This is a genomic window from Brevibacterium sp. K11IcPPYGO002, from assembly GCF_050920635.1.
Classification (GTDB): Bacteria; Actinomycetota; Actinomycetes; order Actinomycetales; family Brevibacteriaceae; genus Brevibacterium.
The window spans coordinates 57,672-113,967 of sequence record NZ_CP131929.1 but is presented as its reverse complement, the minus strand read 5'-3'; the positions used below and the strand labels follow the sequence as shown (position 1 = coordinate 113,967).

General features: G+C 65.9%; 51 protein-coding genes (1 of these 51 running past the window's edge). 27 read left to right on the top strand and 24 right to left on the bottom strand.

What is annotated here, in order from left to right:
* Positions 1-59: 59 nt before the first annotated feature.
* Positions 60-1,181 (top strand): YkvI family membrane protein, encoded by a 1,122-nt coding sequence (locus QYM46_RS00525; RefSeq protein ID WP_432790286.1) that lies wholly within the window; start codon positions 60-62, stop codon positions 1,179-1,181.
* A gap of 18 nt (positions 1,182-1,199) precedes the next feature.
* On the opposite strand, the gene QYM46_RS00520 is transcribed toward QYM46_RS00525, so the two are convergent.
* The 6 genes from QYM46_RS00520 to QYM46_RS00495 form a co-directional block, all read right to left on the bottom strand.
* Complete coding sequence (locus QYM46_RS00520) at positions 1,200-1,898, bottom strand: IclR family transcriptional regulator (RefSeq protein ID WP_169250880.1); 699 nt, start codon at positions 1,896-1,898, stop codon at positions 1,200-1,202.
* 27 nt (positions 1,899-1,925) lie between these two features.
* Complete coding sequence (locus tag QYM46_RS00515; protein WP_432790285.1) at positions 1,926-3,179, bottom strand: aminopeptidase P family protein; 1,254 nt, start codon at positions 3,177-3,179, stop codon at positions 1,926-1,928.
* 100 nt (positions 3,180-3,279) lie between these two features.
* Positions 3,280-4,629, bottom strand: a complete 1,350-nt coding sequence (locus QYM46_RS00510; RefSeq protein WP_169250878.1) for an MFS transporter — start codon at positions 4,627-4,629, stop codon at positions 3,280-3,282.
* A 212-nt stretch (positions 4,630-4,841) separates the two neighbouring features.
* Positions 4,842-7,244, bottom strand: coding sequence for a cytochrome b/b6 domain-containing protein (locus QYM46_RS00505; RefSeq protein ID WP_432790284.1), 2,403 nt, complete (start codon positions 7,242-7,244; stop codon positions 4,842-4,844).
* Position 7,245: 1 nt separating this feature from the next.
* The gene (locus QYM46_RS00500) at positions 7,246-8,223 is read right to left on the bottom strand and encodes an electron transfer flavoprotein subunit alpha/FixB family protein (RefSeq protein WP_432790283.1); all 978 of its coding nucleotides are present in this window, start codon (positions 8,221-8,223) and stop codon (positions 7,246-7,248) included.
* Positions 8,224-8,235: 12 nt separating this feature from the next.
* Positions 8,236-9,012, bottom strand: coding sequence for an electron transfer flavoprotein subunit beta/FixA family protein (locus QYM46_RS00495; protein ID WP_432790282.1), 777 nt, complete (start codon positions 9,010-9,012; stop codon positions 8,236-8,238).
* Positions 9,013-9,429: 417 nt separating this feature from the next.
* Between QYM46_RS00495 and QYM46_RS00490 the strand changes: the two genes are divergently transcribed.
* Positions 9,430-9,885: an Lrp/AsnC family transcriptional regulator gene (locus QYM46_RS00490; RefSeq protein WP_432790281.1), complete on the top strand. Its 456-nt coding sequence runs from the start codon at positions 9,430-9,432 to the stop codon at positions 9,883-9,885.
* A 309-nt stretch (positions 9,886-10,194) separates the two neighbouring features.
* On the opposite strand, the gene QYM46_RS00485 is transcribed toward QYM46_RS00490, so the two are convergent.
* Positions 10,195-12,144 carry a hypothetical protein gene (locus QYM46_RS00485; protein ID WP_432790280.1) on the bottom strand — a complete coding sequence of 650 codons (1,950 nt, stop codon included), beginning with the start codon at positions 12,142-12,144 and terminating at the stop codon, positions 10,195-10,197.
* A gap of 165 nt (positions 12,145-12,309) precedes the next feature.
* Positions 12,310-12,924: a TetR/AcrR family transcriptional regulator gene (locus QYM46_RS00480; protein ID WP_432790279.1), complete on the bottom strand. Its 615-nt coding sequence runs from the start codon at positions 12,922-12,924 to the stop codon at positions 12,310-12,312.
* 106 nt (positions 12,925-13,030) lie between these two features.
* Between QYM46_RS00480 and QYM46_RS00475 the strand changes: the two genes are divergently transcribed.
* The 4 genes from QYM46_RS00475 (at position 13,031) to QYM46_RS00460 (ending at position 17,276) form a co-directional block, all read left to right on the top strand.
* A complete protein-coding gene (locus tag QYM46_RS00475; protein WP_432790278.1) occupies positions 13,031-13,549 on the top strand; it encodes a YqeB family protein in 519 nt (172 codons plus the stop codon).
* A gap of 132 nt (positions 13,550-13,681) precedes the next feature.
* Positions 13,682-14,788: a pyruvate dehydrogenase (acetyl-transferring) E1 component subunit alpha gene (gene pdhA, locus QYM46_RS00470; RefSeq protein WP_432790277.1), complete on the top strand. Its 1,107-nt coding sequence runs from the start codon at positions 13,682-13,684 to the stop codon at positions 14,786-14,788.
* Positions 14,785-15,867: an alpha-ketoacid dehydrogenase subunit beta gene (locus tag QYM46_RS00465; protein WP_432790276.1), complete on the top strand. Its 1,083-nt coding sequence runs from the start codon at positions 14,785-14,787 to the stop codon at positions 15,865-15,867. The genes pdhA and QYM46_RS00465 overlap by 4 nt, the downstream gene beginning before the upstream one ends.
* A complete protein-coding gene (locus QYM46_RS00460) occupies positions 15,867-17,276 on the top strand; it encodes a dihydrolipoamide acetyltransferase family protein (RefSeq protein ID WP_432790275.1) in 1,410 nt (469 codons plus the stop codon). The genes QYM46_RS00465 and QYM46_RS00460 overlap by 1 nt, the downstream gene beginning before the upstream one ends.
* Here the strand turns inward: QYM46_RS00460 and QYM46_RS00455 are convergent.
* Complete coding sequence (locus QYM46_RS00455; RefSeq protein WP_432790274.1) at positions 17,201-17,911, bottom strand: hypothetical protein; 711 nt, start codon at positions 17,909-17,911, stop codon at positions 17,201-17,203. The genes QYM46_RS00460 and QYM46_RS00455 overlap by 76 nt on opposite strands.
* 120 nt (positions 17,912-18,031) lie before the next feature.
* Between QYM46_RS00455 and QYM46_RS00450 the strand changes: the two genes are divergently transcribed.
* Both QYM46_RS00450 and QYM46_RS00445 read left to right on the top strand, forming a co-directional pair.
* Positions 18,032-18,334 (top strand): DUF3311 domain-containing protein, encoded by a 303-nt coding sequence (locus QYM46_RS00450; RefSeq protein WP_432790273.1) that lies wholly within the window; start codon positions 18,032-18,034, stop codon positions 18,332-18,334.
* Entirely contained in the window at positions 18,331-19,845 is a 1,515-nt protein-coding gene (locus QYM46_RS00445) for a sodium:solute symporter family protein (RefSeq protein ID WP_432790272.1), read from the top strand. Before QYM46_RS00450 ends, QYM46_RS00445 begins: the two co-directional genes overlap by 4 nt.
* 26 nt (positions 19,846-19,871) lie before the next feature.
* On the opposite strand, the gene QYM46_RS00440 is transcribed toward QYM46_RS00445, so the two are convergent.
* Genes QYM46_RS00440 through QYM46_RS00430 form a run of 3 tightly spaced genes read right to left on the bottom strand, consistent with a single transcriptional unit; the run spans position 19,872 to position 24,035 of the window.
* Entirely contained in the window at positions 19,872-21,032 is a 1,161-nt protein-coding gene (locus QYM46_RS00440; RefSeq protein ID WP_432790271.1) for an acyl-CoA dehydrogenase family protein, read from the bottom strand.
* Positions 21,019-22,359, bottom strand: coding sequence for a beta-ketoacyl-[acyl-carrier-protein] synthase family protein (locus QYM46_RS00435; protein WP_432790270.1), 1,341 nt, complete (start codon positions 22,357-22,359; stop codon positions 21,019-21,021). Before QYM46_RS00435 ends, QYM46_RS00440 begins: the two co-directional genes overlap by 14 nt.
* Before the next feature lie 35 nt (positions 22,360-22,394).
* Positions 22,395-24,035: a class I adenylate-forming enzyme family protein gene (locus QYM46_RS00430; RefSeq protein WP_432790269.1), complete on the bottom strand. Its 1,641-nt coding sequence runs from the start codon at positions 24,033-24,035 to the stop codon at positions 22,395-22,397.
* 186 nt (positions 24,036-24,221) lie between these two features.
* Between QYM46_RS00430 and QYM46_RS00425 the strand changes: the two genes are divergently transcribed.
* The 4 genes from QYM46_RS00425 (at position 24,222) to QYM46_RS00410 (ending at position 26,371) form a co-directional block, all read left to right on the top strand.
* The gene (locus QYM46_RS00425) at positions 24,222-24,815 is read left to right on the top strand and encodes a TetR/AcrR family transcriptional regulator (RefSeq protein ID WP_432790268.1); all 594 of its coding nucleotides are present in this window, start codon (positions 24,222-24,224) and stop codon (positions 24,813-24,815) included.
* Positions 24,812-25,153 carry a DUF6204 family protein gene (locus tag QYM46_RS00420; RefSeq protein ID WP_432790267.1) on the top strand — a complete coding sequence of 114 codons (342 nt, stop codon included), beginning with the start codon at positions 24,812-24,814 and terminating at the stop codon, positions 25,151-25,153. The genes QYM46_RS00425 and QYM46_RS00420 overlap by 4 nt, the downstream gene beginning before the upstream one ends.
* A complete protein-coding gene (locus QYM46_RS00415) occupies positions 25,150-25,560 on the top strand; it encodes a MarR family winged helix-turn-helix transcriptional regulator (protein WP_432790266.1) in 411 nt (136 codons plus the stop codon). Before QYM46_RS00420 ends, QYM46_RS00415 begins: the two co-directional genes overlap by 4 nt.
* 133 nt (positions 25,561-25,693) lie before the next feature.
* Positions 25,694-26,371 (top strand): DUF402 domain-containing protein, encoded by a 678-nt coding sequence (locus QYM46_RS00410; protein WP_432790265.1) that lies wholly within the window; start codon positions 25,694-25,696, stop codon positions 26,369-26,371.
* A gap of 112 nt (positions 26,372-26,483) precedes the next feature.
* On the opposite strand, the gene QYM46_RS00405 is transcribed toward QYM46_RS00410, so the two are convergent.
* The 3 genes from QYM46_RS00405 to QYM46_RS00395 all read right to left on the bottom strand — a co-directional run bounded on the left by QYM46_RS00405 (position 26,484) and on the right by QYM46_RS00395 (position 31,742).
* Positions 26,484-27,878: an NAD-dependent succinate-semialdehyde dehydrogenase gene (locus QYM46_RS00405; protein WP_432790264.1), complete on the bottom strand. Its 1,395-nt coding sequence runs from the start codon at positions 27,876-27,878 to the stop codon at positions 26,484-26,486.
* A gap of 353 nt (positions 27,879-28,231) precedes the next feature.
* Entirely contained in the window at positions 28,232-30,670 is a 2,439-nt protein-coding gene (locus QYM46_RS00400; RefSeq protein ID WP_432790263.1) for a transketolase-like TK C-terminal-containing protein, read from the bottom strand.
* 55 nt (positions 30,671-30,725) lie between these two features.
* The gene (locus QYM46_RS00395; RefSeq protein ID WP_432790262.1) at positions 30,726-31,742 is read right to left on the bottom strand and encodes a 1-aminocyclopropane-1-carboxylate deaminase; all 1,017 of its coding nucleotides are present in this window, start codon (positions 31,740-31,742) and stop codon (positions 30,726-30,728) included.
* Between the two features lie 329 nt (positions 31,743-32,071).
* On the opposite strand from QYM46_RS00395, the gene QYM46_RS00390 reads away from it, so the two are divergent.
* The 8 genes from QYM46_RS00390 (at position 32,072) to QYM46_RS00355 (ending at position 39,555) form a co-directional block, all read left to right on the top strand.
* Positions 32,072-32,731 carry a GntR family transcriptional regulator gene (locus QYM46_RS00390; RefSeq protein WP_169250861.1) on the top strand — a complete coding sequence of 220 codons (660 nt, stop codon included), beginning with the start codon at positions 32,072-32,074 and terminating at the stop codon, positions 32,729-32,731.
* 117 nt (positions 32,732-32,848) lie between these two features.
* The gene (locus tag QYM46_RS00385; protein WP_432790261.1) at positions 32,849-33,811 is read left to right on the top strand and encodes an alpha/beta hydrolase family esterase; all 963 of its coding nucleotides are present in this window, start codon (positions 32,849-32,851) and stop codon (positions 33,809-33,811) included.
* Between the two features lie 112 nt (positions 33,812-33,923).
* A complete protein-coding gene (locus QYM46_RS00380; protein ID WP_432790260.1) occupies positions 33,924-34,637 on the top strand; it encodes a FadR/GntR family transcriptional regulator in 714 nt (237 codons plus the stop codon).
* Positions 34,634-35,455, top strand: coding sequence for a creatininase family protein (locus QYM46_RS00375; RefSeq protein WP_432790259.1), 822 nt, complete (start codon positions 34,634-34,636; stop codon positions 35,453-35,455). The genes QYM46_RS00380 and QYM46_RS00375 overlap by 4 nt, the downstream gene beginning before the upstream one ends.
* A 127-nt stretch (positions 35,456-35,582) precedes the next feature.
* Positions 35,583-37,127 carry an AbgT family transporter gene (locus QYM46_RS00370; RefSeq protein WP_432790258.1) on the top strand — a complete coding sequence of 515 codons (1,545 nt, stop codon included), beginning with the start codon at positions 35,583-35,585 and terminating at the stop codon, positions 37,125-37,127.
* Positions 37,128-37,490: 363 nt separating this feature from the next.
* Positions 37,491-38,105, top strand: a complete 615-nt coding sequence (locus QYM46_RS00365; protein ID WP_169250857.1) for a DUF6230 family protein — start codon at positions 37,491-37,493, stop codon at positions 38,103-38,105.
* Positions 38,105-38,719: a DUF6114 domain-containing protein gene (locus QYM46_RS00360; protein ID WP_432790257.1), complete on the top strand. Its 615-nt coding sequence runs from the start codon at positions 38,105-38,107 to the stop codon at positions 38,717-38,719. The genes QYM46_RS00365 and QYM46_RS00360 overlap by 1 nt, the downstream gene beginning before the upstream one ends.
* Positions 38,716-39,555: a hypothetical protein gene (locus QYM46_RS00355; protein ID WP_432790256.1), complete on the top strand. Its 840-nt coding sequence runs from the start codon at positions 38,716-38,718 to the stop codon at positions 39,553-39,555. The genes QYM46_RS00360 and QYM46_RS00355 overlap by 4 nt, the downstream gene beginning before the upstream one ends.
* Before the next feature lie 95 nt (positions 39,556-39,650).
* Here the strand turns inward: QYM46_RS00355 and QYM46_RS00350 are convergent, their stop codons facing one another.
* Both QYM46_RS00350 and QYM46_RS00345 read right to left on the bottom strand, forming a co-directional pair.
* Entirely contained in the window at positions 39,651-41,321 is a 1,671-nt protein-coding gene (locus QYM46_RS00350; RefSeq protein WP_432790255.1) for an alanine/glycine:cation symporter family protein, read from the bottom strand.
* A 126-nt stretch (positions 41,322-41,447) separates the two neighbouring features.
* Positions 41,448-42,248: a type 1 glutamine amidotransferase gene (locus tag QYM46_RS00345; protein WP_432790254.1), complete on the bottom strand. Its 801-nt coding sequence runs from the start codon at positions 42,246-42,248 to the stop codon at positions 41,448-41,450.
* A gap of 107 nt (positions 42,249-42,355) precedes the next feature.
* On the opposite strand from QYM46_RS00345, the gene QYM46_RS00340 reads away from it, so the two are divergent.
* Positions 42,356-43,006: a MerR family transcriptional regulator gene (locus QYM46_RS00340; RefSeq protein ID WP_432790253.1), complete on the top strand. Its 651-nt coding sequence runs from the start codon at positions 42,356-42,358 to the stop codon at positions 43,004-43,006.
* Between the two features lie 39 nt (positions 43,007-43,045).
* Here the strand turns inward: QYM46_RS00340 and QYM46_RS00335 are convergent, their stop codons facing one another.
* On the bottom strand, positions 43,046-43,513 hold the full coding sequence (locus QYM46_RS00335) for a DUF2871 domain-containing protein (protein ID WP_432790252.1): 468 nt from the start codon (positions 43,511-43,513) through the stop codon (positions 43,046-43,048).
* Between the two features lie 145 nt (positions 43,514-43,658).
* Between QYM46_RS00335 and QYM46_RS00330 the strand changes: the two genes are divergently transcribed.
* On the top strand, positions 43,659-44,144 hold the full coding sequence (locus QYM46_RS00330; RefSeq protein WP_432790251.1) for a hypothetical protein: 486 nt from the start codon (positions 43,659-43,661) through the stop codon (positions 44,142-44,144).
* A 46-nt stretch (positions 44,145-44,190) separates the two neighbouring features.
* Here the strand turns inward: QYM46_RS00330 and QYM46_RS00325 are convergent, their stop codons facing one another.
* On the bottom strand, positions 44,191-45,684 hold the full coding sequence (locus tag QYM46_RS00325; RefSeq protein WP_432790250.1) for an 8-oxoguanine deaminase: 1,494 nt from the start codon (positions 45,682-45,684) through the stop codon (positions 44,191-44,193).
* A gap of 452 nt (positions 45,685-46,136) precedes the next feature.
* Between QYM46_RS00325 and QYM46_RS00320 the strand changes: the two genes are divergently transcribed.
* On the top strand, positions 46,137-47,747 hold the full coding sequence (locus QYM46_RS00320) for a nucleobase:cation symporter-2 family protein (RefSeq protein ID WP_169250843.1): 1,611 nt from the start codon (positions 46,137-46,139) through the stop codon (positions 47,745-47,747).
* 120 nt (positions 47,748-47,867) lie between these two features.
* Here the strand turns inward: QYM46_RS00320 and QYM46_RS00315 are convergent, their stop codons facing one another.
* The 4 genes from QYM46_RS00315 to QYM46_RS00300 all read right to left on the bottom strand — a co-directional run bounded on the left by QYM46_RS00315 (position 47,868) and on the right by QYM46_RS00300 (position 52,996).
* Positions 47,868-50,129, bottom strand: coding sequence for an HNH endonuclease signature motif containing protein (locus tag QYM46_RS00315; RefSeq protein ID WP_432790249.1), 2,262 nt, complete (start codon positions 50,127-50,129; stop codon positions 47,868-47,870).
* Between the two features lie 178 nt (positions 50,130-50,307).
* Positions 50,308-50,985: an HAD family hydrolase gene (locus QYM46_RS00310; protein WP_432790248.1), complete on the bottom strand. Its 678-nt coding sequence runs from the start codon at positions 50,983-50,985 to the stop codon at positions 50,308-50,310.
* A 33-nt stretch (positions 50,986-51,018) separates the two neighbouring features.
* Positions 51,019-51,768, bottom strand: a complete 750-nt coding sequence (locus QYM46_RS00305) for a M50 family metallopeptidase (RefSeq protein ID WP_432790247.1) — start codon at positions 51,766-51,768, stop codon at positions 51,019-51,021.
* Between the two features lie 133 nt (positions 51,769-51,901).
* Positions 51,902-52,996 carry a Gfo/Idh/MocA family protein gene (locus QYM46_RS00300; RefSeq protein WP_432790246.1) on the bottom strand — a complete coding sequence of 365 codons (1,095 nt, stop codon included), beginning with the start codon at positions 52,994-52,996 and terminating at the stop codon, positions 51,902-51,904.
* A gap of 175 nt (positions 52,997-53,171) precedes the next feature.
* Here QYM46_RS00300 and QYM46_RS00295 point away from each other — a divergent pair, with 175 nt between their 5' ends.
* Genes QYM46_RS00295 through QYM46_RS00285 form a run of 3 tightly spaced genes read left to right on the top strand, consistent with a single transcriptional unit; the run spans position 53,172 to position 55,495 of the window.
* Complete coding sequence (locus tag QYM46_RS00295; RefSeq protein ID WP_432790245.1) at positions 53,172-54,050, top strand: PhzF family phenazine biosynthesis protein; 879 nt, start codon at positions 53,172-53,174, stop codon at positions 54,048-54,050.
* Positions 54,047-55,018 carry a methyltransferase family protein gene (locus QYM46_RS00290; RefSeq protein WP_432790244.1) on the top strand — a complete coding sequence of 324 codons (972 nt, stop codon included), beginning with the start codon at positions 54,047-54,049 and terminating at the stop codon, positions 55,016-55,018. Before QYM46_RS00295 ends, QYM46_RS00290 begins: the two co-directional genes overlap by 4 nt.
* A 45-nt stretch (positions 55,019-55,063) precedes the next feature.
* Entirely contained in the window at positions 55,064-55,495 is a 432-nt protein-coding gene (locus QYM46_RS00285) for a YdeI/OmpD-associated family protein (protein WP_169250831.1), read from the top strand.
* Here the strand turns inward: QYM46_RS00285 and QYM46_RS00280 are convergent, their stop codons facing one another.
* A complete protein-coding gene (locus QYM46_RS00280; RefSeq protein WP_169250830.1) occupies positions 55,496-55,894 on the bottom strand; it encodes a VOC family protein in 399 nt (132 codons plus the stop codon). It lies immediately after the preceding gene.
* Positions 55,895-55,995: 101 nt separating this feature from the next.
* Here QYM46_RS00280 and QYM46_RS00275 point away from each other — a divergent pair, with 101 nt between their 5' ends.
* Positions 55,996-56,296, top strand: the 5' portion of a protein-coding gene (locus QYM46_RS00275; RefSeq protein ID WP_169250829.1) for a MarR family winged helix-turn-helix transcriptional regulator. The gene runs 182 nt beyond the window's last position; the window shows 301 of its 483 coding nt (coding positions 1-301); the start codon lies at positions 55,996-55,998; its stop codon lies beyond the right edge, outside the window.

Genomic DNA, 56,296 nt, shown 5'->3' with positions numbered 1-56,296 from the left:
TATCAGTTGTCGACCTGACTCTGTCGACCACCTCATTCCCTCAACGACGAAGGACTTCCATGACTGACACCTCCACTGCCGCCCATCTGGCTACGACCGAGAAGACCAGCATCCTGCGAGTCATCACCTATGCCGGGGCGATCATCGCGTTCCTCATCGGCTCGGGATTCGCCACCGGCCAAGAGATCCTCCAGTACTACGCGTCCTACGGTTTCTGGGGCGTTTTCGGCACCGGCCTTCTGGTGCTCGTGCTCATCTCCTATGTCGCCGTCGAACTCTTCCTCGCGGGCAGGAGGGAGCAGTTCGAGAAGCCCTCACGCGTGTTCCACTACTACGGCGGGAGATACCTCGGCACGTTCTTCGACTACTTCTCGATCCTCTTCGTCTTCCTGTCCTTCACCGTGATGATCTCCGGCGCCGGAGCGGTCTTCGAAGAGCACTACGGACTGTCGAAGTTCATCGGCGGGGTCGCCCTGGCCGTCGCTGTCTGCGCCACCGTGTGGTTCGGGCTGACCAGCCTCGTCGACGTCATCGGCAAGATCGGCCCGGTCATCGTCGTCGTCGCGATCGCCCTCGGCGTCTACGGAATCATGCGCGACCCCGAAGGCATCTCCACCGGAGTCGAGATCCTGCCGAGCCTCGACGTCACCCAGGCATCGTCGAACTGGTTCCTCTCCGGGCTGTCCTATGTCGGGTTCTGCATGCTCTGGCTCGCAGCGTTCCTCGCCGCCCTCGGCAAGACCGTGAAGAACCGGCGTGAAGCCACGGCCGGCGGCCTCGTCGGCGGCGTCGCCTTCTCTCTGGCGTGCATGGTCGTCGGACTCGGGCTGCTCGCGAACATCGGCGAGGTCTTCGACGCCGAGATCCCGATGCTCGTCCTCGCCAGCAGCCTCGGGCCGTGGATCGGGACCCTCATCTCCGTGATGATCCTCGCGGGGATCTACACGACGGCCATTCCGCTGCTGTGGACGGTCTCCTCGCGCTTCTTCGACGACAAGACGAAGAAGTTCAAGTACGTCACGATCGCCCTTGCAGTCCTCGGAACGATCATCGGCCTCATTCTGCCGTTCTCGCAGATGGTCAACATCGTCTACGTCATCAACGGCTACGTCGGCATCGTCCTGCTGGTGCTGATGATCATCCGCACGATCCGCCACGTGGCCACGCGCCCGGCTGGCTGAGCTCCCACCGGAGCGTCGTTACCGCTCTGAGCCACCAAGCCGCAACGAGACCCGCTCCGCCGCCTGCACACACTGATTGCCGAGCTGGGCGATGCGGGTGGCATCGGTACGGAACTTCGGTGCGGCGATGAGGACGGCCGCGACCACCTCGCCGCGATGGTCGTACACGGGCGCGGCGATGCCGACCTCGTTCGGCGAGGTCTCGGCATCGTTGAGGGCATAAGGGGTGCCGGTGGCGCGATCCGGGCCGTCGCCGGCGTCGCGGAATACCTTCACCGAGGCACTGCCTTCTGTCCGATACCGTGACCCCAGGCTGGACGTGTGCTTGACCGGCTCTGGACTGGGCACCTGTTCAACGGTGACCGCCTCGGCGCCGTCCCATACCATCAGCGCACTCGTCTCAGACGTGGCCCGCGTGAGTGCCTGCAGAATCGGATACGCTGCTCGGCGTACATCGAGGTCGGCCAGCAGCGGTCCCGCGATCGCAATGATCCCCAGCCCCAGTCGATACCGTTTGGACGGGGCCTGTTCGACGATCCCCTCCTGCTCGAGTGAGGCGAGAATGCGCGACACAGAGCTTTTGTGCAACCCCACGCGCGGTGCGATCTCGGTGACACCGAGCTCTTGTCGGTCCGGCGCGAAACAGCGCAGGATGGCGACGGTGTTTTCGATGACCGAGGCACCGCGGCGTGGGTTGTCAGGCGATTGTCGGGACATGGTGTGAGTATATTCGGCGGCGCAGCCTCAGGCCGGAATGATGTTGTGTTCGGGGCCGAAGGGGAACTTCGTGATGTCCTCGGATTCGTCCTCCCCGACGACGACGATGTCGTGTTCGCGGTATCCGCCGGCGCCCGGCTGCCCCTCGGGAATGGTGATCATCGGTTCCATGGAGATGACCATGCCCGGTTCGATGACGGTGTCGATGTCCTCGCGCAGTTCGAGCCCGGCCTCGCGCCCGTAGTAGTGGCTGAGCACGCCGAAGGAATGCCCGTAGCCGAAAGTGCGGTTGGCGAAGAGCCCGTGCTCGAGATAGATCTCGTTGAGCTCGGCCGCGATGTCCTTGCACACGGCGCCCGGCTTGATGATTTCGATGCCGCGCTTATGCACCTCGACGTTGACATTCCACAGCGAGAGCGAACGCTCATCGGGCTGACCGTAGAAGAGTGTGCGCTCCAGTGCCGTGTAGTAGCCGGTCGGCATCGGGAAGCAGTTGAGGCTGAGGATGTCACCCTTGCGGACCTTGCGTGTGGTCGCCCAGTTGTGGGCGCCGTCGGTGTTGATCCCCGACTGGAACCACACCCACGTGTCTCGAACCTCCTGGTCAGGGAAGGTCTTCGCGATCTCGTGGACCATCGCCTCGGTGCCGATGAGAGCGACCTCGTATTCGCTGATCCCTTCGGTGATCGCCTCTCTGATCGCCTCGCCGCCGAGGTCGCCGATTCTAGCGCTGTGCTTGATCACCTCGATCTCCTCGGCAGACTTGATCATCCGCTGGCGCATGGCCTTGTGGGAGACGTCGACGAGCGTTGCGTCCGGGAATGCACCCTGGATCCGGTTGCGGCTCTCCAGCGGCAGATTGTCGTCCTCGACGCCAAGGCGGCGGGGATTGCCGATTCCGCGTTGACGCAATCCCTCCTGGATTGCGAAGCAGTAGTTGTCCCGACGCCAATCGGTGTAGACGATGTTTTCGCCGTAGCTGGTCCGCCAGGGCATGCCGGCGTCGATGTTCGCAGTGATGGTGACCGTGTCGTCGGGCGTGACGACCATGGCATAGGACCTACCGAAGTAGGTGAAGAGGAAGTCAGAATAGTACTTGATGTTGTGGTACGAGGTGAGGATCACGGCGTCGAGCTCCTTCTCGGCCATGATCGAACGCAGTCCGGTCAGCCTGCGCTCCATCTCCGCGTCGGAGAATGTCAGTGGTGTCTTCGACCCGTTGTGCAGGACCTTGATTCGCTCCAGGTCGGCGACGGATGCGTTGTCGGCGAAGGTGGTCATCGTTTTCTCCTATTCGTTCGGCACGGCTGCGCGTCGGGCACAGCCGCGTGTGATTGACAGCTGCGCGTCCGGCGAGCTGCGAGAGTGGCGGCTGCGCTCGTCAGACTTCGCGCAGGGGTTTGTGGAAGGTCTCCTTGGCACAGATGACGGCGCCCAAGCAGACGGCCGCGGCGGCCATGAGGTACCAGCCGGGAGCCAGGTTCGAGTTAGTCACCCCGATGAGCAGAGTGGCCATGAACGGCGCCGTACCGCCGAACAGCGCGTTGGAGACGTTGAAGCTCACGGCAAATCCGGTATAGCGGATCCGGGTCGGGAACATCTCTGCGAGGAAGCTCGGCAGGGTACCGTCGTTGAGCGTGAGCATGGCCCCGAGGGCGATCTCAATGAGGACGACGACAGCGAAGCTTCCGGTATCGAGGAGCATGAAGGCAGGCACCGTGAGGACGATGAAGCAGATGGAGGCGATGGTGAGCATCCGTTTGCGCCCGAACCGGTCGGAGGCCAGACCGGTGAGCAGGATGAAGCCGATGTAGGTCACAAGAGCAATGGTCGTGGCGATGAATGATTCCGTCGCCCCGTAGCCGAGTTCCGTGGTGAGATACGTGGGCATGTAGGTGAGGACGACGTAGAAGCCGACAGCATTGAGCAGGACCGCGCACATCGCGATGAGCAGCGGCCGCCAGTGATCACGGAACATCGCGAACACCGGGGCCTTGATGACCTCATCCTGCTGCGCGAGCTCACGGAAGGCCGGGGTGTCCTCGAGCCGGGTGCGGATGTAACGTCCGATGAGCCCCATGGGCGCGGCGAGGAAGAACGGGAGCCTCCAACCCCAGGTCTCCAGCTGAACGTCGGTGAGGGCAGAGGACAGCACCGCGGCCAGCACGGAGCCCAGCAGCAGGCCGGTCGCCGTGCTGGCGGGAACCACTGCCGCGTACAGTCCGCGTCGCCGCGGTGGTGCGTATTCGACGAGGAACGCCGAGGCGCCCGCATATTCGCCTGCCGCAGAGAATCCTTGGACGAGGCGGACGACGAGCAGCAGCACCGGAGCGAGGAAGCCGGCGACCGCGAAGCTCGGCAGCAGACCGATCGCAAAGGTCGAGACCGACATGATGAGGATCGACACGGACAGTGCGGAGCGACGTCCGATCTTGTCCCCGATGTGCCCCCAGATGAAGCCGCCGATGGGACGAACGACGAAGGACACGGCAAAGACCGCGAAGGTCGACAGGAGAGCGAGATTGCCTTCGGACCTGGGAAAGAAGACGAGCGAGATCGTGGTGGCGAAATAGCCGTATACCCCGTAGTCGAACCATTCGACGAAGTTGCCGACGAAGCTGGCCGAGACGACACGTCGCAGCGTCCGCTTCTGTTCGAGTGTGGGGTGCTCGGACGATGACGGCCTCGTCTTCGCTGCGTCATTGTCCTCTGGAGCCAGGTCCGACTTCATTGTCTTCTCCGATGTGGTGGGCGGCTGAGATTCCCAAAGTTGCATTTATTGCAACCAGGTTGCATTCAACACTAAGGTCATCGCAATCCCCGGTCAAGAGATTTCTGTCGGGAATGCGAAAGGACAGCGATCAGGCCCTGCCGGATTCAATATCCGACAGGGCCTGATCGCCGTCCATCTCGGCCTGACCGGCCGAGTGATGAGTGTCTGTCCTACCTGCTCGAGACGCGTCCGAAGAGATTCGCGATCGGAGCCAGCAGCAACGGCCTGGCCGCGAACCACCCGGCCACGACCACGACCATCGCGACGAGGAACCAGATGAGCCCGGCCCAACCGAGCACATTCGTACCCGCGAACATGTACCCGAGATTCTGCCGCAGTCCGGTCGTGAACACGAGGAACACGTGGACGAGGATGAAGAACACGAAGAACAGCATCGTCGGGAAATGGATCGCCCGAGCCAACGGCGCCGGGTAGAACTTATTCAGCCTCGCAGCATCCTTCGGCCACCACTCGCTCATCCGCACACCCGTGATCGCCGCCAATGGAGCCGCGATGAACACGACGATGAAGTACATCAGCTGCTGAAGCGCGTTGTAGTTGACCCACGCCTCTTCCATCGGCCATTCCATCGTCGCGTACTGCAGCATCGCCGAGACCGCGTTCGGGAACACTTCCCAACTGGTCGGCACGATCCGCGCCCAATGCCCGGACACGAACAGCAGCACGACGAAGACGACGCCATTGGCCAGCCACAGCAGGTCGAGGCCCGTGTGCAGCCAGAGGTTGATGCTGACCTTCTTCCCACCCTTCTTCGGGGTGTAGAACGCCGGCGGCTTCTGCTGGTGACGCACCTGCAGACCCGACCGGATGATGAGCACCATGAAGAAGAGGTTGAGGAAGTGCGTCCACCGCACCCAGCCCGGGAACCCGGGATCGACGAAGTCCGGAATGTGATACTCGCCCGGGTAGCGCTCGAGGAACTCCGGCACACCCGGCAGGGTCGTCACCCCACGGGCGGCGAGGATGAGGATCCCGGCCGCGACGATGAGTCCGCCGAGTCCCAGCCCGACGAGCTTCGACCACTGTCCCAGCGACTTCGAACCGATCATGACCGGTTCCTTCTTCACTGCAGGCTTCGCCGCGGTGGTGCTGCCCGACCCCGACGATGTGGCCTTCGCAGCCGGTGCCGTCTTCGCAGCCGGCTTGTCCGCAGTGCGTGCCGCAGCCTTGTCGTCCGCCTTCGCGGCGGGCTTGGCCATCGGTTTGCGCTGGGCAGGCTTGTCCGTGGTCTTCGCCGCGGGCTTGGCCATCGGCTTGCGCTGAGCGGGCTTCTTCTCGGCTCCGTCGGAGGACGTGTCCGACGCCGAGGCGGCTCCCGCTGCCACAGCACCTGCACCGGCGGCGGCTCCCGCACCTGCGGCTGCCGCACCGGCACCGACACCACCGATTCCGGTGCGTCGACCCTGGGGCTTCTTCTCACCGGATCCGTCGGCGGCAGCCGGCGTTGCATCCTGCTTCGCCTCAGTCGTCGACTGTGCATCCTCGGCAGGCTTGCCGGCCTCGGCAGATGCGGCATCGGTCGACGTGGTCACAGCGGCCTTCTCCTCGGTCGGAGCCGAAGCGGCAACCGAGCCTGCGGCAGGTTTGGCAGCGTGTGCGGGTGCGAACCCTTCCGGCGGCCAGGGGTCTCCCCCGGCAGTGCGGGGGAGACCGCGGCGCAGCGGAACATCGGAGAGTTCTCCAGAGCCCGAGCCGCCTGCAGCAGCTGCGGCCACACCGTCACCGGCAGCACCGGCGCCGACCGCGGCGGCTGCTGCAGGAGCAGCGGACGAGGACTCCGAGGTGGAATCGGCCGAAGTGTCAGCCGGAGCGGCTTCGGCGGAATCGGTCTGAGCAGCGGATTCCTGCGCGGTGCTCTCGGCAGGAGCGGACGCGGCCGCTGCCGGAGCAGCAGCGCCGGCAGCCGAACCGCCGGCGGCCTTGACTCCGGCGGGCGCGAAGCCTTCCGGCGGCCAAGGATCTCCACCGGCGACACGCGGCAGACCACGGCGCAGCGGAACCTCGGCGGCAGGAGCCGATTCGGCACCAGCCGCGGCAGCGGCGGCAGGTGCGGCTGAGGACTGTTCGTCCGACTCGACGGACACCGATTCCTCTGTCGAATCCTCGACAGGAACGTCGTCTTCGACCGCAGGCTCTGCGGGAGCAGGCGCTTCGGCCGACGCGGCGGGCACGGCAGACGCACCGGTGGCCTTCACCCCAGCAGGAGCGAGACCTTCCGGGGGCCAGGGGTCTCCACCTTCGACGCGCGGCAGTCCGCGGCGCAGCGGAACTTCGGCCGCAGTAACTGCCTCAACGGGCTCCTCGACCAAATCCTCAACGGGCTCTTCGGCTTCAGCGGAAGCCACGGTCCCCGTCGATTCCTCGGTCTCGGTCACATCGGACTCGACCGCCTCGGCGGAGGAACCTTCATCCAGTTCCTCCGTCTCGGCAGTCTCCGGCAGCCACGACGCACCCTCTTCCAAGGGTTCGCCGATGGTGCCCTCCGGGGGCCAGGGGTCTCCGCCTTCGACCCGGGGCAGACCCGAGCGCAGCGAACTGGAATAGGTGGCCATATCAGGACTTGTTCTCGTTCAGTGATTCGATGGCCTGGGGAACGACCTTGAACAGGTCGCCGACGACGCCGAAGTCGGCGATGTCGAAGATCGGGGCTTCGGCGTCCTTGTTGACCGCGACGATGGTCTTCGAGGTCTGCATACCGGCCTTGTGCTGAATCGCACCGGAGATGCCGAGAGCCACATAGAGCTGCGGGGACACCGACACACCGGTCTGGCCGACCTGGTGGGACTGGGCGATGTAACCGGCGTCAACGGCCGCGCGGGAGGCACCGACGGCAGCACCGAGGGTATCGGCGAACTCGCCGACGAGCTCGAAGGACTCCTCCGAACCGACGCCGCGACCACCGGAGACGACCTTCTGCGCACCGCGCAGCTCGGGACGCGAGGAGGTTTCGACAACAGCTTCGAACGAATCGATCGCAGCCGAGCGCTTACCGGAATCGGCAACCTCGAGGGCCTGCGTGTTCGCGGACTGCGCCTCGGCACGGGCCTCGATCGAGCCCAGACGCACGGTCACGATGGGCGCACCGAAGGTCGGGGCCGACGAGGCAGTGTAGCCACCGCCGTAGACGGAGTGGTCGGCCACGATGCCCTCGGAGTCGCGTTCGAGTCCGATGGCGTCGACGGACACGGCCGACCCGCTGCGCACGGCATAGCGGCCGGCGATGTCCCGACCGTCGAGGGTATTGGGCACGAGTACCGCGTCGGGCGCGGTGAGCTCCGCAGCCGCGGCCACGGCATCGACGGCCGCGGTGCCGAGGTTGCCCTCGACGGTCGCGGCAGTCAGGGTCGCCACGGCACCGAGTTCGGCGGCCTTCTCGGCAGCGGCATCGGCACTGCCGGCGGCGAGCACGAGGGCAACGGGCGAGCCGATCTCAGCGGCACCGCCGAGCAGCTCGGCGGCCGGCTTCTCCAGCTGGCCTTCGGCATCGGCGGTGAGGACGACGAGAATGGAATCCTGCGGGAATTCTGACATGTGCGATTCTCCTTAGGCCAGACGGTTCTTGGTGAGGTATTCGGCGAGTTCGACTCCGCCATTGCCTTCGTCGGCGACCTTCTCGCCGGCTTCGCGCGGCGGCTTCTCGGCGACGGTGACCATGATCGAACGGGCGGTCGCCTGGTCCTCGGCATCGATGTCGAGATCGGCCAGGCTGATGACCTCGAAGGGCTTCTTCTTCGCTGCCATGATGCCCTTGAAGTTCGGGAATCGGGCCTCGGGAAGCGCCTCGGTGATGGAGATGACAGCGGGCAGCTCGGCCGAGACCTGCTGCTTGCCGCCTTCGATGGCACGGCTGCCGGAGACCTTGCCGCCTTCCAGTTCGACGGTCGTCAGGCCGGTCACGTGCGGGTAGTCGAGGTGCTCGGCGAGCATCGCCGGCATCATGCCGCCGTTGCCGTCGGTGGAGACGTTGCCGGTGACGACGAGGTCGTACTCACCGCGGCGCAGAGCAGCGGCGAGCACCTCGGCGGTCAGCCCGAGATCGGCACCGCCCAGCGACTCATCGGCCACGTGCACGGCGTTGTCGGCGCCCATGGCCAGACCCTTGCGGATCGTGGCGGTCGCGGTATCGGGCGCCATCGAGATGACGGTCACCTCGGTGTCGCCGTCGGAGTCCTTCGGCGTCAGTGCGACCTCGAGGGCACGCTCACCGATCTCATCGAGGACGGCTTCCGAGGCGCCGCGATCGGCAAGCCCGGTTTCCAAGTTCAACTTGCGGTCGCCGTAGGTATCCGGGACCTCTTTGACCAACACCGCGATCTTCAAGGATGACTCCTTAGGTTCGTGAAGCAGTTCCAGCTGCGTGAGACTTTCGTCTCATAATCTACAGGTGGCTGATTTCCGTCCGTTGGCCGGGTCCAGGTAAGAACCGGCCATGTCCATCACCCATGGTACGTGGTAGGCACCACAGATATCTCCGTTACTGTACGAACGATCGACAGAATTTGTCCAGCGCGTCGGACACCTCGACAACGCCGGCTTCCCTCGCCGAGGCGGTTCCCCCATCATCGACGACAGGACCTCGACGCGCGGCCGCCACCCGCCTAGGCGGGGCCCTAGAATGGGACGCAGACCGACCATTCCTCCCGGTGGCCATCGCCGGCCTCCGTGCGAGTGCATCCGGGCAGGCTGGACGCAGAGGTCGCAGGCAAGACGCAGACATCAACGGTGAAGGAGCGCCCCGTGGCATTCGACCTCGACGACATCGACCGCAGCATCATCGCCGCCCTCGTCGAGGACTCGCGCCTGAGCGTGCGCCAGCTGGCCGAACGCGTCCACATCTCCCGCTCCGCCGCGCATAAGCGCTTCACCACTCTCATCGAATCGGGTGCGATCAGGAAATTCACCGCCGAGGTGGACCGCGAGGCTCTCGGCATGACAGTCACCGCGGTCGTCGTCGTCAAGATCGGCGACCGCCCCTGGCCACAGGTCCGGGAGGACTTGGCCGCTCTGCCCTTCGTCGAGAAGGTCCAAGCCGTCAGCGGAGACATCGACGCCCTGGTCACCGTGAACGCCCCGGACAACACAGCCCTGTCACAGGTGATCCTGCGCCGGATCCACGAGGTTCCGGGCGTCGTGTCCTCCCGTTCGCTGCTCATCCTCGACGAAGCCGAGGGGCATCGCCCCGGCGCGGGGTGAGGGCCGGCGCAGGGTGAGGGCCGCGATTTTCCCGCCCGACAGGGCACTCACTTCTGAGCGCGCGAAGCCCCCGGCGCCGGAATTTGCGCCGAGGGCTTCATGACGTGAAACAGAGAGAACCGCCGACGTCCGATCCACCACTTCAAGCCAGCGTGTCAACTACCTTAGGAAAGACCAGCGTTGCGTAATTCTCATAGGCTAGCCTAACCCGGGAATCGGGAGTGCACAACAGTCTGGTGCCGACTTTTCCGCAGTTGCACGGAATCGGCGCAGGTGCCGTCGCAGCGGAATCGGGGCGTTTGCCTCGTTCTATTCCCTCGGCCCGGCGAGCAGCATGAGCGCGGCACTGGCGACGATGCGCCGGTACATCGGCTCCACGGAAATCGCGCCATCGGTCTTCGTGAGGAGCCCGAGCTCGATGAGCTCCTGCAGCTCGTCTGCCAGCAATATGGAGATCCGATCAGCGCGCACCTCGTCGATGTCGAGTTCGGGGCGTTCGGGCGCGGCGTCGGGAGTGATGATCTCGATGAGGCGCTGAGCGATCGTGATCGCCGGGGCGCCGTAGTCGTTTCCGGGAACGAGGTTGATCACGTCGAACAGGCGCTCGTAGATGAACGCGCCGATGACGGGCAGCGCCGCATCCGCGCTGACCTCGCCTGAGCGCCACTGGTCGGCAGCACCGGCGGGCCGGACCTTCGTCCCGGTGATCTCGATGATCTCCGCACTCTGCATCACGGCCCACATCGCTTCGAGGACGGGCACCTCATCGGCGCTGCGCGCATAGTTCACGCCGTCTTCGTACCGGGCGTTCGAGGCCACGCCGACGGCGTCGATGCCGAACTGTCCGGCCGCCTTCGCGATATCAGCGCGCTTCACCCGCCCCGTTCCGGTCACCTGACGGGAGTCTCCGATCCATTCGAGGATGCCGGCCACACCTGAAACGAGACGGTTGTCCGACAACGGCTGCGCGAGCTGCTCCTCGCTCAGAGCGTTGGCTTCGACTGCGGCCATCAGGGCCGAGGGCAGCGGGTCTGTGCGCATGCTCGCGGCCTCGGCTCGGGCCCTGGCGGAGTTCCAGCGTTCGGGAGCATCGTCTGTGTCCATGCGGAAGCGGAGATAGTTGTCGAGAGCTTCGAGGCTGTCGAGGAAGATCACTGTCGAAGGCGATTCGCCATCGGTCTTCTCGGCTTCCTCCTGTCCGTCGACGGCGAAGCTTTCAAGGACGTCGAGGAGGTCGTCGATTCCCTCCGGTTCGTCGATATCTGCGCGGGAGGACACGGCGATGCAGAACAGGAGGTGGGCGATGTCGAAGACCTCCGAGTCCTCGTCGACATCATCGTAGGTCTCGGCCAGCCAGTCGCGGAAGCGCTGGTAGAGCGGCATCTCGTAAACGGTCTTCTCGACCTCGTCCATTCGTTCATCGACGCCCCGCCGGTCAGCGTTGGGATTCGCCTGCGCAGTCGCCTCGGCGCTCGATCCGCCTAGCCACTCCGGCAGGTCCTGTTCTGCGGCAGGGCCGTCCTGGGCTTCCTGGACTTCGTGGGTCACGCGGTCGGCGGGGCTGTAAGCGCCGGCGACCGGCTCGGGATAGCCGTCGAGAGGCATGAGATCGTCGACGACCTCTTCCGCTGAGACATTGTCCCGCTTGGCCAGTCGTACGACCGCCGCGGCCGCGGCGAGCATGGACCCTTCGAGGACGGGACGTCCGCTGTTGCTGGTGATGAGGCGGTCGAGACTGTCGACGACGCGTCCCTTTTGTGCCAGGGCCAGGATGTCGCGGGCCACGGCGCGGGACTTCTTCGCCGGCCACTTCGGCGCCAACACTCCGCCGAGCTTCGGTCCGTGGGTGTCATCGGTGAACCATTCGTCGACCAGCCCCATCGCCGCCCCGGTCACCTGGGCGACGCTCGGGTTGAAGTCTTCGGGATCGGAGGGCAGAGAGGCCACAACAGCCTCCGCGCGCTTGATGTCGCTGTCGGCGAAGGCAAGGGAGAAGGACCTCAGCGTCCCCAGTGCCAGTCCGCGGTGGGCACCGACCGGGGTGAACAGACGGCGGTTGTATTCCCCCTGTGCTTTTTCCATGGCTGCGTGGAACTCGGCTTCGGTGAAGTCCGCATTCGGATCGTCGATGTCGACGCCTTCGGCCTTGAGGAACGGCGCCAGTTCCCGCATCATCCGATCGCCCATGCCGGGGTTGTGGCTGATTTTGCCGCCCGCTGCCATACCGTGGAATTCGGGACCGTCGAAGAAAGTAGACACGCACTGCTCCTGCCGAGGATGAACTGAAGCAATAACGGTAACAAGTCAGACCTCGTCCGCCATGCAACTGCCCCGGCATGGCTCCGCAGCTTTACCGAGATCACACTTCGGGAGTCGGCGGTACCGCAGGCAGCGCCGCGGACCCGGTCGGCGTTCACGCCCTGGTCAGCGCTCAGCCCCTGACGAGGCGAGGGTCTTCCGCACCGCCCTGATGGTCAGCTCGAGAGACTGGGCGCGCGCGGTCGGATCGTCGACGCCGACGCTCACGCTGTAGAGGTGTCCGGAGCCGATGGTGAGGTAGACGAACGCTGCCGCCCATCCGATCGGCACTCCTTCATCGATGGACCCGTCCGCCTGCCCTCTCGCGATGACGGCTTCGAGGGGATCATCTTCATCGCCCGCAGATTCAGCGCTCGTGCTGGACTCGGCGGCCGCCTCGGCGAAGGTCTCATCGGTGATGATCGGGTTGTCGGCGAAGAGCAGGGTGAGCACATCGGGCAGAGTGAACAGCTCCGCACAGATCCGTTCGAGCGCAGTCAGCCCGGCCCCTTCGCCGGGACGGGCCTTCATGACCGCCTCACCGAATCGCCGGGCGCCGAGCCTCGCCGCCGCGCCGACGAGAGCCTCCCGATCACCGAAATGTCGGTAAAGAGTGGTGCGACCGACGCCGATCGACTGTGAGAGCTCGATCATCGACGCTTGCGGGTTCGCGGCCAGGTGGGTCAGTGCCTCGCTGACCAGTGCCTCTCGGCCCAATCGACGCATTCCCTGCACCGGCACAACCCCTCCCTGACTCTGCGAACGATACAGAGCAGTCTACTTGTGGAACACATGTGTTCCACCTTGGTATCATGGAGTACCGAAAACGCCTTCGAGGATTGAGCACATGATGGATCAGCCCCAACAGAAGAACGACTCCTCCACCCAGCAGCCCCACGCCGCTGAGACCTTCGCGCTCAGTCGGACCGACGTCGTCGTCATCGGCCTCGTCTGCATCGGCATCGGCGTGGCTCTCTGCTTCTTCCTTCCGGCCCTCGGATCGCTTGCCGCAACATTTCCCATTCCTTTCGGGGACGTCATCGAGAAGCTCAGCCGCTTCGACCAGGCGTGGGTCGTCATCGCCCGACCGATCATCGGCGGAGCACTCGGACTCATCGCCGCCTTCTTCATCGCCGCCTCGACGACTCCCCTGATCGTCGACGAACACGGAATCACCATCGGCCGAGACGACGACCACCCGCTGCGCATCTCCCGCGCCTCGTTCTCGACCGCGTACTTCGCCGACGGCAAGCTCGTCGTCGTCACCGAAGGCGGGCATCAGGCCTTCAAAGGAGACATCGAGGGCAAGAAGGCTGCGATCGCGGAGGCCTTCACCTCTCGCGGATATCGCTGGGGCGAGATCTGACCATCCAGCCAAACGTCCACTCGGCCAGCCGGAACCGGCCCCTTCGTCCCGAGTTCGCGACACGTTTGGCCGCCCGTCCGCACCTGCCCTGAAGCCGTGGAATCGTGACCCCGCTCACGCCACCATGGGGTCATGACCATTGACGTTCCCACCACAGGCCGCTCACTGCCCCAGCTGCAGCCGATCAGCTTCATCGGCGCAGATGGCCGGCTCACCGACACTCCGACCGAAGGGCTGCGGATCCCCAGCGATGTCACCCTCACCGGTCTCTACCGGCAGATGGTCCTCGTCCGCCGGTTCGAAGCGCAGGTCACGCACCTGACCCGGCAGGGTCGACTCGCGACCTACCCCTCTGCGGCAGGTCAGGAAGCCGCCGAGGTGGGGGCCACCACCGCGCTGGCCCCGAACGATTGGCTGTTCCCCACCTACCGCGACTCGGCAGCGCTGCTGACACGCGGAGTGCCCGTCGCCGAGATCCTCGCCGCCTTCCGCGGGGACTGGCACTGCGGTTTCGATCCGCACGAATATCACGCCTCACCTGCGGCGACACCGCTGGCGACGCAGACTCTGCACGCCACGGGATTCGCGATGGCCGCGAAGCTCAAGGGCGAGGACGCCGCGACTCTGACCTTCCTCGGCGACGGCGCCAGCAGTGAAGGCGATACCCACGAGGCCTTCAACTTCGCCTCCGTGTGGCAGACCCCGACGGTGTTCGTCCTGCAGAACAACCAGTACGCGATCTCCACTCCCCTGCGGGAGCAGACGAACGCGACGATGCTCGCCGACCGGGCCGCCGGCTACGGAATGCCCGGCCTGCGCGTCGACGGCAATGACGTCGCCGCCGTGTTCGCCGCCGTCTCCGCGGCGCTGGCGCGCGGTCGGAACGGAGACGGTCCGACCCTCATCGAGTGCCTCACCTACCGGATGGAATCGCACACGAACTCCGACGATCCGACGAAGTACCGCGACTCCGAAGAGGTCGAGCACTGGAAGCAGTTCGATCCCATCGACCGTCTCGAGAAGTATCTGCGGCAGACCGGCGCCCTCGACGATGCGAAAGTCGCCGAGGTCGCCGAGGCGGCCGAGACCCTGGCCGCGTCCGTCCGCGAGGCCATGAACCAAGAGGCCGAGATCGACCCGCGTGAGCTCTTCGCCCACGTCTTCGCGAACCCGCGCACAGCTCTAGCCGAACAGCGGCAGGTCCTCGAAGCCGAACTCGCCGCGGCAGGGCACGCATGAGCGTCGAAACGGGCACAGACCCGACAACCGATCCGACCGCGGTGAACGACGAAACAGCCACGGCCGCCTCGGCGAGCACCGAACCGGCGACAATGCCCGCCCCGTCGTCGGTGACGATGACGAAGGCACTCAACCAGGCGCTGCGCGATTCCCTGGCCGACGACGACACTGTGCTCATCTTCGGTGAGGATGTCGGCCGCCTCGGCGGGGTCTTCCGGGTCACCGAAGGTCTGCGGGCAGAATTCGGGTCGAACCGCGTCTGGGATTCCCCGCTTGCGGAGTCGGGCATCATCGGCACCGCGATCGGCATGGCGATGAACGGGATGCGCCCGGTCGTCGAGATGCAGTTCGACGCCTACGCCTACCCGGCGTTCGAGCAGATCGTGTCCCATGTGGCGAAGATGCGGAACCGGACGAAAGGCCGGGTCAGCCTGCCGATCACGATCCGGATCCCCTATGCCGGCGACATCGGCGGCGTCGAGCATCACTCGGATTCCTCGGAAGTCTATTGGACGTCGACGCCGGGGCTGACCGTCGTCACGCCGTCGAATCCGGCCGATGCGTATTCGTTGCTGCGCGAATCGATCGCCTCTGACGACCCGGTCGTCTTCATGGAACCGAAGTCGCGGTACTGGATGAAGGAAACATTGAGCCTGCCCGTGACGACGGCACCGATGAATCGGGCGCAGGTCATCCGCGAGGGCACCGACGCCACCCTGCTCGCCTACGGTCCGACCGTGCGCACGGCACTCGATTCCGCCGAGGCCGGAGCCGAGCACGGACTGTCCATCGAGGTCATCGACCTGCGCACGCTCTCGCCGTTCGACGATGAGACGGTGTCCGCATCGGTGCGCAAGACCTCGCGCGCGGCGATCATCCATGAGGCCGCGCAGTTCGGCGGCTACGGCGCCGAGGTGGCCGCCCGCCTCACCGAACGCAACTTCACCCATCTGTCGGCCCCGATCCTGCGGGTCGCCGGATTCGATGTGCCCTATCCGTCGCCGAAGCTCGAGGAGTTCTACTTGCCGACCGTCGAACGCGTACTCGATGCGCTCGAGTCCTGGGATTGGGAGCTGTGATGAGTGCTGATCTCAATACGGGTACGCGCGAGTTCATCCTCCCCGACCTCGGAGAGGGGCTCACCGAGGCGGAGCTGATCTCCTGGAAGGTCGAGATCGGGGACGAGGTCCACGTCGATCAGATGGTCGTCGAGGTCGAGTCCGCGAAGTCCGTCGTCGAGCTCCCCTGCCCGTACGCCGGGCAGGTCGTCAGCCTTCACGCGAACACGGGGGACACCGTCAGCGCAGGTCAGGCCCTGCTCTCCGTCGCCGAGGCGAGCGCTGGGGCGGGCGCGGGTACTGAGTCGGGCGCGGGTGCTGAGTCGGCGGACGGCGGCTCGAGCGGCGCGAACCTCATCGGCTACGGCACTTCGGAGCCGAAGACCCGGTCGGCGAAGAAGCGCTCATTCGGCGGCAAGCACGCGGCAGCGCCCGCCGTTCCGACCGTCATCCCGGATGCTCCTCCGCAGCCGCCGGCCGAAACACCGGCTTCCCCCAGCAACTCATCGACGACTGCGAACGACCGTGTCTCCCCCGTGTCGTCTCCCCTTGTGCGCAAACTCGCAAAGGATCACGGCATCAGCGCCAAGAGCCTGCCCGGCACGGGCCCCGGCGGTGTCGTGACCAGGGCTGATGTCATGGCCGTGATCGAGTCCGGGGCAGGTGCCGCTGCCCACGTCCCCGCGGGGACGTCACCGGCGAAGGCACCTTCGTCTGCTGCGAGCTCCGACCAGAGCGACCGCGATACCCGCACCCCGATCACGGGACTGCGCAAGGTCGTGTCCGAACGCCTGACGAAGTCGCGGCAGGAGATCCCCGAGGCCACGATCTGGCTCGACGTCGACGCCACCGAGCTGCTGGCGACGAAGAAGGCGCTCGAGGCCCGCACGGGTGAGAAGTATTCGCTGCTCTCGCTCGTCGCCCGCTTCGTCGTGGCGGGTCTGAAGAAGTACCCGATCATCAACTCGTCGATCGACACGGCTGCCGGTGAGATCGTCACCCACGGCGACATCAACCTCGGCCTGGCCGCGCAGACTCCGCGCGGACTCATGGTCCCCGTCGTCCACGGGGCCGGCGAGATGAGCCTGAGGCAGCTGCGCGACTCAGTGTCCGAGACCGTCGGGAAGGCCGCCTCGGGGAGGTTCGATCCGTCCGAACTGACCGGCGGCACGTTCACCCTGAACAACTACGGGGTGTTCGACGTCGACGGTTCGGCCCCGATCATCAACCTCCCCGAGGTGGCGATGCTCGGTCTCGGCCGGATCAAGGACCGGCCGTGGGTCGTTGACGGCGAGCTGACGGTGCGCAAGGTGATGTACCTGTCGTTCGTCTTCGACCACCGGGCGTGCGACGGTCAGGAGCCGAGTGAGTTCCTCACCTTCGTCGCCGACTGCATCGAGAATCCGATCTCGCTGCTGCCGGAGCTCTGACGAGCGCCCTCGGGCAGGGTGGCACGAACGTCTTCCTCAGAGATCTCAGCACGATCCCCGCTGTGCTTCCACGCCAGGTCGGCGATGTCCAGAAGACGACGAGGGCTGCCGTCCGCCGCTTCGACGACGCGGCGGACGGCAGACTCGGTGATCGACTTTCCGCTATCCGCGAGCGCCGTCGACAGGAAGAGTCGCACACCGTCGTCGCTCAGCCGTTCCAGATCGACTCGCGCCGACCGTGCCAGGTAGGGAATCGCGTCCGCCACCGTACCGGCCACCTGTTCCAGGTCCCGCAACGGTGCCCGATCGATATCGTCCACCGTGATGAGGACTCCGTGCACCTCGTCGTCGAGCAGAGAAGGAATCTGCGCCTCGGCCAATCGCTCGGCAAGCCCGTCTTCACCCGGGAGATGCACGGTGGCCCAGCTGCGCGACGTCGCCACTTCCTCGAACACCGTGAGCATGGTGCTCTTCCCCATACCCGATTCACCGGTGACGAGCGTGGATCGCCCCATTGCGCCGTGACCGCTGTCGAGCGCATAGGCAAAATCGTTGATGAAGGACTGCCGTTCGACGAGCACAGGCGGGACCGTTCCCGGCTGCAGGGCGAAGGGAGAGCGTCGTTGTTCGGTCATCTCTGCCAGCATAGCCTTCCGGTTCCACACTTCGGACAGCTCTCACATCAGTGATCCTCACCACTAGCCTTGCCGCGTCCGCTCACAAGCGGACGCGAACGCAAGGAAATGAGGTTGAGCATGTCACGGAATCACAGTTCGGTACGCCAGGCGGGGCCACCTCGTCGCCGGAATTCACTGTTCCTACTCGTCATTCCCGTCGTCCTCTACGTCCTCACCCCGGTCGTGGCGAACTCGGTCGAACCGCGCGTCGCCGGCCTGCCGTTCATCCTCGCCTACACGATCGCGGTCACGATCCTCACCTGGTTCTTCGTGTGGATGACGGCCCGAGGCGACCGGTACTACCGGCACGACCTAGCCGAGCACATCCCCGCCGATGTCGCCTTCGGTGACGATCACGAGATCGAGGAGGCCGGGAAATGAGCACCTCCGCGATCATCGCCTGCATCATCTTCGGCCTCGCCATGCTCGCGACCATCGGCATCGGTGTGTATTCGGGACGCGGCCGAGAGAAGTCCCTCGACGAGTGGTCGGTGTCCGGGCGCGGACTCGGCTTCATCTTCATCCTGCTGCTCATGGCCGGCGAGACCTACACGAGCTTCTCGTTCCTCGGCACCGCCGGCTGGTCATACTCCTACGGCGTGCCGATCCTCTACCTCATCGGCTACCTCAGCATCGGTCTCGTCGTCGCCTACCTCGTCGGGCCTCTGTTCTGGACCTATGCCGCCCGCCACAAGCTCGTCAGCCTCTCCGACATCGTTGAGCACCGGTTCCGATCACGAGGCCTGGCGATCCTCGTCGCCGTGCTCGCGACCGTGTTCATCGTTCCCTACATCCAGCTCCAGATCCAGGGCATGGGCGCCGTGGTCAACGCGATGAGCTACGGAGCGATCGACCTCAAGATCGCCGCCATCGTCTCCTTCATCGTCGCCGAGGCGTTCATCCTGTTCTCCGGACTGCGCGGTTCCGCCTGGGTGAGCGTGTTCAAGGACGGACTGGTCATCCTCGCTGTGGCTTTCCTCGCCATCTACGTACCGCTGCACTATTTCGACGGCCTGGCTCCTCTACTTGACCGCGTCGTGAATGAGAAGTCTCAATGGCTGACTTTCCCCGGCGCAGGCGATGGCATCTACGGGGGTGCATGGTTCATCTCGACGATCATCCTCAACGGGATCACGATCACCGTGTTCCCCACGTCGATCGCCGGCTATCTGTCGGGCACCTCGGCGAATGCTCTGCGACGCAACTCGATCATTCTGCCGTGGTATCAGCTGCTGCTCCTCGTGCCGATGATGGTCGGTGTGGCTGCACTCTTCGTCGTCCCTGCCCTCAAAGACGCCGACTTGGCCCTGTTCTCCGTGGTCATCGATTCCCTGCCCGCGCCGATCGTCGCGATCATCGGCGTCGCAGGGGCGTTGTCCGCGATCGTGCCGATGAGCGTGTACATGCTCTCCATCGGTTCGATGTGGGGACGAACCGTCTTGGGCGGCGGCTTGGCCGGACCGAAGAACGCCGCCTCGATGACGTCTGAGCAGCTGAGCGCACGGGGCCTGCGGCAGAAGACACTGTCTCAGTGGGTGTGCCTGGCCGTCGGCATCATCGCCCTGATCATGAGTCTGCTCATGCCGGATGCTCTCGTCGAGCTCTCCGTGCTCAGCTATGAAGGACTCGCGCAGGTCGTGCCGGCCGCGCTGCTGTCCCTGTACTGGCCGCGCATGAGCAAGCAGGCGGCGGCTGCGGGTCTCATCGTCGGCTCCGTCGTCATGGTCGCCCTCCACTACACGGGACTCGACCCGCTGCTCGGCATCAATGGCGGCCTCTGGGCTGTCGCGGCAAACCTCATCGTTGTCGTCATCGTCACTCTGGCCAAGCCGGACCCACGGTGGGTGCCGTCAGCCCAGCGACAGACGCGCACCGAGGCGGCAGCGCTATAGGCGCGAGCCCCTCGACCAGCGCGAACTCACCCGTCGAGCAGCGCAGCCGCGTACATCGGACGGGCGGCATCGGCGCTCGGCGGGTGGAAGAGTCCGGCCGTGGCATCGCGGAAGAGGCGGGAGAGTTCGTGCTTGTTGCCGAACCCGCTGCCGCTCGTGCACATCAGGGCTGTCTCCGCACAGTTTCGGGCCGCCTCGGCGGACTTGATCCTCGCCCCCACCAGGCGCAGCGGCCAGCCGGCACCGTGGTCGACGAGGTCATCGAAGTCCCGGGCGTAGGCGTCGATCATCGCCGTCACGGGCATGAAGTCGAGGTGCGCATCGGCCAGGCGCGTCCGGGCTTCGGGCACCTCGGCGAAGGTGGTCCCGGCCTTCGCGGACTTCCGCTTGTGCAGTCCGGCGGCGCCCAACTCGAGCGCCCGCGCCGCGACTCCGGCGTAGACGGCGGCGATGAGCAGCTGGAAGTTGCTCGTGATCGCGAAGGTGAGCAGGTCGGGGTGCTTGCCGGCGGGGATGACGCGTGAGACCCGCTCAGGCTTCATCGGCACGCGGTCGAGGATCGTCGCCCGCGACTGCGAGGACCGCATTCCCAGCACATCCCAGTCATCGGAGACCGTGATCCCGGGCGCATCCCGTTCGATGAACCCGTAGACGAGCTCGTCTGAGCCCACGGCACCGTGGACGATGAGCCTCGTCCACACGGGCGAGAGGGAGGTGAAGATCTTCACCCCGGTCAGCTCAAATCCGCCGTCGGCCGTGCGAGCCGCCTCGGTGGTCGAACCCTGCAGGACCCAATCGTTCGACGGCTCGGAGATGCCGAAGGCGAAGATCTCACCGGCCATGGCCTCGTCGAACACCCAGTTCAGCGAGTCGTCGCCGCGATCGGCCAGTGCCTTGACCACTCCGGTGGTCATGAGGTGCATGTTGATCGCCAGCGCCGTCGCCGGGGCCGCCGCTGCCAGCCGCTGCTGCAGTCGGGTGACCTCGAACAGGCTCAAGCCGGGCCCGCCGTGGGACTCGGGCACGAAGAGGGTGAGGTAGCCGAGATCCCCCAGTTCGGCGAGATCCTCGTCGAAGAATCGGTTCTCCCGGTCATAGACGTCGGCTCGTTCGCGGAATCTCTCCAGCACATCGTCGGGTAAGTACCGCGCAGAGAGTTCGCTCACGCGGGTCTCACGATCGGACATCGTCTCTCCTCTGTTCCGGTGTCGTCAGGGCGTCGGTTCGTCTGTTCGACAGGGCGTCAGCCCGATGCAGGATGATCGCCCCGTTGTGCCCGCCGAATCCGAACGACGTCGACAGCATGGTGTCCACGACCGCCTCGGCGAGGTCCTGCCCACCACTCATGTCACGGGCGTGACCTGCGACGATGTCCCATTCGGGGAATTCATTGTCAACGAGGTTGAGCGTCGGCGGCAGCGTCTGATCACGCAGCGTCAGGGTTGCGATGATCGCCTCGACGACCCCAGATGCGCCGAGGAGGTGCCCCGTCGTCGATTTCGTCGCCGAGATCGGGATCGTCCGTCCGACCTCCCCCAGGGCGGCGTCGAAGGCGGCGAGTTCGGCGCGATCGCCGGCCGGTGTGCCCGTCGCGTGGGCGTTGATGTGGTCGATATCGCCGGGTTCCAGGCCTGCGTCGTTCACAGCCTGGACCACCGCCGAGGCGGCTCCCCGTCCGCCCGGATGCGGGTTCGTCGGGTGGTGGGCATCGCTGGCGGCGCCGAATCCGGCAAGCTCGGCCAGCGGAGTCGCCCCACGTGAGGCCGCCGAGTCGGCGGATTCGAGGAGGATCGCGGCCGCTCCCTGGCTCATGACGAAGCCGTTGCGGCCCCGGTCGAAGGGACGGCTGGCGGCGGTCGGATCGTCTTCGTATCCGGCGGCGAGCGCGCGCATGTTCGCATTCGAGGCGAGATTGACCGGGCCGAGGCAGTCTTCCATGCCGACGACGAGCACGGCGTCGGCGTAGCCGTGGCGGATCCGACGCATCGCCTCGCCGAGTCCGATCGCCCCGGAGGCGCACGTCGCCGAGACTCCCTGTCCGGGTCCGCGCAGGTCGAAGCGCTGGCTGATGAGCGCCGCCGCGGAGTCCGGCGCACCGTGGATGGACAGGGTCAGCGGCACCGACCTGGGGCCGTCGGCGTCGAGGCGGCGCGTGGCCTCCTGCATGGCGTCGACGGGTCCGGAGCCGGTGGCCGCGATCACGGCCGTGCGGTCGCGGTCCCAGGGCAGATCGTCGGCGGCGGATTCGATGCCGCCTGCGCTCAGCGCCTGGTCGGCCGCGGCGATCGCCCAGTGCTGGACGGGGATGAGCCGACGGGCGAGCGCTCGGGGCAGGACCGCCTCGGCGTCGAAGTCCGTGATCTGCCCGCCGATCCGCACCGCGAGGTCATCGAACCGCTCACCTGCGAGGACGTCAATGGCGCTGGTGCCGGTGCGCACGGATTCCCAGAGGGTCTCGGGGTCCTGACCGCTCGGGGTGATGGCGCCGAGTCCGGTGATGACGACGTCGCGCACGCCATCTGTCCGGTGCCGATTGCTCCGGGTGGCGTTCACAGCCGCTGTGCCTTTCCGCTCATGACCAGGTCAACGGTGTCATGGCGTCGAATCTTCCCGCCGACGGTCCGCGGCAGCCGGTCGAGTACGTAGAACCGCCGCGGCACGAACTGCGGGGCCAACTTCGCCCGGGCATGGTCGAGCAGTGCCGCTTTGTCGGGTGTACCCGAATCGGGGGTCCCGCCCTCGGAGCCATGGCCCGCGGAGTCTGGTTCGATGACGAGGGCGACGAGGCTGCCGAGACCGTCGTCGGGCAGCGCGATCGCGCAGACCTCGCCGAGGCGGCCCTGCCCCGAGTGCCGATCACCGCGGTCGAATCCCTCGAAGGCGCGTTCGATCTCGGGCAGGGACACCTTGTGCCCTCCGGTGATCGCGATGTCACCGGCCCGTCCGGCGAGCTGGAGGAGTCCGCTCTCGATCCGCCCCTGGTCACCGACCGTGGCCCAACCGTCGGGGCGTCGCAGCTGAGCGCCGGTGGTGCCGGTGACGTAGCCGTCCGAGCAGGCGGCGGCCTTGATCCAGACCGTGCCGATCTCTCCGTCGGGCAGGCGGGCGTCGGAATCGTCGCGGACCTCGACGCCGATGGTGTCGTAGATCGAGATCCAGGTGCCGTCGCCTTCACGACTGTCGCCGATGAATCCGATCTCGGCGGCACCGTAGTAGCTGATCAACCGCGTGTCGGGGAGGACGTCGGCGAGGGCCGAGCGGATGGATGCCGGCAGGTTCGCTCCTCCGGTGACGACGAGGTCGAGACCGTGGAAGTTCTCCGGTGTTCGGCGGGCCGCCTCGGCGAGGGCCTTGACGACGGCGGGCACGGCGACGACGCGGGTGATGGCTTCGTCGGTGATGCGCGAGCCCATGGTGAAGGGGTCGAAGTCGTCGGCGACGTGGACGCTGCCGCCGGTGGCGAGGGATTCGATGACGGCATAGAGGGTGAGGCTGTAGGACACGGGGCCAGGCGCCAAGGTGGCCACTCCGGGGAAGGGTTCGAGGTGGGCCGACGACACGACGACGTTGTCGCGGTACTGCTGTCGGGTCTTGATGAAGGCCTTCGGGTTGCTCGTCGTGCCGGAGGAGAAGAGCATGAGGAACGGCTCGTCGGGCTCGCGGACGGTCGGCGGTGCGGTGTCGGCGGGATCGATGGCGGCTTCACGGGCACGGAAGTCGGCGGCAGTGATGACGGTCCCGGTCCAGCCGGCGGCGGCGAGCGCCTCGGCGAGGTGGGTCGAGTCGCTGATGACAAGCCCGATGCCGGTGGTCGTGATGACTCCGACCTGGTGGCTCAGCGGCCAGCGGGGATCGATCGTGGCCGAGACTGCGCGGAAGCCGGCGAGGCCGGCGATGATGCGGGAGGTCTCGAACGCCGAGGTGAGGCTGACGGCCGTGATCGGGATGCCGTGGGTCTCGGGTGCCGGAATCGGCGAGTCGGACTGGGCATGGTGGAGAGCGTCGACGGCGGCGAACATCGTGGTCGAATCACGGACGAGCTGCGCATAGGTGAGGGAACGTGGGGCTCGAGTGTCCGCGGCGGGGTCGGCGCGCTCATCTGGGGCAGGGCTGCCAGAGTGGCCGCCGACTATGGCCAACTGGTCCGGATCGGCGGCCGCGACCTCGAGGATCCTCGACGTGATGGGCAATTCCGTCCTCCTCGAATTCGTTCCTCGCTGGCCCGTTCGCGGGCACCGATCCTCAGTATAGGAGCGATGCTGACGGCTTCGAGAGACGGGATGAGGACTTCTGCTTCCATCCGATCCATCCACATACTTTGCAGTATTCAAATACATTTGTGTATCTTGAATTCCATGACCTCAGCATCGCGGCGCATGACGCGCAGGGAAAGTCAGGAGGCGACCCGTCGGCGACTCATCGAATCGGCGGTCTCGCTCTTCGCCGACCACGGGGTGCGAGCAACCTCTCTCATCGCTGTCGCGGAGAACGCCGGGTTCAGCCGCGGCGCCGTCCACGGAAACTTCTCCGACAAGGACGAGCTCGCCGCCGAGGTCGTGCAGTTCATCGTCGAGGACCTCGGGCCCGAACTCACCCGAGCGCTCCACTCGCCGGGGTCAGCCAACGACCGGCTCGCGGCCTATATCTCCACGCACATCGATTACTGTCGTCGCGAACCGACTCGAGCCGCAGCCATCATCGCGGCCGTGGGCTACCTCAGCAGGCCCGCCGCGGCAGCGTCACACGGCCAACCCTATGGTCAGCGTGCGACCCAATCCGTCATCGATCTCGTGACTCTCTTCGAGGAAGGACAGCGTCGCGGCGAGATGCGCGACTTCGACCCGACCACGATGGCTCTGTCCCTGCGCTCCGTCCTCGACGCAGCCGTGCCCACCCATCCTGGCATCGAGACGCACGAGATCGTCGCCCTGTTCGACCACGCCACCCGAGTCGAGGAGACCACTTCATGACCTGGAATTTCCGCATCACCGTTCGCGGCCGCTTCTCCGGACTCGACGAGGAGCAGCGCCTCAGCCTCCGGGCGGCACAGGACGACCACGACATGCTCTCCGCGAGCTTCTCTCCCGAGGGAACGTTCCTCTACACGCCCGAACTCGTGAACTATCAGCACCGATTCCTGATCACCAGCGACGAGGCGGACCGCGATGACGCCGAAGCACTGGCGAGCATCCGAGCCGAGGAACTCTCCGCCGCTGACCTCGCCTCGCGCGGCCTGGGCGGAACGGCCATGAGTGTCTCTGCCGTCTGCGTCGAAGACTTCAAGGTGCGCCCGAGGGCCCGCCGATGAACTCAGAGAGCCCGAACCAGGACTCCCCAGACTCACCACACCTCGAAGACGCTCTCGCCCTGGTCTCGGCGGCGAGTTCCCTCGACTCAGCGATCAGCGCCGCACTCTCACGTGTGGGGCTCAGCTTCACAGACCTCCGCCGGCTGCGGCTCATCGGCGCACGACCTCAAGGACTCAACCGCGAGGACCTCGCCGAGGCGATGGGTGAGACCCGGTCGCAGACCGTCCGCTCCAGCAGCCCACTCGTCAAGCTCGGCTGGCTCTCGCGAGCAGAGTCCGGTGAGTTCTCCCTCACCGACAGCGGCCGCCACCTCATCGATCAGGCCGAAGGCATCGCCGAGAAGGCGGCAGCTCGCTGGTTCACGGCGAATGGCATCGACCCCGCCACCCTCACGAGAATTCGCTGACGTCGTCCTCGGGCCGATCGTGCAGATCCCCACCGCCGAGGAGCGCGCCGCCCTCAAAGCCGCGCACAGCTGATCATCCGCTCCCAGCTCCTGCTCACGGCTCACGCTCACCCCAGTCCGGGACAATGAGAGCATGAGCGGAGCAAGGAGCCGGGACGCACGGGCAGACGAACCACGCTGGAGTCGCGGCGACCAGATCCTGTGGACCTACACCAACCCGGCGCACCCAGGCCTGTACGACCAACGCCCCGTCACGGTCATCGCCGACGACGAGAACCACCTGGCGGTGTGGCTCGAGTCCGGCACGAGGATGCTCCACCATGTGCTCGCCGACGGTTCCGGCATCCGCACTGCAGACGGCCCCGCCAGGTTCGGCGCCCCACGCGCCCAGGGTCTCAAGCGGTGGCAGGGACCGGGCATCGTCGCTGTCTTCCAGCCGGAAACCGACTATTCGGTGTGGTTCTTCGAGAACCCGGGCTCTCCCCGTCGCGACTCCTACTACGTCAACCTCGAGGAGCCCTTCACTCGCTTCGATCGCGGCATCCTCACCTCCGACCACGTCCTCGACATCGTCGTCGACTCAGCTGGCACCTACCGGCTCAAGGATGAGGACGAACTCGAATTCGCACGCTCAGCCGGGATGTTCTCCGACGAGAAGGTCGAGCGCATACGGGCGGCCGCGGACTCGGCCATCGAGGATGTCCGCACCTGGCGCTTCCCCTTCGACTCCGCCTATCCGGACTTCCAACCGGATCCGGACTGGCCGATGCCCGACCTCCCCGCCGAGGCGAGCTGGGACTTCGAGAGCTGAACCGCCCCCGCACCATTGCGCGAAAAACGGGCTGGGCGTCGAAAAACGCATGCGCACACACGTTTCTCGACACCCAGCCCGTTTCTCGACGACTGCGGAGGGCGAACCCCTCTCAGTCAGCCACGTAGTACATGCGCTTGTTGACGAACTCGTCCATGCCGTAGGGGCCGAGCTCGCGGCCGAAGCCCGAGCGCTTGGTGCCGCCGAACGGAATCTCCGCGCCCTCACCAGCCGGGGTGTTGACGTTCGACATGCCGACGTCGAGGCGCTGAGCCAGCTTCGCGGCACGTTCGGAATCCTTGGCGAACACGGCGCCGCCGAGGCCGAAGCGCGAGTCGTTGGCCAGTGCCAGTGCCTCGTCATCGCTGGTGACCTTGTACACGGTGGCCACGGGTCCGAAGAGCTCCTCGCGGTAGGCGTCCATCTCCGAGGTGACTCCGGTGAGCACGGCCGGTGAGACATAGGCCGAACCGTCGCTTGCGAGCTCGCCGCCGACGAGGGTCGCACCCTGCTCGACGGCGCGGTCGAGCTGCTTGCGCAGATTCTCGGCGGCCGAACGCGAGGACAGGGGCGAGTACTTGCCGTCGCCCGCCTCGGCGGGGGTGCCCTTCTCCCAGGACTGGGCACGTTCGGTCAGACCGGACACGAAGTCGTCGTAGATGTCGTCCATGACGATCATCCGCTTGTTCGCGTTGCAGACCTGGCCGGTGTTGTACAGGCGGGTGCCCCACGCGGTGTCGACGGCCTCGTTCATGTCATCGGTGTCGAGGATGATGTAGGGGTCGGATCCGCCGAGCTCGAGCACGGCCTTCTTCAGGTACTTGCCGGCGGTGGCGGCCACGGCGGATCCGGCGCGCTCGGAACCGGTCAGGGACACACCTTCGACGCGGTCGTCGGCGATGATCGTCTCGATCTGCTCATGGGTGGCGTAGATGTTGGAGTATACGCCTTCGGGGACGCCGGCTTCCTTCATGATCTCGGCGATCTTCGCCGAGGAGCGGGGGCAGATCTCCGCGTGCTTGAGGATGATCGTGTTGCCGAGCACGAGGTTCGGTGCCGCGAAGCGGGCGACCTGGTAGTACGGGAAGTTCCAGGGCATGATGCCCAGCAGCGCACCGACGGGACGGCGCTGGATGAAGGCCTTGCCTCCGGACATCGATTCGATCGGCTCATCGGCGGCGAACTTCGGCCCGTTGTCGGCGTAATAGTTGAAGATCGCCTCGCAGAACTCGGCCTCCTCCTCACCTTCGGCGGTGGGCTTGCCCATCTCCTCCGCGATGATCTCGGCGAGTTCGGCCTTGCGCTCGCCGAAGAGAGCGGCGACCTTGTTGACGATCGCGGCGCGTTCCTCGATCGTCTTCTCGCGCCAGCTCAGGTAGCCCTTGTGTGCGGATTCGAGGACCTGCTGGACCTCGTCATCGGTGGCATTGTCGAATGTCTCGACGACCTCACCGGTGGCCGGGTTCTCGACGCGGTAGCCGCCTGCGGCACTGCCTACATTGCTCATTCCAGACTCCTTCGACTTCGGGCGCCTGTTGGCGCCGGTTAAGCAATCGCATACCTGTTCGCCGTCGGAATCGACGGATTGCGTATGCCTGTCTCACACGCTATCAACACGTGACCCGCGCAACAAGTGCCGGAACCTGGGGGAATCCTCAGTCCCGGATCGTCCCCGACGCGTTCGCCGAGGAGGTGCGGATTCCGAATCAATAACGACGAAATCCGAATCGCCCTCAACGTGGATCGAACAGCCGCCGCGGCACGCTCACGAATCAGCCGCCGCAGTGTGGGGATCGGCTCCGGCACGAGGTACCGGACCCGTTCGCCCACCCGCAGGAGACCTCACCGGCGCAGCAGACCTCACCGCCCCACGAGGTCGAGTGCCGCAGAGACGATCGAGTCCGTGTCGATTCCGTGGAGCGCATGTGCCTGACTCACCGAGGATGCCTGACCGAATTCCGTGACGCCGAGGTTGCGGGTGCGATCCCCGCGCACTCCGGCGAGGAAGGCCAGCGTGTGCGGGTGTCCGTCGAGGACGGTCACCAGGGGCGCGGGATGCGCGGCCGGGAACAGTTCGTCGGCGATGGCCGATCGGCGGCTCTGCCCCACCCGTCCCCGCTCCTGCACGGAGCGGAAGACCTTCGACGCCGAGCTCAGGCAGACGGTTCCTGCCCGCACGCCCAGGGTTTCCAGTCGGGCCGCAGCCGCGATGACCTCGGTCATGATCGCACCGGCGCCGACGAGCGTGACCTCGTCCTCGGCCGCCGGACGGGCCGAGAGCCGGTAGCCTCCGGCGATGACCTGTTCGCGGCGGCGTTCGCGCAGCAGCGGATCCTCGGGCACTGCGGCGAGCTCCTGGGCCACGGGCCTGGTGGTCAGGCGGAAGTACGCCGAATCCCCGTGCGGGTCGCCGAGTTCGCGCAGCGCCTCGAGCAGGGTCCACTCGAGGTCCTGGGCGAAGGCCGGCTCCCAGCTCGTCAAGCCCGGGATCTCCAGAGTCACCGAGGGCGTGTTGAACGACTGGTGCGCCCCGCCCTCGGGCGCGAGCGTGACTCCGGACGGCGTGCCGACCATGATCGAGCGCCCACCGGCGTAGAGGCTGAACGTCCACGGTTCGAGGGCGCGGTTGATGAACGGATCGTAGATCGTCGCGATCGGCAGCAGCGGCTGTCCCCACCGGCTCCCGGTCGTCCCGAGCTCACCGGCGAGGGAGACGAGGTTGACCTCGGCGATGCCCATCTCGATGTGCTGACCGCGCGAGCCCTCCTGCCATTTGAGGACTCGTTCCCGGTCATCGGAGAACCAGTCCTCCCGCCCGGCCGGGGACCAGATCCCGGTCTTGTTGATCCACCCGCCGAGGTTGGTCGACGTGGCCACGTCCGGTGAGACGGTGACGACGCGGCGGGCCACCTCGGGGGCGACGTGCTTGAGGTCGGAGAGGAACCGACCCAGCGTGGCCTGGGTGGAGATCGTCGGCCGCGGGGAGAATCCCAGCTCAGCGGGCACCTCGGCGACGGTGTGGGTCTCATGGTCCTCGCGGCGCAGGCGCTCTGCGGTCTGGGCGCAGAGCCTCCCGGCCGGGGTGTCGGGGTCGAAGCGGACCCACGGATCGTCGAGGTCCATCCCCGAGGCGGCCGCGAGGTCGCGCATCTGCGCCTCGGTGAGCTGGGCGGCGTGGTTGCCCGGGTGGCCCTCGGTGGCGAGCCCCTTGCCCTTGATCGTGTAGGCGAAGACGACGGTGGGTCGGTCGTCGTCGATGGCCTCGAAGGCCTCGACGAGCTGCCCGAGGTCGTGTCCGCCGAGGTCGCGGATGAGGGAGGCGATCTCATCGGGTGAGAACGGGTCGATGACCGCGCGCAGCGCCGTGGCCGCGGACTCGTCGAGGCCGGCGAGGAGACGGTCGTGGACCTCGGTGGGGTGAGCGCGCAAAAGCCGCTGGTATTCGGGGTTGGGCATCGAGACGAGCCGATCTTTGAGCGCCTGCCCGCCCGGGGCGGCGAAGACGGCCTCGAGGCGGCGCCCCCACGGGCAGGTGAGGACCTGCCAGCCGGCGGCGGCGAACATGCCCTGGAGGCGCTTGATCTGCACGTCGGGGATGACCCGGTCGAGGGACTGCCGGTTGAGGTCGACGATCCACACGATCTCGCCGAGGGTGCGCACCTCGGGGTCGATGATGGCCTCCCATACCGCGCCTTCGTCCATCTCGGCATCCCCGAGCAGCGAATAGAAGCGCCCGGCCCGTGGGGTGTCGGGGAACCGGTCGGAGACGTAGCGGTGGGACAGTGCGGCCCAGATCGGGGCGGTCGCGCCGATGCCCACCGACCCCGTGGAGAAGTCGACGGTGTCGGGGTCCTTCGTCCGGGAGGGGTAGGGCTGAAGTCCTCCGCGGCTGCGCAGCGTGTCCAGATGATGTTCGGCGAGATCGCCGAGGAGGTAGTTGATCGCGTGGAGGACCGGTGAGGCGTGGGGCTTGACCGAGACCCTGTCGATCGAGCGCAGGCGGGCGAACCACAGGGCGGTCATGATGCCCGCCATCGAGGCCGAGGACGACTGGTGGCCGCCGACCTTGACCCCATCGGGGTTCTCCCGCCCCCGATTGGCCCGGTCGATGATCGACGTGGCCAGCCAGAGCACGCGCTGGGCGATCTCGTCGAGGACCCGGTCCTCCCCCGAGGCCGAGGCCCGCAGCGGTCTGTCGTTCGTGCCGGGCGGGCTGACCTGGATCGAGGTCTCGAACTGGTGGCGATCCTGCTCGTGGTCGCCGTCCTGCGGGGGCTGAGATCCGTGTGCGGTCGTCATCTCATCGATCCTTCCTCAAGAGGGTGGCTGTGTCGTGGGATGGGCGTCGTCCCGATCAGAAGATCGAGGAGTAGGCGTTGAGGGCCAGCTGCCCGCCGAGGTGGGCATAGAGGACGGTCGAATCCTTGCCGATCGTGCCATCAGCAACGAGGCCGAGCAGCCCGGCCATCGACTTGCCTTCGTAGACGGGGTCGAGGATGACGCCTTCGAGCTGGGCGGTGGTGCGGATCGCCTCGACGGTCGAATCGTCGGGGATGCCGTAGGCGGGTCCTTCCCAACCCGAGCGGATGTCGACTTCGTCGGCGGTGATCTCGCGGCCGAGGCTGATGAGGTCGGCCGTGGTGTTCGCGATCCGCCGCACCTGGTCGCGGGTCTTTTCGATCGTGGCCGAGGCATCGATGCCGATGACCTTGCGGGGGCGGCCGCCTGCGGCTTCGAGGGCGGCGAAGCCGGCGATCATGCCGGCATGCGTCGACCCGGTCACGGTGCACACGACGATCGTGTCGAAGAAGACGCCGAGCTCCTTCTCCTGTGCGGCGACCTCATACGCCCAGTTCGCGAACCCGAGCCCGCCGAACTTGTGCTCCGAGGCTCCGGCCGGGATCGGATAGGGCCTTCCGCCGGACGCTTCGACCTCGTGCAGTGCGTTCTCCCAGCTCGAGCGGATGCCGATGTCGAATCCGGCGGAGTCGAGGCGGACGTCGGCGCCCATGATGCGGGAGAGCTCGATATTGCCGACTTTGTCATTGCCCGGATCCTCCCAGTCGACCCAGCGCTCCTGCACGAGGCGGGCCTTCAGCCCCAGGTGAGCGGCGACGGCCGCGACCTGCCGGGTGTGGTTGGACTGGTATCCGCCGATCGAGACGAGGGTGTCCGCCCCCGAGGCGAGGATGTCGGGGACGATGTACTCGAGTTTGCGGGTCTTGTTGCCCCCGAAGGCGAGTCCCGAGTTGACGTCCTCGCGTTTGGCCCAGACCCTGGCCCCGCCGAGGTGGTCGCTCAGTCGCGGGAGTTCGTGCACGGGGCTGGGGCCGAAGGTCAGTGGGTAGCGTTCGAAATCGGTGATGGCCATGGTGTCCTCTGTTCTCTGGGCGGTGGGGGCTCTCCGTGCGACGGTGCTCGACAGCTCCCCGACGGTGCCGGTGCGAACCGCGGCCGCGGTGGCGGCCGACTGACTCCGGGCGGACGGGGTGTGTCCGATGACGAGGCGTGCCGGATGCGGCGTGCCCCTGCGTCGGTGTGTCCTGGATCGCAACGTGCAATATGCAATATATTGCATTCTGGCCGTGCATACAATGAGCACAGACCATTCGCGTCGCCCAGCTCAGCCGATGGCACCGATCTGAGGTCTCCACCGACGAGCTGCGACGAGAGCGAACTCCGAGAACGAAAGGGCCGAGCGTGCCGATCCCCACGGACTCACCGGTGGCGCACCGCACTCTGCTGCGCGATGACGTCTACCGTTCGATCCGCGATGCCATCGTCCGCGGTCAGCTCGCCCCGGGCGAGCAGCTGCGCGACCAGGAGCTCGGCGCCTGGCTGCAGGTCTCCCGGACCCCCGTGCGGGAGGCGCTGCAGCGCCTGGCCCAGGCCGGGCTCGTCGTCGCCGAGCCCGGGCGGATGACCCGAGTGGCCCCCGAGGACCCGGAGCTCATCCTGGCGGCCAGGCAGATCGCCGCCGAACTCCACGCCCTGGCGTTCGACCTCGCATTCCCCAGCCTCGACGAGGCCGCGCTGCACCTGATGGAGCGGGCCAACGACCGCCTGCACGCGGCCCTTGCCGACGGCGATGCCGAAGCGGCGATCGCCGCCGACGACGACTTCCACGAGGTGGCCCTCAACCGATCCGGCAACCCCCTCATCCCCGATCACCTCGAGGTCGTCACCGCCACCCTCCGCCGCGCGGAGTACCTCCACTTCGAATCGGTGAAGGGATCAGCCTCGCCGGAACAGCACACCGAGATCATCACCGCCGTTCGCGCCGGTGAGCATGCGCAGGCCGTCGCCCTGACGCGGGCGAACTGGTCGACCATCGAAGGGGATTCGCCTCACGGGGCCTGAGTCGAACGCCTCCCCGCTGCGGGTTCCGGAGCGATGACCGCACCGCTGACTCTTCTAGTCATCTGATGACTTGTGCTAGAGTCCTCACCACGATCACCGACGATCAGAGGACTGAGGATGTCATCGACGACGAAACGCATCACGACCGCCCTGCTCGCGACCGCCGCGAGCCTTACCCTGCTGACAGGCACAGCTGCGGCCCCGGGAATGGCAGGAACCGCACCGGCCGTCCCTTCGGCCGGCTGCGGCACCGAACAGAAGCCCGGCAATGACGAGAGGACGATCTCCACGGCAGACGGCGAGCGCAGCTATCGGATCAACATTCCTCGCGGCTACGAGACCGCGACTCCCCTGCCGCTCGTCCTCGGATTCCACGGCAACGGTTCCGACGGCGCCGAATTCCAGAACTACACGGGCCTGCCGACCCTGCCCGCAATCACCGTCTTCCCCGACGGTGACCTCAATGACGGCAAGCGCTCCTGGCAGGGAGCCCCGTACGCCAGCGGAGCCGACGACGTCGCGTTCGTCACCGATCTGCTCGACTCGGTCGAATCCGAGCACTGCATCGACCTCAATCGGGTCTATGCCACCGGCAAGTCGAACGGCGGCGGATTCGTCTCCGTCCTCGCCTGTCACCTGCGCGATCGCTTCTCCGCATTCGCTCCCGTCGCCGGTGCCTACTATCCGCAGTCGACACAGGGCTGCGATTATTCGACGCCGACGCCGATGCTCGCCATCCACGGCACGGGGGACGCGACGATGCACTACGAGGGCGGTCACCGCCAAGGCGAGGACTATCCGGGAGTGCATGAATGGATCCAGCCCTGGGCGGAGGCATCGGGCTGCGCGACGACGACCGAACGTCAGGTCGGACGCAAGGGCGAAGACGTGGTGCGCACCCAATGGACGCAATGCGATGCCCAAGTCGAGCTCTACTCCGTCGCCGACGGCGGCCACGTCTGGCCGGGTGAGGTCGTCTACAGCGGCGGCGGATACGTCACGAAGGACTTCTCGGCCACCGCGACCGTCTGGGAGTTCTTCCGCAGCCATCCGGGCGCAACGCAGGGGCCGACCTCGTAGAGACCAACCAGCCCCGACCCAGAACTGACCGACCAGGGCCACCTCAAAGGTGACCGTTGACACACCCTGGCCCAAAGTGATTAGATGACTTAAACACTTGAAGGAGAGCACCATGACGTCCACCGTCGGACTCGTCGAACGCCTCACTCGCGACATCGTCGACACCATCCGCACCGAGAACCTCCAGCCCGGGCAGACCCTGCCCTCGGCCAAGGTCCTCGCCGCACGCTTCGAGGTCACCGTGCCCACCGTCCGAGAGGCCCTGCGCCGACTCGAAGCCACGGGCTCGGTCGAACTCAAGCACGGCTCGGGCACCTACGTCCGCGAAGCGATCAACCGCCGCATCCTCGACAACCCGCACTATGTGCCCGTCGACCTCGCAGCGGCCATCGAACTCCTCGATGCCCGCATCGCCATCGAACCCGGCATCGCCGAGCTCGCAGCGACGGTCCAGGCGGCGGATGCCGTGGCTTCCATGGAGTCCGCGCTCGACAATGCCCTCCAGGTCGAGACCGCGGTCCCGGCCGGCCACTTCCACGTCGAACTCGCTCGCGCTTCAGGCAACCGCGCGCTGCACGAGATGCTCGTGTCCCTGCTGGCCATCCATTCGCGGACCCAGCAGGCGGCACGCACGAGCTACGACCGCCTGCGCGACCACGACGAACACGCGGACATCCTCGATGCGATCCGTCGCGGCGACGGCTTCGAAGCCTCTCACCGCACCCGCAAGCACCTCGAGGCGATCAAGACCGCCGTCCTCGCCGACTGGACCGACGACGCCATCAAGGACGGCAGTGCCGACACCATCGCAGGACCCCAGCGATGAGCCGCCCGGTGATCTCCGAGATCCGCCCGCATATCCGCGACTACGCCGAACTCACCTCGTTGGAGGTCGAACTCGCGAAGGATCGAAACAGCTTGCTCGTCCTTCCCGTCGGCGCCTGCGAACAGCATGGGGACGGGCTGCCTCTGGGCACCGACACCATCCGTGCCGCTCACGTCGCCCGCGCCGTCGTCGACCGGCTCCGCGACAGCGCCGACGGCGATCAGGTTCGGGCGGGCAGCGCCTTCGTCCTGCCGAGCATCGACTACGGCGTCTCCCCGCATCACCGCTTCCTGCCCGGCACGATCAACATCGGCCCGCAGCTGTTCGTCGACCTCGTCTCCTCGATCGTGCACCAGCTCGCCGATGCCGGCTTCGACAGACTCCTCGTCATCACCGGTCACGGCGGCAACCTCGCCGCGCTCGGCGTGGTCCAGCAGTCCCTGCTCGCCACTCATCCGGACTTCGTCTTCGCCTATGCTCCGGTCTCCGCTCTGGCCACCGAGGCGACCGCCGCCCTTCCCCGCACCGAGGTCAGCGGCCACTGCGGAGAGTCCGAGACCTCGCAGATGCTCGCCATCGACGAATCCCTCGTCGACTCGGGCCACCTCAATCCCGGCGCCACCCGGCTCGACGATCTCGACCCGCGCGCCCGCCTCTCACGAACGAAGTCACCGTCAACCGCGGTGACGTTCGACCGCTACGCCGACAACGGCGTCCTCGGCGATCCACGCACTGCCACGGCCGCGGCCGGGAAGGACATCCTCGGCGAGGTCATCGACCGACTCGTCGCCTACTGTCAGGAGCTGCAGAGACTGTGACAATCGCTTCTCACTGACCGGCCGCCCGGCCGACACCCCACCACAGATCACCCGATTCCAGCGCCGCAATCACCGTGCCCTGGTGGACCCTGCCCGAAAATCCCGCCTGAACTCTCAGGAGCTCACGATGAAACCGACTCAGACCACCGATACCCCGCAGACCGACCAGCAGGAGAAGCTGCCGCTGGTCATCCGCGCCCTCAACGTCATCGAAGTCGTCGGCAACAAGCTGCCGAACCCCTTCTGGCTGTTCTGGATCCTCGCGGCGATCCTCGCCGTACTCAGCCTCGTCCTCTCCCTCGCCGGCGCAGGAGTCGAGGATCCCGGCACCGGGGAATGGACTCCGGTGAACAATCTGCTCAGCGGCAGCGGCATCGCCATGGCCGTGAGCACCGCACTCGATGCCTATCGGACATTCCCGCCGCTCATCACGATCATGGTCGTCATCATGGGTGTGGCCCTGGCCGAGCGCACCGGCCTGCTCTCGACGGCGATGAAGGTCTCGATCGCCCGCGTCCCGGCCGGACTCATCGTCTTCACGGTCGCGTTCATGGGCACGGTCTCCCACGTCGCCTCGGCGGCGGCCTACGTCATCCTCGTCCCGCTCGGCGGCATGGTGTTCAAGGCCGTGGGACGCTCCCCCGTCCTCGGCGTCATCGTCGCCTACACCTCGATCGCCTCCGGCTACGATGCCAGCCCGATCCCGACGCCCAACGACGCGATCTTCGCGGGCATCACGACGGCCGCGGCGAATATCATCGACCCCGACTACATCGTCACCCCGATCGGCAACTGGTATTTCAACATCGCCAGCTCCATCCTGCTGGCCATCGTCATCACGATCGTCACCGAGCTCGTGCTCATGAAGCGCGACAACCTCGACGCCGACGAGGATGCCGAGCACGAAGACCTCGTCATCACCGACAAGGAACGGTCGGCCCTGCGACTGGCGATGTTCGCCGTCATCGCCGCAGTCATCGCCATCGTCGTCCTAGTCGTCCCCGAGGGTGCGCCCCTGCGCGGTGACGGACCCTTCGGCGAGTCGCCGTTCCTCACCGGAATCGCCTTCCTCATCGCTCTGCTCTTCGGCATCGGCGGCATCGTCTACGGCTTCCGCGAGGGCACGATCGAGACCTGGTCCGACGTGCCGAAGCTCATGGGGCAGGGCCTCGCATCGATCGCCGGGGTCCTCGTCCTCTTCTTCGCCATCGCCCAGTTCCTCGAGTACTTCGAGTGGACGAACATCGGCATGCTCGTCTCGGTGTCCGTGTCCGAACTCTTCACCGGCCTCGGCCTGCCGACCTGGGTGGTGTTCATCCTCGTCCTGCTCGTGCTCTCCGTCGTCAACGTGCTCATCACCTCCGGTTCGGCGATGTGGGCGATCATGGCCCCGGTCATCGTGCCGCTGCTCATGCTGCTCGAGGTGCCGCCGGAGACCTCGCAGGCGATCTTCCGCATCGCCGACTCGGGGTCGACGGCCATCACCCCGATGAGTCCGTACTTCATCCTCGCGCTCGGCTTCATGCAGAAGTATCAGAAGAACGCCGGCATCGGCACGCTCGCCTCGCACACGCTGCCGTTGGCCGTGGGCATGACGATCAGCTGGAGCCTGCTGTTCTTCCTGTGGTGGGGTCTGGGCATTCCGCTCGGCCCCGATGCCCCGGTGCGCTGAGCGCGCCGACTCCGGTATCCGCCGCTGAGTCCTGAAAGCTGAGTTTTGAAAGTTTTGTTCACGACCCGCCCCGGGGAGGTTCGCATCATCCAGGCTTGATTTCCGGGGCCATCGAAGACGGCTTCGTCCGTCGCCTCGAAAACCCCGAACACATCATCTGATCTGGAATGATGTCGCACAATCGGAGCTGACAGGTAGGCTTTGCCCACCGGCGCACGGCCACCCGATCCCTGCCCCGCGAGGATGCCGTCGACAAAAGATGTTGACGCTCAAACTTCACCCGCGATACTGTCGGGTAACACCCCGTAGTAACTTACATCACACGCTGATGCCGACCGTGCTGTCGGTGGTCAAGGAGGATCAATGAAGTTCCGCAATCCCAGCCTCATCCGCAGGCTCGTCTCATCTCACGCCGGTCGCATCGCCATGGTCGCGATTCCCACAGGCGTCGTCTCAGCGATGCTCATGGGCGGGGTGGCCCAGGGTGCAGTCCCGGTCTCGTTCGCCATCTCCGGCACACAGTTCAAGATCTCCTCGTCGCAGCTCGAGGGAACCGGGTTCTCCCAGTACAGCGGAGTCGCCAAGGACGCCGAGGGCGGCAAGCACCCCGTCGTCACCGCGAACATCAAGGATGCGACCCTGGAGAACCTCTGCCAGTCGGCCGTCCAGGAGACTCCTCTGGGCAAGGTCGGCGTCCTCATCAAGGCGGGCGGAAAGGGCACCCCCGCCTCGGCGAAGGATCTGCAGATCGGCATGACCGGCCTCAAGGGAGACGCGGAGTTCGAGAACATCCGCATCGGCGTCGATGCCTCCGACGTCAACACGAAGGCCAAGGGAAGCAAGGGCGACTTCGCCCAGGACTCCGACACCATCTCCATCAAGGACCTCAAGCAGGACTCCTGGTCGACCACGGCCTCGGTCTTCACGCTCAAGGACATGTCGCTGAAGCTCACCGACGGATCTGAGCAGTGCGACTGATGAGGGACTCAGCAGCCAACGGGCAGCCGACCGATGAACGGGAGGCCGCCGAACAGGAGGCAACCGTGCAGAAGACGAGCCTGCTTGCGCTGTCCCGTCGGAGCCGACGCGCCGAAGAGCAGAGCGGCTCCTCCGAATCCGGCGTCGAGACGGCGGAATTCGCCGTCCCGACGCCGGAGGCGGGGGAGGCCGACCCCAGCGAGGGAGCCGAGATGACCGAAGACGCCGAGAAGCGTCAGGGATTCAAGCACTGGCGTCGGCAGCGCCCCTTCATCGGAGGTGTGATGGCCGTCCTCGGGGGAATCGAACTGTTCTTCTCCGGCCAGCTGGACCTCGGCAACATGCAGATCCAATTCGGCATCGAGGGACTGCAGGCGACGGTCGTTCCGATCGCCATCGTCGTCCTCGCTCTGCTGTCGATCTTCCGGCCGACGCACCATGTGTTCTACGGGATCATCGGCCTCGTCCTCGCAGTCTACTCACTCATCGGAGTGAACCTCGGCGGGTTCATCATCGGCATGCTGCTGTCCACCATCGGTGCGATCCTCGTGGTCGCATGGATGGGACCGCGCGGGCCGAAGGAGTCCGAAGCCGCTGAGGGGGAGACTGCATGAGGGTGCCCAGCCGCCGCACGGCCTCAATCCTCGCGGCAGCTGTCCTGATCCTCCCGACGACTCTCGGGGCGGGTTCGGTTGCAGCCGCCCACTCGTCACCGCTGTGCTCACTCGTGGGCACCTGCGATGACGATGATTCCGCCAAGTCAGAGGACCAGGACCCCGCACCCGCGGGTAGCCTGTCGCCCGGAATGCCGGTGAAGCCCAGCGATCCGCCGACGTCGGACCCGTCGCTGCCCGCGCCGGGTCCCACGGATGAGCCGAGCGATGGGCCGACCGAGGAACCCTCCGACGAGCCCACGGACCCGGGTGGTCTGGGACTCGATGAGCCCAGCGACGACCCGACCGAGGATGAAGATTCGGAAGAGGGCAACGGCGAGTTCCCGTCCGATGCACAGATGGACACGAAGGCGCCGATCTTCACGAAGACTCCGGCCGCCATGGGCTCTGAGGGCCTGTCGTTCAAGGGCCTCAAGGGAATCTCGTTCGTCTCGGTGCCCACCGCTGACGGCGGGTCCATCGTCGTGCTGAAGATCCAAGCCGATGAGATCAAGATCACCGGCTTCTCACTCACCGTGAAACCACCGGACGAGGAATACGGGCTGGTGACGAAGGCCGACACGATGACGCTCAGTGGCGATGTCACTGTCTACATCGGGTCGATCACCGCCACGACGAAGGACGGAAAGTCGCTCACCCTCGGGCCGGAGACCCCTCCGCCTATGGACGACGTCGAACCCGGTCTGCTGCGTGTGACGATGGGGCTCGTCGGATCCACTGCTGATTCGATCGCCTACACGAACACCGATCAGAAACTCAAGAAGGCCGAAGACTGACCTGCCCCCACCGAGGCGGTCCTCCTTCACCGTGGAGAGGAACCACCCGATGGGGTCGGGCTCAGCTCAGACGGAAAGGCCCGAAGGCCGCGGACTCAGTCCGCGGCCTTCTTGCGTTCCAGCTTCTTCCGACGCAGGGTGTCCCGGACGTCGCGCAGCTTGTCGCGTTTGCGCCTGCGTCCCGCCTCGGCTGCCCTGATCTGCTCCGGCGTGGGTTCGTGATCGCCCATTCCGACTTGGAGCTCGACAGGGGTGATCTCCTTCATCACACCGGCGTCGATCTTCGTACGCAGCCGCAGGATCTCGAGGCGGAGGATGCGGGCAAGGAAGTAGATGCCGAGCAGGTTTGGGAAGGCCATGAGGAAGAAGATCGCGTCGGAGAAGGCGATGACCGAGTCCAGCGACATCGAAGCACCGACGATGACGGCGAGGATCCAGAAGATCTGGTACGCCTTGTCAGCGGCCTTCGAGTTCTTCGTCAGGTACCCCAGCGCCTGCTGCCCGTAATAGCCGTAGGCGAGGATCGTCGAGAAGGCGAAGAGCACGACGGCGATCGTGAGCAGGTAGGGGAACCAGCTCGACACCGCGCCGAAGGCCTGCGCGGTCAGGCCGATTCCGTCCTCGGTGCTTTCGGTGTAGAGGCCGGTGGTGATGATGGCCAGCGAGGTCAGGGTGCAGATGATGACGGAGTCGATGAGCGGCTCCCACATCGCCACGAATCCTTCGGTGGCCGGCTTCGTCGTCTTCGAGGCGGCGTGGGCCATGCCTGCCGAGCCGATTCCGGCGGCGTTGGAGAACAGCGCACGCTGGATGCCGACGATCGCCACACCCACGGCGCCACCGGCGACTCCGCTGGAGCTGAAGGCTCCGGTGAACATGAGCGCGAAGGCGTGTGGGATCTGCCCGGCGTTGAGGGTGAGGATGACGATGATCGAGACGAAGTAGAGGATCGCCATGAGCGGAGTCAGCTTCGACGTCCACTGTCCGATCTTCTTGATCCCGCCGAGGATGACCAGAGCGGTGAGGGCGGCGATGATCGCGCCGATGAGCCAGAGCTTGTCGGCGAAGAAGCTGTCGTCGCTGCCGGTGGCCTGAACGATGATCGCGGCCGCCTGGTTCGCCTGGAACAGATTGCCGGCGCCGATGACGCCGAGCACGGCAGTGAGTGCATAGAACCCGGCGAGGAACTTCCCCAGCTTGGGTCGACCGATCTCGGCCAGCCCGGACCGCAGGTAGTACATGGGACCGCCGGAGACGGTGCCGTCTTCGTTGATCTGCCGGTATTTCACTCCGAGGGTCGCCTCGGCCATCTTCACGGTCATGGCGAAGAAGCCGAAGATGATGATCCACAGGGCGGCACCGGGGCCGCCGATGGTGATCGCTACGGCCACGCCTGCGATATTGCCCAACCCGACGGTGCCCGAGAGCTCGGTGGCGAGCGCTTGGAAGCTCGAGACCTGGCCAGGGTCGGTCTTGCGGGTGAAGCGACCGCGGATGATGCCGACGGAGTAGCGGAGTCCGGTGAGCGGTTGGAAGCGGAGGTAGACGGTGAGGAAGACGGCGGCGGCCATGAGCCAGACGACGATGAGCGGGATGCCGATCGAGCCGACCTGGAGCTCGAAGAAGACGATGCTGCTGAAGGCCTGTGCCGCGGGACCGAGGAAGGATTCGATGGCCTCGTCGACTCCGGCGGCGGCGAGGTCGGCCTGGGCTGCGAGGTCGGCCCCGGTGGCGGCTTGGACGAGATGTTCGGGTAGTGAAGTCATATCTGCGGGCGCGAAGTTGCGTTTCGTCCGGAGGGTTGGTCCGGGACCGGCTCCCGTGATCAACGTAACAACCGCCAGGCTGATTTTCAGCTTTCGCTCAGATAAAGCCTCTTGTTCACATGCTTCTCACATATTTAAGGGCGCATCCGGTCTGGACGCCTCGGCCTCACGTCGGCCTTCGAGAAATGCGACGAATGACCGAGCCAGCCGCCTCCCGTTGTCGACGAGAGCGGCATCGTGGGCTTCGACCTCGGCAATGATCGAGTCTTCGGTCTTGCCGGCCGGCAGGGCCAGGTCGTTGCCGTCCAGCCACCGAGAGATCTGCGTGGCATCGGTTTCCGGATGGAACTGAGTGCCCCACGCGAATTCTCCGAGGCGGAAGGCCTGGACCGGGGCATCGGAGCCGGTGATGAGGAGTTCGGCTCCGGTCGGCAGGGCCATCTCCTCCTGATGGAAGAGCACGGACGGCAGCGACTCTCCTTCAGTCGACCCAGCACCGGTTGACCCGCCGCCGACCAGTGGGCCGAACACAGGGTCGGATTCCCCCGCCGAGGTGGCACCCAGTTCGTAGATCCCGATCTGCGGGTGCGCCCGCCGGGTGATCGGAGCATCGCCTGTCACGGCAAGCATCTCCCCGCCGAGGCAGATGTTGAGGCTCGGGAACTCCCCGCCGATCGATCGGCGAAGCAGGTCACGGACCTCGGGGAACCAGGGGTTCTCCGCGTCCTCGGTGGGTCCCGCGGACCCGCCGAGGACGATGAGGGCGTCGAACGCACCGAGCTCCGGGATCACCTCGCCGAGGTACGGCCGGGTCACCACCACCTCGGCGCCGGCTTCGTCCAGCCACTTCCCGAACCGCTCGGGCCCGGTACCGCGTTCGTGCTCGATGGCGAGGATGCGCACTCGGCCCTGGGAATCACTGCTCATGGCTCCATTGTCACCCAACGGGTGGACATTCATGAGTCGGAGAGCTGACCTTGAACCTGACACCGTGACAGGTGGTGGACTGTCGATGACGATATCGAGGAGAGCACATGAGGATCGGTGAATTCGCGCAGCTGGGGCAGGTATCGGTGCGCATGCTCCGCCACTATGAGTCGATGGATCTGTTGGCTCCTGATTCGGTCGACCCGTTCACCGGACACCGCAGCTATACGGTGGCGCAGCTGCCGCGCCTCAACAGAATCATGGCGCTCATTGGAGGGACTGACATGAACTACCCGGACTGCATCATCAAAGAACTGCCTGCCGAGAGAGTCCTCGGACAGACGGTCGTTCTCGGCGAGTCCCCATTCGACACTTCCGAGATCGGACCGCTGTTCGGCAGTGTTGCCGACCGCCTCGCGGAGGCGGGGATTCGACACGCAGCCGGCGTCGGCATCTACTCCGACGCCGGGCACGGAACCGAGGTCACCTGCGGCTATCGCACGGAATCAGCTCAGGAGATTGAGAGTCTGCAGGTCACAGAGCTGAAGTCGTGCACTGCGGCGACTCTCATCCACGAGGGGTCGATGAGCCGCATCGGCGCCAGCTGGCAGCACCTCTCCGAGTGGTGCATCAGTCAGGGATATTCCCTGGCCGGCCCGTGCCGCGAGGTCTACCTCGAGACCGGTGACGACAACACCGCTGACAACTCCGACCAAGCTGGATGGATCGTCGAGCTCCAGCAGCCGATCATCGTGTGACGGCGACGCTGCGGAACCGCCTCGGCGACGGTGTGCCGGTCAGCGCGACAGCGACGTCGCCTCCGCACCTGCGGACACGGCCTCATCGGCCGCACCCTTGTCGGCCACGACCTTCTTCCGCAGGGCGAGGAAGAACAGGACGAGGCTGACGGACAGGGCGATGTGGCCGAGGCCGGCGATTCCGGCGATCATGGCATTCGACTCTTCACCGAGGACGGTGAGCGAGCCGTGCCAGACCATCATCGACGCAGTGAGGACCACGCCGACGTTGTAGAGCCAGAAGAACCACGAGAACAGCTTCGAGCCGGAGAGCCCGAACACCTTGTCGAGGGCGAGGATGATGAGGAGGACGATGAAGCCGAGAGTGAGCAGGTGCGTGTGGACGAGCCCGAGCTGCGTGAACTCACCGGAGGGGAAGTCGTTGGCCTTGGTGAACTCGCGGTAGAACAGTCCCGAGAGGACACCGAGGATCATGTACGTGAACGCTGCGTTGAATATCTTCTTCATGCTTCCATTTCATCAGCGCGCGGGCGCGGTTTCCTGACCCACAGGATTGAACTCCATCCCCAACTTTCGATTGATGTTCCCGCACACAGGGTCCTGGGGCCCCGAAAATCGGCTCCGGAGCCGACAATCCCGCTAGCCTGGTGGCATGGCCATGGAGAACCTGCTTGCGAAGATCGACCGCCTCGCCGGCGGCAGGAAGGCCGGCATCGTCGTGCCCTCGGACGGCCTCGAACAGCCGAAGACGAAACGCGCCTTCGCGTGGATCACTTGGCTGCTCGTGTTCGAACTCGTGCTCGGCTTCGGAGCCGTGGTCTACGCAGTGCTCATCGCCAGGGCCGGCGAACCGGTGCCGTTCGCCGTGTGGATGCGCACCCTCGTCGTCCTCGGCATGACCGTGACCCTCTTCTACTTCTTCTGGCGCGCAACCAAGGGCTTCTACTGGGGGTACCAGCGCCTGCGCCTGTTCACCCAGATCTTCCCCGTCATCACCCTCGTCATGGCCGCGATCCCCGGCCTCTATCCGGTCTGGATGATCACCGAGCAGATCGTGTTCAGCCTGGTCATGATCGGCGTCGGCGACTTCCTCACCGGCGACCACCTGCGCGAGGTGTTCCGCAGACCTCAGGACTGAGGGACCGCCGAGGAGGCCGCCGACTTCCACTCAGCCGCCGCGGACCTCACCCCGCGACGAGGCGGCGCGCCTCCTCCTGATGCGCGGCGATGAGGGCCTCCTTGTCGAGGGCATGTCCGTCTGCGCCGATCGCGCGGCCGTCGACGACCCGCCACTGACCGCCGACCATCACACGGTCGGCCTTCTCCGCGCCGCAGAGGACGAGCGCGGGGATCGGGTCATGCGAACCGGAGAATGCGAGACCGTCGAGGCGGAACATCGCGAGGTCGGCCTGCTTGCCGACGGCGATGGTGCCGAGGTCGTCGCGGCCGAGAGCCGCAGCCGACCCCTTCGTCGCCCAGTCGAGGACACGATCGCAGGTGACAGCCTCGGCGCCGTAGCGCAGTCGTTGGATGTAGAGAGCCTGCCGGACCTCCCGGATGAGGTTCGAGGCGTCGTTCGACGCGGATCCGTCGACGCCGAGTCCGACGTTGACCCCGGCGTCCTCGAGTTCGACGGCGCGGGCGATTCCCGAGGCCAGCCGCATGTTCGAGGTCGGACAGTGGGCGACGGAAACGCCGGCGGCGCCGAGGCGGTCGATCTCCGAATCGTCGAAGTGCACACCGTGCGCCAACCAGGTCCGCTCCCCCAGCCAGCCGACGGATTCGAGGTAGTCGACGGTGCGCAGGCCGAAGGTTTCGCGGCAGAAGTCCTCTTCGTCGATGGTCTCGGCCAGGTGGGTGTGGAGGCGGACATCGAGTTCATGCGCGAGTGCGGCGGACTCGCGCATGAGCTCGGTGGTCACGGAGAACGGGGAGCACGGGGCGAAGCCGATCTGGATCTGAGCGCCGGGTCCACGCTGGTGGTAGGTCTCGACGAGTCGGCGGGAATCGTCGAGGATGACGTCTGCATCCTGGACTGTCTGCTGCGGGGGCAGTCCGCCGTCCTCCTCGCCCAGGGACATCGATCCGCGGGTGAGCATGGCACGCATGCCGAGTCTCCGGACGACGTCGACCTGGATGTCGATGGCTACGTCCATGCCGGTCGGGAACAGGTAGTGGTGGTCGGCCGCGGTCGTGCAGCCGGATTCGAGGAGTTCGGCCATCGCCACGGTCGTGGCGAGTTCGAGCGCACGCGGGGTCAGCCTGGCCCACACCGGGTAGAGGTTCTGCAGCCACCCGAACAGCGGCAGGTCTGCGACAGGCGCCCACGCCCGGGTCAGCGTCTGATAGAAGTGGTGATGAGTATTGATCAGACCTGGTGTGATGACGTGCGCTGAGGCGTCGACGATGTCGAGGGCAGCCGCGTCACCAGCGGTCCCGCCGGCCCCGGGGGTCCGTTCGGCCCCGGGGGTCCGCTCGGCTCCGTATGCCGTGGGTTCGCCCCCAGCGGGGACGAGTTCCACGATAGTTCCCGTGGCCCGATCGACGACGATTCCCCGCGCCGCCCGGTTCGGATCGACACCGGCGCCGAGGTGGACGGCCAGCGGATCACGGAGCCACAGTCGGTCTGTCGAAGGGTTCTCGCCGGACGGTGTGCCGGTTCCATTGCTGTCGGTCATCGTGTCGCCTTTCACTCTTGAACCGTGCGCGTCGAGCGCGCACCATCGGTCAGTGGCGACAGAACTGGGGCCGACGCCACCAGCTCAGGTTTTCCGGCGTCTGCTGCTCCGCCGGTCGGTATCCCATCGGGGATCTTCGGCTGTACCCACTGGTCGGTGAAGCGGTACGATGGCCCAAGACCATCGAGCTGAGCGAACGATCAGTAGATTGTCGAGGGATGAGTACACGACTGCCGTGAACTCTAGCATGTGCCACGGGTCACTAAAATGGCTTGCGGGCCAAATGGTATTCCTTTAGAGTTTTACGATAAGGAAATTTCCTTTCGCATAACGGAATTATGCAACCGATCCCTCGGTCGAATCGATGCCCGCTCGCACGCTACACCGGCCACTGAGGTCGGTCAGTCACAGTGAGGTCTTCGCCCCCGAGGACGTACTCAATGGAGAGATAAATGTCGGTATCCCATCAATCACCCAGCGGCGACCGCAAGACCGCGGTCAAGGGCAAGCAGGCCCGCCCGGAGGACGAACGACTTTCCGTCGGCAGCTCCTTCGCCTACGGGCTGCAGCACGTGCTCACCATGTACGGCGGAATCATCGCGGTCCCCCTCATCATCGGCAATGCGGCCGGCCTCGACGGCAACGGCATCAGCCTCCTCATCGCCTCCTGTCTGTTCATGGGCGGTCTGGCAACTATCCTGCAGTCGGTCGGTGTGCCGTTCTTCGGCTCGCAGCTCCCGCTGGTCCAGGGCGTGTCGTTCGCCGGCGTGGCGACGATGACATCGATTCTGGCCGGTGGCGATGGCCTGCCTGCGGTCTTCGGTTCGGTGCTGGTCGCCTCGGTGATCGGATTGATCGTGGCCCCGGCATTTGCGCTCATCGTGAAGTTCTTCCCGCCGGTGGTCACCGGCACCGTCATCACCACGATCGGTCTGTCACTCATGCCGGTCGCCGCGGGTTGGGCCATGGGTGGGGACGCCGAGGCCGCTGACTACGGCAGCATGCGCAATATCCTCATCGCCGTTGCCACGCTGGCCATCGTGCTCATCCTCAGCCGAATTCCCGTCGCCGTGATCTCCCGCCTGTCGATTCTGCTGGCCATCGTCGTCGGCACGATCGGCTGCCTCATCTTCGGCTGGGCAGATTTCTCCCATGTGCTCGATCGCGGCGTCTTCGCGTTCCCTGAGCCGTTCGCCTTCGGTATGCCGACTTTCTCGGCCGCAGCGATCATTTCGATGTTCATCGTCATCATCGTCACCTTCGCCGAGACGACTGCGGACATCATCGCCGTCGGAGAGATCGTCGACACGAAGGTCGATTCCAAGCGCATCGCTTCGGGTCTGCGCGCCGACATGCTGTCATCGGCAGTGTCGCCGGTCTTCAACTCCTTCACTCAGTCGGCATTCGCACAGAACGTCGGACTGGTCGCCATCACGGGCGTGAAGTCACGCTTCGTCGTCACAGCCGGTGGTGCGATCCTCGTGGTTCTCGGCCTGCTGCCCGTGATGGGCGGAGTCGTTGCCGCCGTTCCGACTCCGGTACTCGGCGGAGCGGGAATCGTCCTGTTCGGCACGGTCGCCGCGTCGGGCATCCGCACGCTGTCGAAGGTTGAGTACGAGGGCAACCTCAATATGATCATCGTGGCGGTCTCGCTGGCCTTCGGCATCATCCCGGTCGTCGAGCCCGATTTCTACAACGCCTTCCCGAATTGGGTCGGCATCATCCTCCACTCGGGAATCTCGTCGGCCACCCTCATGGCAGTGCTGCTCAACCTCGTCTTCAACCACATCGGCGTGAAGACGAAGGATCGTTCGGACCGGTCGGTCTTCGTGGCCGGCACAGGGCGAGTCATCCGCAAGGAAGAGCTGCAGCGCCTCATCGACAACGAGGCGATCCTCACGGAGGGCGACACCGTCAAGGACGGAAAGATCATCGACTGCAACGGAGAAGAGGTTCCGGTCGTCACCGAACAGCAGCACGAGAAGGTCATCGACGCCGCGCAGAAAGGTGAGGTCCGCAGCCAGGACGACGTCCGCCGCCTCATCGCCGAGGACGGAAACTGACGTCGGACGCGAGGACGAGAGCTGGAACCGGAAAGACCGTTTGGACCCCGGTCGCCGTCTGCGAAGGCGCGCGGCCGGGGCCTCTTGTGTCACCAGGCTGCCGTCATAGCCCGGCTGCCGTCAGAACGGTGGCGGATCCCCGGAGTCCCAGTAGTTGTTCCACTCCACTCCTCGGCCGGGCTTCGACTTCTGCGACCGGCGAGGCGCCTCGTCGGTTTCGGTACTCGAGACTCCCCCTGCCCCAGCCGTCGGGACACACTGGACCCCTCGTCCGGAGTCTTCGAGCTTGGATCGGCGGGATGGCCCCGAGTTCTCGAGCCGTGCCGCTGGACCCGGTTGGCCGTTGTCGCGAAGCCGTTCCGTGGTGCCGGGGTTCCGCTGTTCAAGCAGATTCGGCAGGTAGTCATAGTTCTCCACCTGACGGGCATGCTCGGCGTTGATCGGGTTGTCCGGCGGATACATTCGTGCGACGACACCACGAGTGAAGGAATACTCCACCGCCCCGTCCTCGGTCATTCGGACCGAGAACCGGCGGTCGGTCTTCGCCTGGTGGTCGGGTTTGCACAGCGGGTGGAGGTTCTCGAACGTCGTCTGACCGCCCCGGGCCGGATCGGCATGGTCGAAGGGGATGATGTGGTCGACTTCCGAAGTCTCTGCCCTGCGAGTGCAGCCCGGAGCAGAACAGGACTGCCATTTGCCGACCAAGGGCGCGCGCACGTCCGCAGGGATGTGGTAACTGCGTGAGCGAGCATCGATCGGCGTCCCGGTAGCGGGATCGGTGAGGATCCGGTGCCAAGTGGGGCTCTCACCTGCGAGTGCCCGTGCCGCGTCGGGCGGCACCGGTGTGCCGTCCGAGAATGTTCCCGGCAGCTCCGACTTTCCCACCGCGGTGAGATACGGAACCGTCACCATCACCTTGGCCTGCTCTCGGACCCACTGTCCGTGGGTGGGCATGACGAGTTTGATGGTGGTCTCCACGTCGGCGCCGGTGCCCGCCACCTCTTCGGCTTCACGCTGCGCCGCCTGCGCGGTGCGGTCGACCGCGGCTGCAGTGATCGGGGCTGCGGGGTCCGCGTCGTCGGCGGTCTCGAGCGCGACTTCCTTGGTGGTGGTCTCACCGGTTGCGGTGTCGTGGGTCGTCACGGCGATGGTCATCTGCGGGGTTGCCCGAGTGGCGATATCGAACATGAAAGCGGCGATGCTGTCCTGATCGGCGACTTCGAGGCCGGCGATGTTCTCATCGGTGAGTGCCGAGATGTTGCCGTTGCGGATCGCTCGGGCGAATGCCTCGATGCGCAGGTAGAAAGCATTGAGTTCCACAGCGGGTCCGGACAGAGTCACCGAGGCGGTGCCGTCGGGGTAGGTCATAATGTCGACTCGGCGGCGCTTCTCGGCCAGTTCGGTTCTGTCGTCGACCGGCACGATCGCCGCGATCTTGAGATTCAGCGACTTCCTGAAGGTCTCCAGGGTGATATCGGCACGGCGGTCACCCAGGTAGGCATCAAGGCGCGGCAGATACTCGAATGCGACATCTTTGATGGCACGGGTCGCTGCAAGCACGTGCTCGATCGTGAACTCACCGGCCAGGCAGCGCTGCAGGAACTTCGGCAGTCCGAATGCCAGTGTGACGGCGTTCGTGATCTCGTTGTAGGCACCGTCGCTCGACGAGCCGAGGACCGTGGTCAGCTCGGCGATCTCCTCGCGCGTGGCGAGGTCGTGGACCCAGCTGTTGAAGGACTTGTGCAACCCGAACTTGGGGAAGTTCGGAAGCGAACTCGCCGACGGAGGCTGCGACTGATCGACGATGCTCTCCTCGGTTGCGGAAACATCATCGGCGCTTTCATCGGCGCCCGTTTCAGCGGCATCGGCGGCAGCGACATCGGCGCCACGATCGGAAGCATCGTCCGCCTCGGCGCCATCGTCGGCGGCAGCACCTGCGGAGGCGGCGGCGTCATCAGACTCGTCGAGAGGGCGGCCCTCGAGGACGAAACCGGTGGACGTCCAGGGGTCCACGAAGTCATCCCTTTCGGGCAGCAGCCCATCACGTGCCGTGATGAAGCGGCCGACTGTCTCGGTGAATGTCGCGTGGTAGTAGATCTCGTCGCCGAAGGCATAGCGGAGCTTCTCGAGCGCATCGGACAGGAACAGCCCGGCAACGGCTTGGAGCTCAGCGAGACGAACGCCCGTACTCAAGTGAGTCAGGCTGACGACCACAGCCATCGGCGAATCAGGGTCGACGTCGAGACGACGGGGTGAGTCGGGACCGACCAGAGGCACCTGAGGCGACGAAGCGGGGTCGGCCGAAGTCTCGGGCGAACCGGAGACTGGTTCATTCGAGGCATGCTCGAGACCGCTGTCGCCCGGATCCTGAGGATCCTTCATCGGTCTCGCCGCCTTTCACGTCGATGTGAATGCCTTGTGTCTATTCTACATCCAAAGAGAAGAATTGAATGTCACAGTTCGATTACAAAAAGTTTCTTTCTAATGTTCAATGATTTTTGCTGTTCTTTGATGAAGCACTCTTGTCTCCGGCCAAGAGCCACCCGCACGAGCCAGGCACTTATTCAGCCAGCAGACCGGGCAGCTGCCCCATCACGCTGAATGTCTCGGCAGCACCCGCAGCCAACAGCGTGTCCGCACTCTGATGAACCGGGGAATCCGGGCAGAACCCGAGCACATGGGATCCGGCCGCAGCGCCGGCGATCACCCCGGTGGGGGAATCTTCGATCACGGCCGCCTCGGCGGGGTCGATGCCCAGGGAAGCGGCCGCCGCGAGATAGACGTCGGGGGCGGGCTTCGAATTCGGCTGCTCCATGCCGGAGAAGATCCGACCCTCGAAGGCATCGAAGAGGCCGATCTTGCGCAGCTGCAGCTCGATCTTCGGACGATCCGCTCCCGACGCGCAGGCGATCCTGCCCTGGTAGATCTCGGCAACGCGCTCAACGGCATCGACGACTCCCGGAATTGCCTGGAGAGAGGCCTCGAGCTGGGCATTGCGCCGCCGCCGGAACTCGGTCATCCAGTCCCCGTCGATGCGGAATCCGGTGTGCTCTTCGATGACATCAGCCTCGTCGCGGAGCATCTTGCCGACGAAGCGCGCAATGCATTCGTCGGCGCTCAGCTGCCAACCGAGCTCCTGCAGCATCTGGTGGAGGACACCGTTCGTGATGGTTTCGGAGTCGACGAGGACTCCATCACAGTCGAAGAGGATCGCGGAGTAGTTCGGAAGTGGGGCCATACTCCGATTCTGCCACCCGGCACTGACGCACAATCACACCGCGCCGACAGACACCGCCGTGCACAGCACCCGCGCGGTGGCGAGCGCGCAGACGATGATGACGAGCGCAAACAGCGTCAGCCAGGCACCGGCGGGCAGAGCCGAGCCCTGCGCGAGGATATAGGCATCGGACTGCTGCACACGGCGCCTGCGAGTGTGGACGCGGATGACCTTGAGGAGATCCTTGAGGGACCCGATCGTCAGCGCCGTGCCGAGTGCGGCGACGAAAACCGAGATCCATTCCAGAGGCAGGAACACGACGACGAGCTGCGCCGCGATCGCCGTGATCACGGCGATGACCGCGCCCGCGAAGTTTCGGATGAAGATGAGCGCGACCAAGAGGATCAGCGCGCCCATCGACAGGGCCAAGGGGGCCCAACCGAAGACCGCCGAGGTGGCCAGGACGAGTCCGAGCACGCCCGGGGCCGGATATCCCCAGAACCCCGCCCACGTAGCGGAGAAGCCGACCCGGCCGAAGGAGTTCATCTGCCCCGAATGGTCGAAGTTCAGCGAAATCCCTTTGACCACGCGTCCCGTCATGAGGGCGGCGAATGCGTGACCGAGTTCGTGGACGAAGGTCACGAACAGCCCGAAGAACCTCCAGATCCCCGGAGTCACGGTCACGACCAGCGGAATCCCGATGACGAGCACGAGCCCGAGGAGGTCGAGCTCGAGTCCGTCCTGCCGCCCGAAGCCCGAGGTGATGGCGTCCCACCACGTCGCCGTTGCCTGCTTGAAGTCCATAGCGGCCCAGTGTACGAATCGCTCCTGAGCGGGATCCTCAGGACCTCCTCAGCGATTCGGGAGGTCGCGGCGCCCATGGTTCGGAAAGTCGGTGCGCCCATGGTTCGGGAGGTCGGGACGCCCAGACTGACAGCTACTCGACGTCGACCCAGGAGCGTTGCCGCACCGACCGGAGCACGGCCTCCGTCACAAGCACGGCTCGCACCCCGTCTCGCAGCGTCGGCAGACCTTCGGGCGGCTCGCCGGCGAAGTAGGCATAGGAGTCGGCGACGAAGGCGGTGAACGCATCCTGGTAGCCCTGCGGGTGCCCGGCCGGGACCATGCACAGGCGAGCGGCATCGGCGGACAGAGAGTCGGGGTCGCGCACGAGGAGGCGGCTGTCGGCTCGCCGACCGAACCACAGCTGTTCGGGCCGCTCCTGCTCGAAGCGCATGCTCGCCTCGGTGCCGGCGATCTCGACGGTCAACCCGTTCTTGCGTCCGGGAGCCAGCTGGGACACCAACAGGGAACCGATGGCACCGCCGGAGAACTCGATCGTCACGGCCACGGTGTCCTCCGTGGTCACCGCGGTGCCGCCTCGGCGAGGGTGAACGGTTCTCGTCGTCGCCACCAGGGACGATATCCGGTCGTCGACGATGAACTCGATGAGGTCGACGAGGTGGGAACCGATATCGGCGAATGCCCGCGAGGGGCCGCCGCGCCCTGATTCGACGCGCCAGTTCTCGTCGCCGGCTCCGAGCAGCCAGTCCTGGAGGTATCCGGCGTCGACGGTCAGCAGCGTTCCGGCCTGGCCCTCGCGGAACCGGGCGCGGGCTTCCCGCACCATCGGGTGGTAGCGGTAGACGAACGGAACGGTCCCAAGCAGACCAGCTTCGTCGGCGCGGGCCAGCACGGCACGCGCAGGAGCCGAATCAGTGGCCAAGGGCTTCTCGCAGATGATGTTCGATCCCGCGTCCAGCGCCTGCAGGGACTGCGCGGCGTGGAGGTCATTGGGAGTGCAGATGTGGACCGCATCGAAGGTGCGACCAAGAAGTTCGTCGGACGAAGTCGAGGTCTCGAACCCCAACTCGGCCGCCGCCTGTGCCGATCGGTCCGGCCGAGACGATGCGACGGAGTCGAGCACGGCTCCGGCCGAGCGTGCGGCACGACTGTGGACACGGCCCATGAACCCGCCGCCGAGCATTGCGATGCGCAGATCCCGTGCCCGCGCAGTGTCACCTGAGAGCATGCCTCATTATGCAATCACCCTGCCCGCCGAGTCGACCGTCCCGCCCTCCGCAGCTGACACCCCCGCGCCGCCGGGGGCCAATCCACGAACGCTCCGGCCTGGGCCTTTACACTGTGAGAAGCGCCCGCGCAATCCCCCGCTCGCCGCGTGGTCCGCATCTTGCGAAGGAGTGTCATTGTCACAGCACCGCCGATTCGCCCAGGTCGATGTCTTCTCTGCCGTGCCCTTCCAGGGCAACCCCGTCGCGGTCATCGTCGATGCCGATGGCCTCGATGAGTCGCAGATGGCTCGCATCGCGAACTGGACGAACCTGTCCGAGACCACCTTCGTCCTCCCGCCCGACGACCCCGCGGCCGACTACCGCCTGCGCATCTTCACCCCGCACCGGGAGCTGCCCTTCGCCGGCCACCCCACCCTCGGTTCTGCCGCGGCCTGGCTCGACGCCGGAGGCGCCCCGAAGCACGAGGACCGCATCGTCCAGGAATGCGGTGCCGGGCTCGTCGACATCCGCAGAACCCCTCGCCGAGGCGGCCTGACCGACCCCGCCGCTGAACCCTCCGAAGCCCTCGCCTTCGCCGCCCCCGATCGCCTCCGCTCGGGTCCGCTCGACGACGCGTACGTCGATCAGATCGCGGTCGCCCTCGGCGTCGACCGCTCCGAGATCCTCGGACACCAGTGGGCCGACAACGGCCCCGGCTGGGCGGCCGTGCGGCTGGCCGGCGCCGAGAAGGTGCTCGCGCTGACCCCCGACTTCTCGGCGATTCCCGATGCGAAGCTCGGCGTCCTCGGCGCCCACCCGGAAGGGTCGGAGCACGAGTACGAGATCCGCGCCTTCGTGCCCGGAGTCGGCGTCGCCGAGGATCCGGTGACCGGCAGCCTCAACGCCTCCGTCGCCCAATGGCTCATCGGTGAGAACCTCGCCCCGAACAGCTACACCGCAACCCAGGGAACCGCCCTCGGTCGTTCCGGAGTCGTCTCCATCACGGCCGAAGACGACGAGATCTGGGTCGGCGGAGCCACGTCCGTCTGCATCCGCGGGACGGTGCACACATGAATCGACATCTCACCGAAGTGAACAAACCGAAGAAACGACTGCGCATCTTCCACGGCCGCATGTACTTCGCCCTCCAGGCCCTCGCCGGAGCGGCGTGGTGGCTGGGCACCGCGATGATCCCCGGAGTGGCGACAGCGATGCTCGGCGGCATCAATCCGCTGCTGATCGCGATCGTCGACATCCCGCTCTTCGTCATCGCCTCCGCCCTCGCCGCGCTCAACGTCCGCTGGGCGGTGTGGATCGCCACCGGCTGGACCGTGCTCGTGGCGCTGACCATGGTCATCTATGCCACCGCCACCACCGAGGCGGGACTCGGTGCCGTACTCATGATCCTCGCCGCGCTCGGCAGCCTGCTTGCCGGGGTGCTCATGATCGTCGGCCGCATTCCCTCCGAGAAGCTCCTCATCGGGCCTTTTGCGTTCCACAGCTCCCACACGCGGGTGCGTTCCCGCCTGCTCGTGCACACCACGGTTCAGATCGTCGTCTTCTGGGGCGTCTTCCTCATCATCATCCCGGTCATCATCAATGCCTTCGAAGACCGGTGGAACCTCGCCTACAAGTTCCCGATCCTCCTGGTCGTCGTCGGCTTCGCCCTGCTCGCCGTCTCCAGCGTCATCGGCGTGTGGTCGGCGCGGGCGATCGCGAACTTCGGCTCCGGCACCCCGCTGCCCTCGCAGATGGCCCATCACCTCGTCGCCCGCGGACCCTACGCCTTCGTCCGCAACCCGATGGCCATCGCCGGCATCGTCCAGGGTGTGGCGATGGGTCTGCTCATCGGTTCGTGGCTCGTCGTCGTGTACGCGCTCATCGGCTCACTGCTGTGGAACTGGCTCATCCGCCCGCACGAGGAGACCGACCTGCTGGAGCGCTTCGGTGACGAATACCGCGACTACGCGAAGCGGGTGCGCTGCTGGTGGCCGACCTTCTCGACCGCCGAATCCGATCCCGACCTTGTCGACGAGGACTGATCGGCCTACGCTCAGGCGTGAACGACCGCTCACCGAGGAGGCCCCATGGTCACGTTCACCACTGAACTCCTGACACTCGGCAACAATGTCGGCATCGAGGTTCCCGAGGACATCGTGCTCGGCTTCGGCGTGGGCAAGCGGGTTCCGGTCATCGTCACGATCGCAGGCTATTCCTATCCGTCGACGACCGCGGTGATGGGTGGGAAGTATCTGCTCCCGCTGGCCAAGGAGCACCGGGAGAAGATCGGCGTCGCCGGCGGTGAGACCCACGAGGTGACGCTCACGCACGACACCTCGAACCGGGAGACCCCGGTTCCCGATTCCCTCGCCGAGGCTCTCGCCGCCGCCGATGTCCGCGCGGCTTTCGATGCGCTCGCTCCGTCGAAGCGCAAGGAGCATGTGCGGCAGGTGACCTCGGCAAAGGCCGAGGAGACCCGTGATCGCCGGATCGCGAAGATCGTCGATTCGCTGCGCTGATCACCCCGCGTCGTGGAACGTCACCGCATAGCCGTCGGGATCGGCGATCGCGAAGGTCAGCCCGAAGGGGCTGGGAGCGGGCGCCCGGAGGATCTCCACCCCCGCCTCGGCGAGGGAATCGTGCAGTGCCTGCGCATCATCGCACCTCAGCCACAGCGCCACCCCGTTTCCCGGACGGTCACCGGAGTCGAGGTCGACGCCGGGCAGCGGCTCGCGCACGGCGAAGGGGATCGGTGAGGTCGTGAACACGACCGCTCCGGGCGGGGCGGCCGGAGCACGGGTGAGTCCGAGCCTGGTTTCGTAGAACTGCGCGGACGCTTCCACGTCGCGGACCTGCAAGGCGATGAAGTCCGGACCACTGACTGAGTCGACCTGCGGTGCGGTGCCTGAGGCATCCATGTTGCTCTCCTTCTCTTCCGGGACCCCGCCACCCGACGTGAATCCCCTCATCATTCAATGTCAGTATTCTGACATAAACGAATGTATGTCAGAATACTTACATGAGTCAAGGGTCGAAGGATCACACTGCAGGAACCGGGGATGGGCCGGTGGAACTCGAGTCGCTGCTGGGCTATCAGCTCAAGCATCTGCAGACGGCGCTGCGGTCGACGATGGACGAGACGCTGCGGCCGCTGGAGCTGACCACCCCTCAGTACAACTGCCTCGAACAGCTGCGCAGGCGGCCGGGAGCGTCGAATTCCGAGCTCGCGCGCGGCGCCTTCGTCACCCGGCAGACGATGAATACGCTGCTGCGCGGACTGCAGGAACGGGGACTGATCACGAGGCCGGCCACGGCCGACT

What these genes read in the sequence shown, in the direction of transcription:
- QYM46_RS00405 (WP_432790264.1), bottom strand. Translation starts at nt 27,878, where the DNA reads ATGAGCAATGTAGGCAGTGCCGCAGGCGGCTACCGCGTCGAGAACCCG.
- pdhA (WP_432790277.1), top strand. Translation starts at nt 13,682, where the DNA reads ATGACCATTGACGTTCCCACCACAGGCCGCTCACTGCCCCAGCTGCAG.
- QYM46_RS00415 (WP_432790266.1), top strand. Translation starts at nt 25,150, where the DNA reads ATGAACTCAGAGAGCCCGAACCAGGACTCCCCAGACTCACCACACCTC.
- QYM46_RS00350 (WP_432790255.1), bottom strand. Translation starts at nt 41,321, where the DNA reads ATGACTTCACTACCCGAACATCTCGTCCAAGCCGCCACCGGGGCCGAC.
- QYM46_RS00455 (WP_432790274.1), bottom strand. Translation starts at nt 17,911, where the DNA reads ATGACCGAACAACGACGCTCTCCCTTCGCCCTGCAGCCGGGAACGGTC.
- QYM46_RS00340 (WP_432790253.1), top strand. Translation starts at nt 42,356, where the DNA reads ATGAGGATCGGTGAATTCGCGCAGCTGGGGCAGGTATCGGTGCGCATG.
- QYM46_RS00445 (WP_432790272.1), top strand. Translation starts at nt 18,331, where the DNA reads ATGAGCACCTCCGCGATCATCGCCTGCATCATCTTCGGCCTCGCCATG.
- QYM46_RS00400 (WP_432790263.1), bottom strand. Translation starts at nt 30,670, where the DNA reads ATGACGACCGCACACGGATCTCAGCCCCCGCAGGACGGCGACCACGAG.
- QYM46_RS00505 (WP_432790284.1), bottom strand. Translation starts at nt 7,244, where the DNA reads ATGGCCACCTATTCCAGTTCGCTGCGCTCGGGTCTGCCCCGGGTCGAA.
- QYM46_RS00360 (WP_432790257.1), top strand. Translation starts at nt 38,105, where the DNA reads ATGAGGGACTCAGCAGCCAACGGGCAGCCGACCGATGAACGGGAGGCC.
- QYM46_RS00475 (WP_432790278.1), top strand. Translation starts at nt 13,031, where the DNA reads ATGATGGATCAGCCCCAACAGAAGAACGACTCCTCCACCCAGCAGCCC.
- QYM46_RS00335 (WP_432790252.1), bottom strand. Translation starts at nt 43,513, where the DNA reads ATGAAGAAGATATTCAACGCAGCGTTCACGTACATGATCCTCGGTGTC.
- QYM46_RS00380 (WP_432790260.1), top strand. Translation starts at nt 33,924, where the DNA reads ATGACGTCCACCGTCGGACTCGTCGAACGCCTCACTCGCGACATCGTC.
- QYM46_RS00305 (WP_432790247.1), bottom strand. Translation starts at nt 51,768, where the DNA reads ATGGACTTCAAGCAGGCAACGGCGACGTGGTGGGACGCCATCACCTCG.
- QYM46_RS00385 (WP_432790261.1), top strand. Translation starts at nt 32,849, where the DNA reads ATGTCATCGACGACGAAACGCATCACGACCGCCCTGCTCGCGACCGCC.
- QYM46_RS00310 (WP_432790248.1), bottom strand. Translation starts at nt 50,985, where the DNA reads ATGGCCCCACTTCCGAACTACTCCGCGATCCTCTTCGACTGTGATGGA.
- QYM46_RS00515 (WP_432790285.1), bottom strand. Translation starts at nt 3,179, where the DNA reads ATGACCACCTTCGCCGACAACGCATCCGTCGCCGACCTGGAGCGAATC.
- QYM46_RS00500 (WP_432790283.1), bottom strand. Translation starts at nt 8,223, where the DNA reads ATGTCAGAATTCCCGCAGGATTCCATTCTCGTCGTCCTCACCGCCGAT.
- QYM46_RS00440 (WP_432790271.1), bottom strand. Translation starts at nt 21,032, where the DNA reads ATGTCCGATCGTGAGACCCGCGTGAGCGAACTCTCTGCGCGGTACTTA.
- QYM46_RS00330 (WP_432790251.1), top strand. Translation starts at nt 43,659, where the DNA reads ATGGCCATGGAGAACCTGCTTGCGAAGATCGACCGCCTCGCCGGCGGC.
- QYM46_RS00320 (WP_169250843.1), top strand. Translation starts at nt 46,137, where the DNA reads ATGTCGGTATCCCATCAATCACCCAGCGGCGACCGCAAGACCGCGGTC.
- QYM46_RS00520 (WP_169250880.1), bottom strand. Translation starts at nt 1,898, where the DNA reads ATGTCCCGACAATCGCCTGACAACCCACGCCGCGGTGCCTCGGTCATC.
- QYM46_RS00525 (WP_432790286.1), top strand. Translation starts at nt 60, where the DNA reads ATGACTGACACCTCCACTGCCGCCCATCTGGCTACGACCGAGAAGACC.
- QYM46_RS00460 (WP_432790275.1), top strand. Translation starts at nt 15,867, where the DNA reads ATGAGTGCTGATCTCAATACGGGTACGCGCGAGTTCATCCTCCCCGAC.
- QYM46_RS00315 (WP_432790249.1), bottom strand. Translation starts at nt 50,129, where the DNA reads ATGAAGGATCCTCAGGATCCGGGCGACAGCGGTCTCGAGCATGCCTCG.
- QYM46_RS00365 (WP_169250857.1), top strand. Translation starts at nt 37,491, where the DNA reads ATGAAGTTCCGCAATCCCAGCCTCATCCGCAGGCTCGTCTCATCTCAC.
- QYM46_RS00290 (WP_432790244.1), top strand. Translation starts at nt 54,047, where the DNA reads ATGAATCGACATCTCACCGAAGTGAACAAACCGAAGAAACGACTGCGC.
- QYM46_RS00410 (WP_432790265.1), top strand. Translation starts at nt 25,694, where the DNA reads ATGAGCGGAGCAAGGAGCCGGGACGCACGGGCAGACGAACCACGCTGG.
- QYM46_RS00395 (WP_432790262.1), bottom strand. Translation starts at nt 31,742, where the DNA reads ATGGCCATCACCGATTTCGAACGCTACCCACTGACCTTCGGCCCCAGC.
- QYM46_RS00280 (WP_169250830.1), bottom strand. Translation starts at nt 55,894, where the DNA reads ATGGATGCCTCAGGCACCGCACCGCAGGTCGACTCAGTCAGTGGTCCG.
- QYM46_RS00465 (WP_432790276.1), top strand. Translation starts at nt 14,785, where the DNA reads ATGAGCGTCGAAACGGGCACAGACCCGACAACCGATCCGACCGCGGTG.
- QYM46_RS00425 (WP_432790268.1), top strand. Translation starts at nt 24,222, where the DNA reads ATGACGCGCAGGGAAAGTCAGGAGGCGACCCGTCGGCGACTCATCGAA.
- QYM46_RS00375 (WP_432790259.1), top strand. Translation starts at nt 34,634, where the DNA reads ATGAGCCGCCCGGTGATCTCCGAGATCCGCCCGCATATCCGCGACTAC.
- QYM46_RS00300 (WP_432790246.1), bottom strand. Translation starts at nt 52,996, where the DNA reads ATGCTCTCAGGTGACACTGCGCGGGCACGGGATCTGCGCATCGCAATG.
- QYM46_RS00325 (WP_432790250.1), bottom strand. Translation starts at nt 45,684, where the DNA reads ATGACCGACAGCAATGGAACCGGCACACCGTCCGGCGAGAACCCTTCG.
- QYM46_RS00345 (WP_432790254.1), bottom strand. Translation starts at nt 42,248, where the DNA reads ATGAGCAGTGATTCCCAGGGCCGAGTGCGCATCCTCGCCATCGAGCAC.
- QYM46_RS00420 (WP_432790267.1), top strand. Translation starts at nt 24,812, where the DNA reads ATGACCTGGAATTTCCGCATCACCGTTCGCGGCCGCTTCTCCGGACTC.
- QYM46_RS00510 (WP_169250878.1), bottom strand. Translation starts at nt 4,629, where the DNA reads ATGAAGTCGGACCTGGCTCCAGAGGACAATGACGCAGCGAAGACGAGG.
- QYM46_RS00370 (WP_432790258.1), top strand. Translation starts at nt 35,583, where the DNA reads ATGAAACCGACTCAGACCACCGATACCCCGCAGACCGACCAGCAGGAG.
- QYM46_RS00355 (WP_432790256.1), top strand. Translation starts at nt 38,716, where the DNA reads ATGAGGGTGCCCAGCCGCCGCACGGCCTCAATCCTCGCGGCAGCTGTC.
- QYM46_RS00450 (WP_432790273.1), top strand. Translation starts at nt 18,032, where the DNA reads ATGTCACGGAATCACAGTTCGGTACGCCAGGCGGGGCCACCTCGTCGC.
- QYM46_RS00285 (WP_169250831.1), top strand. Translation starts at nt 55,064, where the DNA reads ATGGTCACGTTCACCACTGAACTCCTGACACTCGGCAACAATGTCGGC.